66 protein-coding genes, 4 tRNA genes and 1 pseudogene (2 of these 71 only partly in view) are annotated in these 53485 nt (G+C 59.1%); 52 read left to right on the top strand and 19 right to left on the bottom strand.

Features of this window, described 5'->3' with window-relative positions:
• On the bottom strand, positions 1 to 303 hold the 5' portion of the coding sequence (locus tag ACK9YZ_RS06170; RefSeq protein WP_416066012.1) for a hypothetical protein. Its footprint begins 228 nt before the window's first position; the window shows 303 of its 531 coding nt (coding positions 1-303); it begins with the start codon at positions 301 to 303; its stop codon lies off the left edge, out of view.
• A gap of 4 nt (positions 304 to 307) precedes the next feature.
• A complete protein-coding gene (locus ACK9YZ_RS06175; protein WP_183730094.1) occupies positions 308 to 1081 on the bottom strand; it encodes an NAD kinase in 774 nt (257 codons plus the stop codon).
• A 275-nt stretch (positions 1082 to 1356) separates the two neighbouring features.
• On the opposite strand from ACK9YZ_RS06175, the gene ACK9YZ_RS06180 reads away from it, so the two are divergent.
• A tRNA-Thr gene (locus ACK9YZ_RS06180) sits at positions 1357 to 1432 on the top strand.
• Positions 1433 to 1537: 105 nt separating this feature from the next.
• Positions 1538 to 1855 carry a hypothetical protein gene (locus ACK9YZ_RS06185; protein WP_216757729.1) on the top strand — a complete coding sequence of 106 codons (318 nt, stop codon included), beginning with the start codon at positions 1538 to 1540 and terminating at the stop codon, positions 1853 to 1855.
• Positions 1856 to 1976: 121 nt separating this feature from the next.
• On the opposite strand, the gene ACK9YZ_RS06190 is transcribed toward ACK9YZ_RS06185, so the two are convergent.
• From ACK9YZ_RS06190 to rlmB, 3 genes are all read right to left on the bottom strand, one after another.
• The gene (locus ACK9YZ_RS06190; protein WP_216757730.1) at positions 1977 to 2114 is read right to left on the bottom strand and encodes a hypothetical protein; all 138 of its coding nucleotides are present in this window, start codon (positions 2112 to 2114) and stop codon (positions 1977 to 1979) included.
• Positions 2115 to 2178: 64 nt separating this feature from the next.
• The gene (locus ACK9YZ_RS06195; protein WP_216758972.1) at positions 2179 to 2463 is read right to left on the bottom strand and encodes a hypothetical protein; all 285 of its coding nucleotides are present in this window, start codon (positions 2461 to 2463) and stop codon (positions 2179 to 2181) included.
• 58 nt (positions 2464 to 2521) lie between these two features.
• Positions 2522 to 3412 carry a 23S rRNA (guanosine(2251)-2'-O)-methyltransferase RlmB gene (gene rlmB, locus ACK9YZ_RS06200; RefSeq protein WP_416066013.1) on the bottom strand — a complete coding sequence of 297 codons (891 nt, stop codon included), beginning with the start codon at positions 3410 to 3412 and terminating at the stop codon, positions 2522 to 2524.
• 204 nt (positions 3413 to 3616) lie between these two features.
• Here rlmB and ACK9YZ_RS06205 point away from each other — a divergent pair.
• The 14 genes from ACK9YZ_RS06205 to rpoC all read left to right on the top strand — a co-directional run bounded on the left by ACK9YZ_RS06205 (position 3617) and on the right by rpoC (position 19371).
• Positions 3617 to 3701, top strand: a tRNA-Tyr gene (locus ACK9YZ_RS06205).
• A 24-nt stretch (positions 3702 to 3725) separates the two neighbouring features.
• A tRNA-Gly gene (locus tag ACK9YZ_RS06210) sits at positions 3726 to 3799 on the top strand.
• A gap of 351 nt (positions 3800 to 4150) precedes the next feature.
• On the top strand, positions 4151 to 5326 hold the full coding sequence (gene tuf, locus ACK9YZ_RS06215) for an elongation factor Tu (RefSeq protein WP_183730064.1): 1176 nt from the start codon (positions 4151 to 4153) through the stop codon (positions 5324 to 5326).
• A gap of 205 nt (positions 5327 to 5531) precedes the next feature.
• Positions 5532 to 5666 carry a hypothetical protein gene (locus ACK9YZ_RS06220; protein WP_281411246.1) on the top strand — a complete coding sequence of 45 codons (135 nt, stop codon included), beginning with the start codon at positions 5532 to 5534 and terminating at the stop codon, positions 5664 to 5666.
• A gap of 173 nt (positions 5667 to 5839) precedes the next feature.
• Positions 5840 to 6733, top strand: coding sequence for an NAD-dependent epimerase/dehydratase family protein (locus tag ACK9YZ_RS06225; protein ID WP_216757732.1), 894 nt, complete (start codon positions 5840 to 5842; stop codon positions 6731 to 6733).
• Between the two features lie 215 nt (positions 6734 to 6948).
• Positions 6949 to 7024 (top strand) — tRNA-Trp (locus ACK9YZ_RS06230).
• Positions 7025 to 7215: 191 nt separating this feature from the next.
• Positions 7216 to 7416, top strand: a complete 201-nt coding sequence (gene secE / locus ACK9YZ_RS06235) for a preprotein translocase subunit SecE (RefSeq protein ID WP_183730080.1) — start codon at positions 7216 to 7218, stop codon at positions 7414 to 7416.
• A gap of 17 nt (positions 7417 to 7433) precedes the next feature.
• Positions 7434 to 7964, top strand: a complete 531-nt coding sequence (gene nusG / locus ACK9YZ_RS06240) for a transcription termination/antitermination protein NusG (protein WP_007817111.1) — start codon at positions 7434 to 7436, stop codon at positions 7962 to 7964.
• A gap of 178 nt (positions 7965 to 8142) precedes the next feature.
• Positions 8143 to 8574, top strand: coding sequence for a 50S ribosomal protein L11 (gene rplK / locus ACK9YZ_RS06245; protein WP_112547865.1), 432 nt, complete (start codon positions 8143 to 8145; stop codon positions 8572 to 8574).
• A 4-nt stretch (positions 8575 to 8578) separates the two neighbouring features.
• Positions 8579 to 9283: a 50S ribosomal protein L1 gene (gene rplA / locus ACK9YZ_RS06250; RefSeq protein ID WP_216757734.1), complete on the top strand. Its 705-nt coding sequence runs from the start codon at positions 8579 to 8581 to the stop codon at positions 9281 to 9283.
• 328 nt (positions 9284 to 9611) lie between these two features.
• Complete coding sequence (gene rplJ / locus ACK9YZ_RS06255; protein ID WP_183730074.1) at positions 9612 to 10130, top strand: 50S ribosomal protein L10; 519 nt, start codon at positions 9612 to 9614, stop codon at positions 10128 to 10130.
• Positions 10131 to 10186: 56 nt separating this feature from the next.
• Positions 10187 to 10570 carry a 50S ribosomal protein L7/L12 gene (gene rplL / locus ACK9YZ_RS06260; protein ID WP_004669074.1) on the top strand — a complete coding sequence of 128 codons (384 nt, stop codon included), beginning with the start codon at positions 10187 to 10189 and terminating at the stop codon, positions 10568 to 10570.
• A 259-nt stretch (positions 10571 to 10829) separates the two neighbouring features.
• Positions 10830 to 14969 carry a DNA-directed RNA polymerase subunit beta gene (gene rpoB / locus ACK9YZ_RS06265; RefSeq protein WP_216757735.1) on the top strand — a complete coding sequence of 1380 codons (4140 nt, stop codon included), beginning with the start codon at positions 10830 to 10832 and terminating at the stop codon, positions 14967 to 14969.
• Between the two features lie 190 nt (positions 14970 to 15159).
• Positions 15160 to 19371, top strand: coding sequence for a DNA-directed RNA polymerase subunit beta' (gene rpoC / locus ACK9YZ_RS06270; protein WP_216757736.1), 4212 nt, complete (start codon positions 15160 to 15162; stop codon positions 19369 to 19371).
• Positions 19372 to 19649: 278 nt separating this feature from the next.
• Here rpoC and ACK9YZ_RS06275 read toward each other — a convergent pair whose 3' ends face one another.
• Positions 19650 to 19943, bottom strand: coding sequence for a transcriptional regulator (locus tag ACK9YZ_RS06275; protein WP_112547859.1), 294 nt, complete (start codon positions 19941 to 19943; stop codon positions 19650 to 19652).
• Between the two features lie 494 nt (positions 19944 to 20437).
• Between ACK9YZ_RS06275 and rpsL the strand changes: the two genes are divergently transcribed.
• The 31 genes from rpsL to rplQ all read left to right on the top strand — a co-directional run bounded on the left by rpsL (position 20438) and on the right by rplQ (position 39759).
• Positions 20438 to 20809 (top strand): 30S ribosomal protein S12, encoded by a 372-nt coding sequence (gene rpsL / locus ACK9YZ_RS06280; RefSeq protein WP_003547537.1) that lies wholly within the window; start codon positions 20438 to 20440, stop codon positions 20807 to 20809.
• Positions 20810 to 20915: 106 nt separating this feature from the next.
• Entirely contained in the window at positions 20916 to 21386 is a 471-nt protein-coding gene (gene rpsG, locus ACK9YZ_RS06285; RefSeq protein ID WP_007817128.1) for a 30S ribosomal protein S7, read from the top strand.
• Between the two features lie 29 nt (positions 21387 to 21415).
• The gene (gene fusA / locus ACK9YZ_RS06290) at positions 21416 to 23515 is read left to right on the top strand and encodes an elongation factor G (protein WP_216757737.1); all 2100 of its coding nucleotides are present in this window, start codon (positions 21416 to 21418) and stop codon (positions 23513 to 23515) included.
• 65 nt (positions 23516 to 23580) lie between these two features.
• Positions 23581 to 24756: an elongation factor Tu gene (tuf, locus tag ACK9YZ_RS06295; protein WP_183730064.1), complete on the top strand. Its 1176-nt coding sequence runs from the start codon at positions 23581 to 23583 to the stop codon at positions 24754 to 24756.
• Between the two features lie 308 nt (positions 24757 to 25064).
• Entirely contained in the window at positions 25065 to 25373 is a 309-nt protein-coding gene (gene rpsJ, locus ACK9YZ_RS06300; RefSeq protein WP_003547547.1) for a 30S ribosomal protein S10, read from the top strand.
• A 33-nt stretch (positions 25374 to 25406) separates the two neighbouring features.
• On the top strand, positions 25407 to 26048 hold the full coding sequence (gene rplC / locus ACK9YZ_RS06305; protein ID WP_216757738.1) for a 50S ribosomal protein L3: 642 nt from the start codon (positions 25407 to 25409) through the stop codon (positions 26046 to 26048).
• 13 nt (positions 26049 to 26061) lie between these two features.
• Positions 26062 to 26682: a 50S ribosomal protein L4 gene (gene rplD, locus ACK9YZ_RS06310; RefSeq protein ID WP_183730058.1), complete on the top strand. Its 621-nt coding sequence runs from the start codon at positions 26062 to 26064 to the stop codon at positions 26680 to 26682.
• Positions 26679 to 26972, top strand: a complete 294-nt coding sequence (locus ACK9YZ_RS06315; RefSeq protein WP_007812862.1) for a 50S ribosomal protein L23 — start codon at positions 26679 to 26681, stop codon at positions 26970 to 26972. Before rplD ends, ACK9YZ_RS06315 begins: the two co-directional genes overlap by 4 nt.
• Before the next feature lie 11 nt (positions 26973 to 26983).
• Complete coding sequence (rplB, locus tag ACK9YZ_RS06320) at positions 26984 to 27820, top strand: 50S ribosomal protein L2 (RefSeq protein WP_216757739.1); 837 nt, start codon at positions 26984 to 26986, stop codon at positions 27818 to 27820.
• Between the two features lie 15 nt (positions 27821 to 27835).
• Complete coding sequence (gene rpsS, locus ACK9YZ_RS06325; RefSeq protein ID WP_007531666.1) at positions 27836 to 28114, top strand: 30S ribosomal protein S19; 279 nt, start codon at positions 27836 to 27838, stop codon at positions 28112 to 28114.
• Positions 28115 to 28116: 2 nt separating this feature from the next.
• Positions 28117 to 28506, top strand: coding sequence for a 50S ribosomal protein L22 (rplV, locus tag ACK9YZ_RS06330; protein ID WP_007812866.1), 390 nt, complete (start codon positions 28117 to 28119; stop codon positions 28504 to 28506).
• A complete protein-coding gene (rpsC, locus tag ACK9YZ_RS06335; RefSeq protein WP_112572305.1) occupies positions 28506 to 29240 on the top strand; it encodes a 30S ribosomal protein S3 in 735 nt (244 codons plus the stop codon). Before rplV ends, rpsC begins: the two co-directional genes overlap by 1 nt.
• 38 nt (positions 29241 to 29278) lie before the next feature.
• A complete protein-coding gene (rplP, locus tag ACK9YZ_RS06340) occupies positions 29279 to 29692 on the top strand; it encodes a 50S ribosomal protein L16 (protein ID WP_003573792.1) in 414 nt (137 codons plus the stop codon).
• A 12-nt stretch (positions 29693 to 29704) separates the two neighbouring features.
• Positions 29705 to 29905 carry a 50S ribosomal protein L29 gene (gene rpmC / locus ACK9YZ_RS06345; protein ID WP_007531673.1) on the top strand — a complete coding sequence of 67 codons (201 nt, stop codon included), beginning with the start codon at positions 29705 to 29707 and terminating at the stop codon, positions 29903 to 29905.
• Positions 29906 to 29916: 11 nt separating this feature from the next.
• Positions 29917 to 30156, top strand: coding sequence for a 30S ribosomal protein S17 (gene rpsQ, locus ACK9YZ_RS06350; protein ID WP_007812872.1), 240 nt, complete (start codon positions 29917 to 29919; stop codon positions 30154 to 30156).
• A 261-nt stretch (positions 30157 to 30417) separates the two neighbouring features.
• Positions 30418 to 30786 carry a 50S ribosomal protein L14 gene (rplN, locus tag ACK9YZ_RS06355; RefSeq protein WP_003573790.1) on the top strand — a complete coding sequence of 123 codons (369 nt, stop codon included), beginning with the start codon at positions 30418 to 30420 and terminating at the stop codon, positions 30784 to 30786.
• A 12-nt stretch (positions 30787 to 30798) separates the two neighbouring features.
• Positions 30799 to 31107 (top strand): 50S ribosomal protein L24, encoded by a 309-nt coding sequence (rplX, locus tag ACK9YZ_RS06360; protein WP_183743772.1) that lies wholly within the window; start codon positions 30799 to 30801, stop codon positions 31105 to 31107.
• Positions 31100 to 31657 carry a 50S ribosomal protein L5 gene (rplE, locus tag ACK9YZ_RS06365; protein WP_007812878.1) on the top strand — a complete coding sequence of 186 codons (558 nt, stop codon included), beginning with the start codon at positions 31100 to 31102 and terminating at the stop codon, positions 31655 to 31657. Before rplX ends, rplE begins: the two co-directional genes overlap by 8 nt.
• A 32-nt stretch (positions 31658 to 31689) precedes the next feature.
• Complete coding sequence (gene rpsN, locus ACK9YZ_RS06370) at positions 31690 to 31995, top strand: 30S ribosomal protein S14 (RefSeq protein WP_007812880.1); 306 nt, start codon at positions 31690 to 31692, stop codon at positions 31993 to 31995.
• Positions 31996 to 32007: 12 nt separating this feature from the next.
• Entirely contained in the window at positions 32008 to 32406 is a 399-nt protein-coding gene (rpsH, locus tag ACK9YZ_RS06375; protein WP_004674934.1) for a 30S ribosomal protein S8, read from the top strand.
• A gap of 41 nt (positions 32407 to 32447) precedes the next feature.
• Positions 32448 to 32981: a 50S ribosomal protein L6 gene (gene rplF / locus ACK9YZ_RS06380; protein ID WP_416066014.1), complete on the top strand. Its 534-nt coding sequence runs from the start codon at positions 32448 to 32450 to the stop codon at positions 32979 to 32981.
• A 12-nt stretch (positions 32982 to 32993) separates the two neighbouring features.
• Positions 32994 to 33356: a 50S ribosomal protein L18 gene (gene rplR / locus ACK9YZ_RS06385; protein ID WP_183730048.1), complete on the top strand. Its 363-nt coding sequence runs from the start codon at positions 32994 to 32996 to the stop codon at positions 33354 to 33356.
• 130 nt (positions 33357 to 33486) lie between these two features.
• Positions 33487 to 34056 (top strand): 30S ribosomal protein S5, encoded by a 570-nt coding sequence (gene rpsE / locus ACK9YZ_RS06390; protein ID WP_007812885.1) that lies wholly within the window; start codon positions 33487 to 33489, stop codon positions 34054 to 34056.
• Positions 34057 to 34069: 13 nt separating this feature from the next.
• On the top strand, positions 34070 to 34279 hold the full coding sequence (gene rpmD / locus ACK9YZ_RS06395; RefSeq protein ID WP_007812887.1) for a 50S ribosomal protein L30: 210 nt from the start codon (positions 34070 to 34072) through the stop codon (positions 34277 to 34279).
• A 16-nt stretch (positions 34280 to 34295) separates the two neighbouring features.
• Positions 34296 to 34769 (top strand): 50S ribosomal protein L15, encoded by a 474-nt coding sequence (gene rplO, locus ACK9YZ_RS06400; protein ID WP_216757742.1) that lies wholly within the window; start codon positions 34296 to 34298, stop codon positions 34767 to 34769.
• Between the two features lie 235 nt (positions 34770 to 35004).
• Positions 35005 to 36345 (top strand): preprotein translocase subunit SecY, encoded by a 1341-nt coding sequence (secY, locus tag ACK9YZ_RS06405; protein WP_216757743.1) that lies wholly within the window; start codon positions 35005 to 35007, stop codon positions 36343 to 36345.
• Positions 36342 to 36992, top strand: a complete 651-nt coding sequence (locus tag ACK9YZ_RS06410) for an adenylate kinase (protein WP_216757744.1) — start codon at positions 36342 to 36344, stop codon at positions 36990 to 36992. The genes secY and ACK9YZ_RS06410 overlap by 4 nt, the downstream gene beginning before the upstream one ends.
• 219 nt (positions 36993 to 37211) lie before the next feature.
• The gene (gene rpsM, locus ACK9YZ_RS06415; RefSeq protein WP_216757745.1) at positions 37212 to 37580 is read left to right on the top strand and encodes a 30S ribosomal protein S13; all 369 of its coding nucleotides are present in this window, start codon (positions 37212 to 37214) and stop codon (positions 37578 to 37580) included.
• Positions 37581 to 37713: 133 nt separating this feature from the next.
• Positions 37714 to 38103: a 30S ribosomal protein S11 gene (gene rpsK, locus ACK9YZ_RS06420; RefSeq protein WP_003547577.1), complete on the top strand. Its 390-nt coding sequence runs from the start codon at positions 37714 to 37716 to the stop codon at positions 38101 to 38103.
• A gap of 97 nt (positions 38104 to 38200) precedes the next feature.
• Complete coding sequence (locus ACK9YZ_RS06425; protein WP_018115507.1) at positions 38201 to 39211, top strand: DNA-directed RNA polymerase subunit alpha; 1011 nt, start codon at positions 38201 to 38203, stop codon at positions 39209 to 39211.
• Positions 39212 to 39336: 125 nt separating this feature from the next.
• Complete coding sequence (gene rplQ, locus ACK9YZ_RS06430) at positions 39337 to 39759, top strand: 50S ribosomal protein L17 (protein WP_216757746.1); 423 nt, start codon at positions 39337 to 39339, stop codon at positions 39757 to 39759.
• Between the two features lie 98 nt (positions 39760 to 39857).
• On the opposite strand, the pseudogene ACK9YZ_RS06435 reads toward rplQ, so the two are convergent.
• Together ACK9YZ_RS06435 and ACK9YZ_RS06440 are read right to left on the bottom strand one after the other, a co-directional pair.
• Positions 39858 to 40224: pseudogene (locus tag ACK9YZ_RS06435) on the bottom strand (VOC family protein); the annotation flags it as partial.
• A gap of 41 nt (positions 40225 to 40265) precedes the next feature.
• Positions 40266 to 41135 carry a DUF817 domain-containing protein gene (locus tag ACK9YZ_RS06440; protein ID WP_216757747.1) on the bottom strand — a complete coding sequence of 290 codons (870 nt, stop codon included), beginning with the start codon at positions 41133 to 41135 and terminating at the stop codon, positions 40266 to 40268.
• 118 nt (positions 41136 to 41253) lie between these two features.
• Between ACK9YZ_RS06440 and ACK9YZ_RS06445 the strand changes: the two genes are divergently transcribed.
• Entirely contained in the window at positions 41254 to 41682 is a 429-nt protein-coding gene (locus tag ACK9YZ_RS06445) for a DUF2809 domain-containing protein (RefSeq protein WP_416066015.1), read from the top strand.
• Positions 41683 to 41691: 9 nt separating this feature from the next.
• On the opposite strand, the gene msrQ is transcribed toward ACK9YZ_RS06445, so the two are convergent.
• Positions 41692 to 42351 carry a protein-methionine-sulfoxide reductase heme-binding subunit MsrQ gene (msrQ, locus tag ACK9YZ_RS06450; RefSeq protein ID WP_216757749.1) on the bottom strand — a complete coding sequence of 220 codons (660 nt, stop codon included), beginning with the start codon at positions 42349 to 42351 and terminating at the stop codon, positions 41692 to 41694.
• Positions 42351 to 43298 carry a protein-methionine-sulfoxide reductase catalytic subunit MsrP gene (gene msrP, locus ACK9YZ_RS06455; protein WP_416066016.1) on the bottom strand — a complete coding sequence of 316 codons (948 nt, stop codon included), beginning with the start codon at positions 43296 to 43298 and terminating at the stop codon, positions 42351 to 42353. Before msrP ends, msrQ begins: the two co-directional genes overlap by 1 nt.
• A 321-nt stretch (positions 43299 to 43619) precedes the next feature.
• Between msrP and ilvD the strand changes: the two genes are divergently transcribed.
• Positions 43620 to 45458, top strand: a complete 1839-nt coding sequence (ilvD, locus tag ACK9YZ_RS06460; RefSeq protein WP_216757751.1) for a dihydroxy-acid dehydratase — start codon at positions 43620 to 43622, stop codon at positions 45456 to 45458.
• A gap of 58 nt (positions 45459 to 45516) precedes the next feature.
• On the opposite strand, the gene ACK9YZ_RS06465 is transcribed toward ilvD, so the two are convergent.
• Positions 45517 to 45921 carry a GFA family protein gene (locus tag ACK9YZ_RS06465; protein WP_113499652.1) on the bottom strand — a complete coding sequence of 135 codons (405 nt, stop codon included), beginning with the start codon at positions 45919 to 45921 and terminating at the stop codon, positions 45517 to 45519.
• 75 nt (positions 45922 to 45996) lie between these two features.
• Between ACK9YZ_RS06465 and ACK9YZ_RS06470 the strand changes: the two genes are divergently transcribed.
• On the top strand, positions 45997 to 46455 hold the full coding sequence (locus ACK9YZ_RS06470) for a MarR family winged helix-turn-helix transcriptional regulator (RefSeq protein ID WP_216757752.1): 459 nt from the start codon (positions 45997 to 45999) through the stop codon (positions 46453 to 46455).
• Between the two features lie 6 nt (positions 46456 to 46461).
• Here the strand turns inward: ACK9YZ_RS06470 and ACK9YZ_RS06475 are convergent, their stop codons facing one another.
• On the bottom strand, positions 46462 to 46812 hold the full coding sequence (locus ACK9YZ_RS06475) for a lysozyme inhibitor LprI family protein (protein ID WP_416066017.1): 351 nt from the start codon (positions 46810 to 46812) through the stop codon (positions 46462 to 46464).
• A 279-nt stretch (positions 46813 to 47091) separates the two neighbouring features.
• On the opposite strand from ACK9YZ_RS06475, the gene ACK9YZ_RS06480 reads away from it, so the two are divergent.
• Positions 47092 to 48492, top strand: coding sequence for a DegQ family serine endoprotease (locus tag ACK9YZ_RS06480; RefSeq protein WP_416066018.1), 1401 nt, complete (start codon positions 47092 to 47094; stop codon positions 48490 to 48492).
• On the top strand, positions 48489 to 49805 hold the full coding sequence (locus ACK9YZ_RS06485) for a replication-associated recombination protein A (protein ID WP_416066019.1): 1317 nt from the start codon (positions 48489 to 48491) through the stop codon (positions 49803 to 49805). The genes ACK9YZ_RS06480 and ACK9YZ_RS06485 overlap by 4 nt, the downstream gene beginning before the upstream one ends.
• An 18-nt stretch (positions 49806 to 49823) precedes the next feature.
• Here the strand turns inward: ACK9YZ_RS06485 and ACK9YZ_RS06490 are convergent, their stop codons facing one another.
• From ACK9YZ_RS06490 to ACK9YZ_RS06520, 7 genes are all read right to left on the bottom strand, one after another.
• Positions 49824 to 50126 carry a DUF1883 domain-containing protein gene (locus tag ACK9YZ_RS06490; RefSeq protein ID WP_216757756.1) on the bottom strand — a complete coding sequence of 101 codons (303 nt, stop codon included), beginning with the start codon at positions 50124 to 50126 and terminating at the stop codon, positions 49824 to 49826.
• Positions 50127 to 50250: 124 nt separating this feature from the next.
• Positions 50251 to 50514, bottom strand: coding sequence for a hypothetical protein (locus tag ACK9YZ_RS06495; protein ID WP_416066020.1), 264 nt, complete (start codon positions 50512 to 50514; stop codon positions 50251 to 50253).
• A gap of 23 nt (positions 50515 to 50537) precedes the next feature.
• Positions 50538 to 50723, bottom strand: a complete 186-nt coding sequence (locus tag ACK9YZ_RS06500) for a hypothetical protein (RefSeq protein ID WP_216757758.1) — start codon at positions 50721 to 50723, stop codon at positions 50538 to 50540.
• A gap of 122 nt (positions 50724 to 50845) precedes the next feature.
• The gene (dapA, locus tag ACK9YZ_RS06505) at positions 50846 to 51766 is read right to left on the bottom strand and encodes a 4-hydroxy-tetrahydrodipicolinate synthase (RefSeq protein WP_416066021.1); all 921 of its coding nucleotides are present in this window, start codon (positions 51764 to 51766) and stop codon (positions 50846 to 50848) included.
• 9 nt (positions 51767 to 51775) lie between these two features.
• Entirely contained in the window at positions 51776 to 51922 is a 147-nt protein-coding gene (locus ACK9YZ_RS06510) for a hypothetical protein (protein WP_216758973.1), read from the bottom strand.
• 115 nt (positions 51923 to 52037) lie between these two features.
• Entirely contained in the window at positions 52038 to 53042 is a 1005-nt protein-coding gene (locus ACK9YZ_RS06515; protein WP_416066022.1) for a ketopantoate reductase family protein, read from the bottom strand.
• 152 nt (positions 53043 to 53194) lie between these two features.
• On the bottom strand, positions 53195 to 53485 hold the 3' portion of the coding sequence (locus ACK9YZ_RS06520) for an oxidoreductase (RefSeq protein ID WP_416066023.1). It continues 549 nt past the right edge of the window; 291 of the gene's 840 nt are visible here — the last part of the coding sequence; the start codon falls outside the window, past its right edge; the stop codon is at positions 53195 to 53197.

Genomic DNA, 53485 nt, shown 5'->3' on the forward strand with positions numbered 1-53485 from the left:
CGCCATCTGCTGCAGATAGATCTTGGAGGTTTTGTCCGGCTGGCGCACGGCGAAAAGCTTGTAATAGCCGTGCCGCTGCTGCGGCTTGGCATCCTCCCCGCTCACATTTTGGGTGCTGACGCTCTGCGTGGTTGTCGGGGCACGCTCGACCGGCAGCGAATTGCCGTCATCTTCCCAATAGCCGGTGCTGATCGCGAAGATGATCGAGGCCGGCAGGATATCGTCGTGAACGGTCTGCGCCTCGGCGGCGATCGCCCAGCCCGAAACAAGGAGCGCCGTCATAAATGCTTGCTGCATCGCCATCGTTTCAATCCTCGAACTGTTCCGCCAGAATCCGGTCCGACCATGAGCGGTCGGGATCGGAAAGGATGCGTGCCGTCATGTCCTCGGACTGGGCGATGCGCACATGCAATATGGATTTGATCTCGGTATTGTCGGCGACCGCATTCACAGGCCGCTTCTCGGCTTCCAATATATGGATGTCGACGGTCACCCGGTTGGGAAGCAGCGCTCCGCGCCAGCGCCGCGGCCGGAAGGCGCTGACCGGCGTCATGGCGAGCAAGGGGGCATCGAGCGGGAGGATCGGACCGTGGGCGGAAAGATTGTAGGCGGTCGAGCCGGCAGGCGTGGCCACCATCAAGCCATCGCAGATCAGCTCCTCCAGCCGCACGCGCCCGTCGATTTCCACCCTGAGCTTCGCCGCCTGATAGGATTGCCGGAAAAGGTAGACCTCGTTGATCGCAAGCGCCGACGAGTTGCTGCCGTCGGCATTGGATGTCGTCATCTTGAGTGGGTGAAACGCATTCTCGACGGCGGCGCAGATGCGGTCGTGCAGGCCGTCCGTCTTGTAGTCGTTCATCAGAAAGCCGACGGATCCACAATTCATGCCGTAGACGAGCTTGCCGCTGTTCATCGTGCTGTGCAGCGTCTGAAGCATGAAGCCGTCGCCGCCGAGCGCGACGATCACATCGGCCTCGTTTGCGGGCACATCGCCGTAAAGGCGAATCAGTTCGTCTCGCGCGGCGAGCGCTTCCGTGGTCGGCGAGGCGATAAAAGAAAGCGTCTGAAATGACCGGCCCATGCAATGCCCTTTGTTATGTTGCTCTAGCTAAAGGATAAAGGGGTTCTACGACAAGACGTTTTGCGTCTGCTGCCAGAGTTTGGGCGATCTTGGAAACAAAGAGATAGGCCCGCCGCCCTTCGATCGATATGCCGCGGCAGGTTACGTCCGCGCTCGACTTGAATCCTTATCGAAGCGCTGATGGCACAAACCTCCGCTGTGGATAGATTTGCCCCGTTGCCGGAAAAGGCAAATTTTCTTTACAAAAGATCAGAATCTGCTACTTCGCAGCCATTGCCCTTGTAGCTCAGTTGGTAGAGCACCTGATTTGTAATCAGGGGGTCGCGGGTTCGAACCCTGCCGGGGGCACCAGTTTTCCAGCCAGTCCATTACATGAACAGAGACTGAAGGGTCGATTCAGCGGCAATTCAGGCGCGCTCGATCATTCTCGCTTCATCAGAAACGAGGAAGTGAGCCATGAGGATCTCCAGTTTTCTCCTAGCAGCCGCCCTTTCGGCCGGCACTTTGTTTTCCGCCGTAGCCCCGGCGGCGGCTGTCCCTCTCGACCGTCCTGCCGTCTCGCAACAGAGCGATGTTATCCAGGTCCGTGGCGGCGATCGGGATTGGGGTGATCGCCGCGACTGGCGCGAGCGCCGCCATTGGCGTGAACGTCGTTATTGGCGCCCGGCTTGGGGTTATGAGCGCCGCTGGAGCCCGTGGCGGGAAGAGCGTTGGCGCGAGCGTCAATATTGGCGCCGCCATCACGGCGGACCCTATTGGCTCTATCGGAGCTGATCGCTAACCTAGAAAGCATTTCCAGCTCCAGAAAAATCCCGCCGCAATTTTTTGCGGCGGGATTTTTGCTTAATCCGTTCAGACGCATTGACTGCGTCTTGTCCAATGAGGCGATACGCAGTCACTTTTGTGCGGATTCGTTCACGCTCGATTCGATCTTCGCACCATTGCCGGTCTGCCCTGCGCCGGACGGTGACATCATTGCGATGCTGAGAACGGAGGCAATCATGACGACAACGACGGCAATCATCAGGCGCATGGACATTAAATCCCTGTTTGTCTGCGGAAAGTAACGTGTGAACGCTTTACCGGTTCCGGATTTGCTATTGCACGGATGGAGGTGGATTGGATGGCGTCGTCGATGGTGCCAGGGGATCGGGCTGGCGGATTGGGTGCGACTTGTCCACCCAGATGATGCTCAAAATGACCATGACGAAGACCGCGATGAAGAGAACGCCGAAGATCAGCGGTCGAAATGCCATAATGCGGATTTCCTTTTTACCAACGCCCCGAGGGTAAAATGCGTCGCCGATCTTAACGACCGGCGCGCTCTTTCCAAGGTCCAATATGGACGATGAGGGCAGGTGTTCAACCACGATGGCCGCCACGCAGGCCTTCGCTCTCAATAGACTCTACGTGACGCAACGGAAACCCGTCGGCTGCCGCCTATGCCTTCAGGTGCAGCCTTGCCGCATAAAGGGCAATCGCTGCGGCATTCGACACGTTCAGCGATTTGATGGCGCCGGGCATGTCGAGGCGGGCGAGCGCGCTGACGGTCTCCCGGGTCTTCTGCCGCAAGCCCTTGCCTTCGGAGCCGAGCACCAATGCGATTCTGCCGCCTGAGAATGTGCCTTCGAGCGGCGCCGGCCCCTCCGAATCGAGACCGATCGTGAAGAAGCCGAGCTTGTGCAACTCGCCGAGCGCATCCGAGAGATTGGTGATCTGTATATAAGGTATGAGCTCCAGCGCGCCCGAAGCCGATTTGGCGAGCACGCCCGATTCGGTCGGGCTATGTCTCTGGGTGGTGATGACGGCGCCGGCGTTGAAGGCGACGGCCGAGCGCATGATGGCGCCGACATTGTGCGGATCGGTCACCTGGTCGAGCACGAGAAGCAGCGGGCTGTCCTTCAGCGCTTCCAGCCGCCGGACGGGCAGGGGGCGCGTTTCCAGCATCACGCCCTGATGGATCGCTTCGGGGCCGAGCACCTTGTCGATATCCTGCGGCGAAACCATCTCGACCGGAATGCCGATCACGTCGGGATCGACCTCCAGTCGCGCAAGCGCGTTCTGCGTTATCGACAGCTTGATGTTCTTGCGTTCAGGGTTTTCAAGCGCGGCGCGAACGGTGTGAAGGCCGTAGAGGAAGACCTGATCGGGGGCGAGCGCCGGCGGCTTCCAGTCATCAGCGCCTCGCTTGCGCTTCTGCGGCGCTGGTGTCGGGATTTCGCCGCGTTCGCGCTTGGCGTCGCGGTGCGCGCGCCGGAGCGTTGCGTAATGGGTGTCCTTTGCGGACTTGTCGGTGGCGGGCGTGCCGCCGGATTTTTTATCTTTGCTCATGCGGCTTTATAACGATGGCGCCTGTTGCCGCATAGGCCTTCTTTCATGCGCCGGCTTTCAACGGACAATGAAATTTTTCCTGTATTTTCCATTGTCATCGTGTTGACAGACTGAAATCGTCCGGTCATATACGCGGCGCAGACGACGGGGCGGCAACGCTTCAAAGTCTGATGAACTTGGTCTTCAAGATCCGGACGAAAAACTGGAGAGATGCCCGAGTGGTTAAAGGGGACGGACTGTAAATCCGTTGGCTCAGCCTACGTTGGTTCAAATCCAACTCTCTCCACCATTCGTCATTGGATCGGACCACCCCGCGGGTATAGCTCAATGGTAGAGCAGCAGCCTTCCAAGCTGAATACGCGGGTTCGATTCCCGCTACCCGCTCCATATCGTTCCCCTTCATAGAAGATCTGTCGTGGTGCTTTGCGTCTGGGCCGGAAGGTTCTGCGTTGCCGACACCATATGATGCTTGCGCGACGACTGCGGAGATTGCAGTCACGACCAGGGTCGGTGAAGACGCGAGCCCGCCCTTCTTTCGATTTTCGTCTGAAATTTCAGGGATTTTGGGGAGGGGGCAGGCGAATCGTCTTGTGGGTTGTGAATTGTCTCCCATATCCGGCCACACGCCAAGAATGGCGTCTGCAATTAAGTCTTGCGCAATTTCGCCGAAAGCCTTAAACGGCGGCACTAAACCGGTTCGCCGGGGTCACCCATTTTACGTCCACAGGAAGCATTCAAATGGCAAAGAGTAAGTTTGAGCGCAACAAGCCGCACGTCAACATTGGCACGATCGGCCACGTTGACCACGGCAAGACGTCTCTGACGGCAGCGATCACGAAGTACTTCGGTGAGTTCAAGGCGTATGACCAGATCGACGCGGCACCGGAAGAAAAGGCGCGCGGCATCACCATTTCGACGGCCCACGTCGAGTATGAGACGCCGAACCGCCACTATGCGCACGTCGACTGCCCCGGGCACGCCGACTATGTGAAGAACATGATCACGGGTGCTGCGCAGATGGACGGCGCGATCCTGGTCTGCTCTGCTGCTGACGGCCCGATGCCGCAGACGCGCGAGCACATCCTGCTCGCCCGCCAGGTAGGCGTTCCGGCAATCGTTGTCTTCCTGAACAAGGTCGACCAGGTTGACGACGCCGAGCTTCTCGAGCTCGTCGAACTGGAAGTGCGCGAACTTCTGTCGTCCTACGACTTCCCGGGCGACGATATCCCGGTCGTCAAGGGTTCGGCGCTTGCTGCGCTTGAAGATTCCGACAAGAAGATCGGTGAAGACGCGATCCGCGAGCTGATGGCTCAGGTTGACGCCTACATCCCGACGCCTGAGCGTCCGATCGACCAGCCGTTCCTGATGCCGATCGAAGACGTGTTCTCGATCTCGGGCCGCGGTACGGTTGTGACCGGCCGCGTCGAGCGTGGCATCGTCAAGGTTGGTGAAGAAGTCGAGATCGTCGGCATCCGTCCGACGTCGAAGACGACGGTGACCGGCGTTGAAATGTTCCGCAAGCTGCTCGACCAGGGCCAGGCCGGCGACAACATCGGCGCACTGGTTCGCGGTGTGAACCGTGACGGCGTCGAGCGTGGCCAGATCCTGTGCAAGCCGGGCTCTGTCAAGCCGCACAAGAAGTTCAAGGCCGAAGCCTACATCCTGACGAAGGAAGAAGGCGGCCGTCATACGCCGTTCTTCACGAACTACCGTCCGCAGTTCTACTTCCGCACGACGGACGTGACGGGTATCGTCACGCTTCCGGAAGGCACGGAAATGGTCATGCCTGGCGACAACGTCACCGTTGACGTCGAGCTGATCGTTCCGATCGCGATGGAAGAAAAGCTTCGCTTCGCGATCCGCGAAGGCGGCCGCACCGTCGGTGCAGGCATCGTTGCTTCCATCGTCGAGTAATCCGGGACTATCCCCGATTAAGGAAAAACCCTGCTGGAAACAGCGGGGTTTTTTCGTTTCTGATAGGCGCCTGGCCGTCCATGAGATGTTGTAAAAATATCGTTAAAATTTCCAGACGCAGTACTTTATTCATCTCGCGTTCAGAAAGCGTTTTGCGATCCGGCTTTTTTGGTCCAGACTCCTTCTTGTAGAAAGGAGAGCCAGCATGATTCAAAAGGCCACCTTCGTTGCGACGATATTCGCAATGTATGTTTTCACAATGTTTTTCATCGCTGCGATTCCGCAAGAGGTCGTTCAGGCGGCCGGCGTGCAGCTGGATGAGGTAAGCGTCGTCAAGTGACGACCTTGCAGGATCGCCGGAAAATCCGGCGGTGATTGGAAATGACAGGGCAGGTGCTTCCAGTCGGGAGCTCCTGGCCGAAGCGGGTTTGAACCTGCTTTCGAGACGCTCGCTTGCTCTTCGCGCGGAAGAGTTTATCTATGCCTCCGATTTCATGATGCGGAGGATATTCCATGAAAAAGCGTGTTCTTTTCACAGGTGGTTCGGGCAAAGCCGGACGCCATGCCGTGCCGTGGCTCGTCAATGCAGGCTATGAGGTCCATAATGTCGATCTCGTACCGCTGGAAAGCCCCGGTGTCACCAATCTCATTGCCGACATCACCGATAGCGGCCAGATGTTCAATGTGCTTTCCATGCACCGGGATTTTCCCGATCTGGAATCGGGCAAGGGTGTGCAGCCCTTCGACGCCGTCGTCCACTTCGCTGCGGTGCCGCGCATCCTGATCAAGCCCGACAACGAGACCTTCCGCATCAACACGATGGGCACCTACAATGTCATCGACGCGGCGGTGAAGCTCGGCATCAGGAAGATCATTGTCGCCTCGAGCGAGACCACCTATGGTGTCTGCTTCGCCGAAGGTCATCGCGACTTCCACCAGTTCCCGCTGGAGGAAGAGTATGATGTCAACCCGATGGATTCCTACGGCCTTTCCAAGGTCCTGAACGAGAAGACGGCGCGCGCTTTTGCCGAACGTTCGGGCTTTGACATCTATGCGCTGCGCATCGGCAACGTTATCGAGCCGCATGAGTACGAGAAGTTCCCGACCTATTTCGCTAATCCGGAGATGCGCAAGCGCATCGCCTGGAGCTATATCGACGCCCGCGATCTCGGCCAGATCGTCCATCTCTGCATCGAGAAGGATGGACTGGGTTTCCAGGTCTTCAACGCTGCCAACAACACTGTCTCGGCCAACACGCCGTCGAAAGAGCTCGCCAAACGCTTCTTCCCGAATGTGCCTTTCACTCGCGAGATCGGTGAATATGAAGGCCTGCTTTCCAACCGGAAGATTCGCGAGGTGCTTGGCTTCAAGGAAGAGCACGACTGGCGCAAATACGTGAAAGTCTGAGATTCCGGTCAAGTGGACATTCCTGCCGGGCTCATTGCAGGCTGTGTCCGGCGGCGGGATCAGCGGCTGCCGGCCGCTTCTCCCGGCTGTCTGCGGAGAATGGTTCTGAAAATCGAAAATCGCTCTTGCATATCCTGAGCCGCCGTCTTAAAGGGAGCGCCATGCTTCTCACCGGCTCATGATTGCAAGGTCAAAGGGCTGAATGCAAAGCGTAAAGGGGTATAGCTCAGTTGGTAGAGCGGCGGTCTCCAAAACCGCAGGTCGGGGGTTCGAGCCCCTCTGCCCCTGCCATTTTCCTTGAACGGACAGCGCGGGCGTATCGCGGCGTTCCGGCGAGGATTGTTTATATGGCGACAAATTTCGTCAAACGTCGGTTTCCCTCTTGTGTATTCGGAGATCGATGTTTATTTAGGGTTCAACAGACACGCGGTGCGTGGGGCTGATAGTTTCAGCTTTACGCGCCGTAATTGCGTGGGCAGTCGATGGCATCCAAATCCAATCCATTCGCGTTTCTGCAGCAGGTCCGCACGGAAACGTCTAAAGTTACTTGGCCGTCGCGCCGCGAGACGATGATCTCGACGGTCATGGTACTCGTTATGGTTGTTTTTGCTGCGCTGTTTTTCTTTGCCGCTGACCAGCTCATTGGCTGGGCGCTGAGCTTCGTGCTCAACACCGGCAACTGATACGGGTGGAGATGAAAATGGCGGCACGTTGGTACATCGTCCACGCATATTCCAATTTTGAAAAGAAGGTCGCTGAGGACATCGAGAACAAGGCTCGCCAGAAGGGGCTTGAGCATCTGTTCGAAAAGATCCTCGTGCCGACCGAAAAGGTGGTGGAAGTGCGCCGTGGCCGTAAGGTCGATTCCGAGCGCAAGTTCTTCCCGGGCTATGTCATGGTTCGCGCCAACCTGACGGATGAGGCCTATCACCTGATCAAGAATACGCCGAAGGTTACGGGCTTCCTCGGTTCTGATAACAAGCCGGTTCCGATTCCGGATTCTGAAGCTGAGCGCATTCTCGGTCAGGTTCAGGAAGGTGTCGAGCGTCCGAAGGCCTCCGTCACGTTCGAGATCGGCGAGCAGGTTCGCGTTTCCGATGGTCCGTTCGCGTCGTTCAATGGCACGGTTCAGGATGTGGATGAAGAGCGTTCGCGCCTGAAGGTGGAAGTGTCGATCTTCGGCCGCGCGACTCCGGTCGAACTGGAATACGCTCAGGTCGAGAAGGTCTGATTGTTGGAGGTCGGACATCAGTAAGTGCTTACTGATGTCTGTGGCGGCGAAAGCCGCATCGCGTGGAAGGTAAGGGGTCTTAGCCGGACCTCAATGATCCGCACCACGCAACCGCAGCCGCCGGAGCGATCCGGCATCAAGGGCCGGGCGACCGGCCGCCAGTGAAAGGCAGAGAGATATGGCTAAGAAAGTTGCAGGCCAGCTCAAGCTTCAGGTCAAGGCAGGATCGGCAAACCCGTCTCCGCCGATTGGTCCGGCGCTTGGTCAGCGTGGCATTAACATCATGGAGTTCTGCAAGTCGTTCAATGCGGCTACGCAGGAAATGGAAAAGGGCATGCCGATCCCGGTCGTCATCACCTATTACCAGGACAAGTCCTTCACCTTCGTCATGAAGCAGCCGCCGGTTAGCTACTGGCTGAAGAAGGAAGCCAAGATCCAGTCCGGTTCCAAGACCCCGGGCAAGGGCGCAAAGGCTGGTACCCTCACCAAGGCTCAGATCAAGACGATCGCCGAAGCCAAGATGAAGGACCTGAACGCGGCAGATATCGAAGGTGCAATGGCGATGATCGAGGGCTCTGCCCGCGCCATGGGCCTGGAAGTGGTGGGTTAAGACCATGGCAGGCAAGCGCACTCAGAAGATCAACGAAGGTGTTGATCCGACCAAACTCTACGCTCTGACGACCGCCATCGGCATGGTCAAGGAACGTGCCGTAGCGAAGTTCGATGAAACGATCGAAGTTTCGATGAACCTCGGTGTTGATCCTCGTCACGCAGACCAGATGGTTCGCGGCGTGGTCAATCTGCCGAACGGCACCGGCCGTACCGTTCGTGTCGCCGTTTTCGCTCGCGGCATCAAGGCTGATGAAGCCAAGGCTGCCGGCGCTGACATCGTCGGCGCAGAAGAGCTCGTCGAAATCGTCCAGGGCGGCAAGATCGAATTCGATCGCTGCATCGCGACCCCGGACATGATGCCGCTCGTCGGTCGTCTCGGTAAGGTTCTCGGCCCGCGCGGCATGATGCCGAACCCGAAGGTCGGTACGGTTACGATGGATGTTGCTGGTGCCGTCAAGGCTTCCAAGGGCGGCGCTGTCGAGTTCCGCGTCGAAAAGGCTGGTATCGTTCACGCCGGCATCGGCAAGGCATCCTTCGATGCCAAGGCTCTGGAAGAAAACATCCGTGCCTTCGCTGACGCCGTCATCAAGGCGAAGCCGGCTGGCGCCAAGGGCAACTACGTCAAGCGCGTAGCGATCTCCTCGACCATGGGTCCGGGCGTCAAGATCGAAGTTGGCTCGGTCACCGCAGCGGTTACGGCTGCTTAAGTTTCATCGGGCTCCGGCCCGATTACAAGAATTCCGGCCTCGCAAGGGGCCGGGATATTCCGGAGAAATCCGGAATCCTGTCCGAGATTGCAGGTGGTTTTCCCTTAATCACTTTGCCTGCATGAGACGGGTAAGACCCGAATTGCATGAAGTTCTACTTCTAGGAAATCGGTTCGAGCCTTGGATGCCTTGTGCCTCCTTTGCCTTTAGTGGCGCGGAGCGCGAGGGGACAGGATCCTCAAGCGTCGCTTGGGATCGCTTCTGATCCCAGGAGGCAAAGGCAACCCGGTGGGTCCGTTCAAACGGTCCCGCCAACTGGAGATAGGCAGTGGAAAGAGCGGAAAAGCGCGAATTCGTCACGGAACTGAACGATGTCTTCAAGGCATCGGGCTCGGTTGTCGTGGCCCACTATGCTGGTGCTACAGTCGCACAGATGAACGATTTTCGTTCGAAGATGCGCGCTGCTGGCGGCACCGTCAAAGTCGCGAAGAACCGCCTGGCCAAAATTGCCCTTCAGGGTACGGAAGCGGAAGGGATTTCCAATCTCTTCAAGGGTCAGACCCTCATTGCTTACAGCAATGATCCGATCACCGCTCCGAAGGTCGTCATGGATTTCGCCAAGACCAACGACAAGATCGTGGTTCTCGGCGGCGCCATGGGCACGACAACGCTGAACGCCGAAGGTGTCAAGTCGCTTGCGACCCTGCCTTCGCTGGACGAACTGCGTGCGAAGCTGCTGGGCATGATCCAGACTCCGGCTACCCGCATTGCAGGCGTTGTTGCAGCACCGGCAAGCCAGCTTGCTCGTGTGTTCTCGGCCTATGCCAAGAAGGACGAAGCCGCTTAAGGCGGTTTTTCGCTGTACAAACTCAACAGTTCGAACCGAACAAAAGGAACTAGAAAATGGCTGATCTCGCAAAGATCGTTGAAGACCTCTCCTCGCTGACCGTCCTGGAAGCCGCTGAGCTTTCCAAGCTGCTCGAAGAAAAGTGGGGCGTTTCCGCCGCTGCTCCGGTAGCTGTTGCTGCCGTTGCTGGTGGTGCAGGCGGTGCAGCTGCTCCGGCTGAAGAAGAAAAGACCGAGTTCGACGTCATCCTCACGGATGCCGGCGCCAACAAGATCAACGTCATCAAGGAAGTCCGCGCCATCACCGGTCTCGGCCTCAAGGAAGCCAAGGACCTCGTCGAAGGCGCTCCGAAGGCTGTCAAGGAAGGCGTTTCCAAGGCTGAAGCCGCTGACATCAAGAAGAAGCTTGAAGACGCTGGCGCAAAGGCCGACGTCAAGTAATCTTGAACTGCATTTGGGAGGCGGTATTTACGGCCTCCCATTTGCCGTTTTTTTGAACGAATTACCCAAAAGCCGCGTGAAAACGGCTTTTGGGTAATGGGTTCTTCAAGAGCATGGTCTCGAACCGAGGCGCCAAGGCAATCCGGCCTGGTTGTTTCGGGAGGTGGGACGAGGTTGAACTACTCATTGGTTGACGGGATCGACTGGCCATCGGTTCCCGTCCGTTGCAGGCCCGGATGCAATTTTTGAAGGAGCGACGATGGCTCAGACCCTTTCGTTCAATGGTCGTAGGCGCGTACGCAAGTTTTTTGGTAAAATCCCCGAAGTCGCAGAAATGCCGAACCTCATCGAGGTTCAGAAGGCATCCTACGACCAGTTTCTGATGGTTGAAGAGCCCAAGGGCGGTCGTCCCGACGAAGGCCTCCAGGCTGTCTTCAAGTCCGTTTTCCCGATCACCGATTTCTCCGGCGCTTCCATGCTGGAGTTCGTGTCCTATGAATTCGAACCGCCGAAGTTCGACGTCGACGAATGCCGCCAGCGCGACCTGACCTATGCCGCGCCGCTGAAGGTTACTCTCCGTCTCATCGTGTTCGATATCGACGAGGATACCGGCGCGAAGTCGATCAAGGACATCAAGGAACAGTCCGTCTACATGGGCGACATGCCGCTCATGACGAACAACGGTACGTTCATCGTTAACGGCACCGAGCGCGTGATCGTGTCCCAGATGCACCGTTCGCCGGGCGTCTTCTTCGATCACGACAAGGGCAAGAGCCATTCTTCCGGCAAGCTGCTCTTTGCTGCGCGTGTGATCCCTTATCGCGGTTCCTGGCTCGATATCGAATTCGACGCCAAGGACATTGTCTATGCCCGTATCGACCGTCGCCGCAAGATTCCGGTGACGTCGCTGCTGATGGCCCTCGGCATGGACGGTGAGGAAATCCTCGACACCTTCTACACGAAGTCGCTCTACAAGCGCGACGGCGAAGGCTGGCGCATTCCCTTCAAGCCGGAGACGCTGAAGGGTGCCAAGGCGATCACCGAGATGGTCGACGCCGATACCGGCGAGGTCGTTGTGGAAGCCGGCAAGAAGCTGACCCCGCGTCTGCTCCGCCAGCTCTCCGACAAGGGCCTGAAAGCCCTCAAGGCGACCGATGACGATCTGTACGGCAACTACCTTGCCGAAGATATCGTCAACTACTCGACGGGTGAGATCTATCTCGAAGCCGGCGACGAAATCGACGAGAAGACGCTCGGCATCATCCTCGCCAACCACTTCGACGAGATCCCGGTTCTCGGCATCGACCACATCAATGTCGGCGCCTACATCCGCAACACGCTTGCAGCAGACAAGAACGAGAACCGCCAGGATGCTCTGTTCGACATCTACCGTGTCATGCGTCCGGGTGAACCGCCGACCATGGAATCGGCCGAAGCCATGTTCAACTCGCTGTTCTTCGATGCGGAGCGTTACGACCTCTCCGCCGTCGGCCGTGTCAAGATGAACATGCGCCTCGACCTGAGCGTCGAAGACACCGTCCGCATCCTGCGCAAGGACGACATCCTGGCCGTGGTCAAGATGCTCGTCGAGCTGCGCGACGGCAAGGGCGAGATCGACGACATCGACAACCTTGGCAACCGCCGCGTCCGCTCGGTCGGCGAACTGATGGAGAACCAGTACCGTCTCGGCCTGCTCCGCATGGAGCGCGCGATCAAGGAGCGCATGTCCTCGATCGAAATCGACACGGTCATGCCGCAGGACCTGATCAACGCCAAGCCGGCTGCTGCAGCCGTGCGCGAATTCTTCGGTTCCTCGCAGCTGTCGCAGTTCATGGACCAGGTGAACCCGCTCTCGGAAATCACCCACAAGCGCCGTCTCTCGGCTCTTGGTCCGGGCGGTCTGACCCGCGAGCGCGCTGGCTTCGAAGTCCGCGACGTTCATCCGACCCATTACGGCCGTATTTGCCCGATCGAAACGCCGGAAGGCCCGAACATCGGTCTGATCAACTCGCTGGCGACCTTCGCACGCGTCAACAAGTACGGCTTCATCGAAAGCCCATACCGCCGTATCGTCGACGGCAAGGTGACCAATGACGTGCTTTACCTCTCCGCCATGGAAGAGGCGAAGTACTACGTTGCCCAGGCCAACGCCGAACTGACGACGGACGGTTCGTTCGTTGATGAATTCGTCGTCTGCCGCCACGCTGGCGAAGTTATGCTCGCTCCGCGCGACAGCATGAACCTGATGGACGTCTCGCCGAAGCAGGTCGTTTCGGTCGCAGCCGCTCTCATCCCGTTCCTGGAAAACGACGACGCCAACCGCGCTCTCATGGGCTCGAACATGCAGCGTCAGGCCGTTCCGCTTCTGCGCGCTGAAGCGCCGTTCGTCGGTACCGGCATGGAACCGGTCGTCGCCCGCGACTCCGGTGCTGCTATCGGTGCACGCCGCGGCGGTGTGGTCGACCAGGTCGACGCGACGCGTATCGTTATCCGCGCCACGGAAGACCTCGAAGCTGGCAAGTCCGGCGTCGATATCTACCGCCTGCAGAAGTTCCAGCGTTCGAACCAGAACACCTGCGTCAACCAGCGTCCGCTGGTCACCGTCGGTGACGTGGTCAACCGCGGCGACATTCTCGCCGACGGCCCGTCGACGGATCTCGGCGATCTGGCTCTCGGCCGCAACGCGCTCGTCGCGTTCATGCCCTGGAACGGCTACAACTACGAAGACTCGATCCTGATGTCGGAACGGATCGTTGCCGACGACGTGTTCACGTCCATTCACATCGAAGAATTCGAAGTGATGGCTCGTGACACCAAGCTTGGTCCGGAAGAAATCACGCGCGACATCCCGAACGTTTCGGAAGAAGCGCTGAAGAACCTCGACGAAGCCGGTATCGTCTATATTGGTGCCGAAGTTCAGCCGGGCGATATCCTCGTCGGCAAGATCACGCCGAAGGGCGAAAGCCCGATGACGCCGGAAGAAAAGCTCCTGCGCGCCATTTTCGGTGAAAAGGCATCCGACGTGCGCGACACGTCTATGCGCATGCCGCCCGGCACCTACGGCACGATCGTCGAAGTGCGCGTCTTCAACCGCCACGGCGTTGAAAAGGACGAGCGCGCGATGGCAATCGAGCGCGAAGAGATCGAGCGTCTTGCAAAGGACCGAGACGACGAACAGGCGATCCTCGACCGTAACGTCTACGGCCGTCTGATCGACATGCTGCGCGGCCAGTCCTCCATTGCCGGCCCGAAGGGCTTCAAGAAGGGCACCGAGCTGTCGAACGCCGTCGTTTCTGAATATCCCCGCTCGCAGTGGTGGATGTTCGCCGTCGAAGACGAAAAGGTCCAGAGCGAGCTCGAAGCGCTCCGCGGCCAGTACGACGAATCCAAGTCTCGCCTCGAACAGCGCTTCATGGACAAGGTTGAAAAGGTCCAGCGCGGCGATGAAATGCCTCCGGGCGTCATGAAGATGGTCAAGGTCTTCGTAGCTGTTAAGCGCAAGATCCAGCCGGGCGACAAGATGGCCGGCCGTCACGGCAACAAGGGTGTCGTATCGCGCATCGTTCCGGTCGAAGACATGCCGTTCCTCGAAGACGGTACGCATGTCGATATCTGCTTGAACCCGCTCGGCGTGCCTTCGCGCATGAACGTCGGCCAGATCCTCGAAACCCATCTTGCATGGGCTTGCGCAGGCATGGGCAAGAAGATCGGCGAGCTGCTCGAAGAGTATCGCAAGACCATGGACATCACCGACCTGAAGCGCGAGCTCACGGACGTGTATGCTTCCCAGGCCAAGGACGAAGTCGCCAACTTCGACGACGCATCGCTCGTCAAGCTGGCCGAACAGTCCCGCAAGGGCGTCTCAATCGCAACGCCGGTCTTCGACGGTGCGCATGAGCCTGACGTTGCCTCGATGCTGAAGAAGGCAGGTCTGCACGAGTCCGGTCAGTCGGTTCTTTACGATGGCCGTACCGGCGAGCCCTTCGACCGCAAGGTCACCGTCGGCTACATGTACATGATCAAGCTGAACCACCTTGTCGACGACAAGATTCACGCTCGTTCGATCGGCCCGTACTCGCTCGTTACCCAGCAGCCGCTGGGCGGCAAGGCACAGTTCGGCGGCCAGCGCTTCGGCGAAATGGAAGTCTGGGCGCTTGAAGCTTACGGCGCAGCCTACACGCTGCAGGAAATGCTGACGGTAAAGTCGGACGACGTGGCCGGCCGCACCAAGGTTTACGAAGCGATCGTCCGTGGCGACGACACCTTCGAGGCTGGTATTCCGGAAAGCTTCAACGTTCTCGTCAAGGAAATGCGCTCGCTGGGTCTCTCGGTCGAGCTCGAAAATTCCAAGGTCGAGGATCTGCAGGCTGCAGGCCAGCTGCCGGACGCTGCCGAATAACCACTTGATAGGGTATGCGCTCTTTAAAAGAGCGCATACCGTTCCCGCCATGGCCCCGTAATGTGTCGGTCGGGCAGGGACGCTTTCGCCGCATTCTGCGGTTATTGTCGTTTAAGCGATGGCGCGGCTCCCGGGATTTGCCGCCAACCCTCGCAAGATAAGGGCGCTTTCGCCCATGAAGGAGACAGGCATGAACCAAGAGGTCATGAATCTTTTCAATCCGCAGGTGCCTGCACAGAACTTCGATTCCATCCGGATTTCGATCGCCTCTCCGGAGAAGATTCTTTCCTGGTCCTACGGCGAGATCAAGAAGCCGGAAACCATCAACTACCGTACGTTCAAGCCGGAACGCGACGGTCTCTTCTGCGCGCGTATCTTCGGACCGATCAAGGACTACGAGTGCTTGTGCGGCAAGTACAAGCGCATGAAGTACAAGGGCATCATCTGCGAAAAGTGCGGCGTCGAAGTGACTCTGTCGCGCGTTCGCCGTGAGCGCATGGGCCATATCGAGCTCGCCGCTCCCGTTGCCCATATCTGGTTCCTGAAGTCGCTGCCATCACGTATTTCCACACTGCTCGACATGACGCTGAAGGATGTCGAGCGCGTCCTCTACTTCGAACACTATATCGTCACCGAGCCGGGTCTCACCGCGCTCAAGGAGCACCAGCTCCTGACGGAAGAAGAGTACATGCTCGCCGTCGACGAATATGGTGAAGACCAGTTCACGGCCATGATCGGTGCGGAAGCCATCTACGAGATGCTGGCATCGATGAATCTCGAAAAGATCGCTGGCGATCTGCGCTCCGAGCTTGCCGACACCACGTCGGATCTCAAGCAGAAGAAGCTGATGAAGCGCCTGAAGATCGTCGAGAACTTCATGGAATCCGGCAATCGTCCCGAATGGATGATCATGAAGGTCGTTCCGGTCATCCCGCCAGATCTCCGTCCGCTCGTTCCGCTGGACGGCGGTCGTTTCGCGACGTCGGATCTGAACGATCTCTATCGCCGCGTTATCAACCGTAATAACCGTCTGAAGCGTCTCATCGAACTGCGCGCACCGGGCATCATCATCCGTAACGAAAAGCGCATGCTGCAGGAATCTGTCGATGCGTTGTTCGACAACGGCCGCCGTGGCCGCGTCATCACCGGCGCCAACAAGCGTCCGCTGAAGTCGCTGTCCGACATGCTCAAGGGCAAGCAGGGCCGCTTCCGTCAGAACCTGCTCGGCAAGCGCGTCGACTATTCCGGCCGTTCGGTCATCGTGACCGGTCCGGAACTGAAGCTGCATCAGTGCGGCCTGCCGAAGAAGATGGCGCTCGAACTCTTCAAGCCGTTCATCTACGCCCGCCTCGACGCCAAGGGTTACTCCTCGACCGTCAAGCAGGCCAAGAAGCTGGTTGAGAAGGAAAAGCCGGAAGTTTGGGATATCCTCGATGAGGTCATCCGCGAGCATCCGGTTCTCTTGAACCGCGCGCCGACGCTGCACCGCCTGGGCATCCAGGCCTTCGAACCCATCCTGGTCGAAGGCAAGGCGATCCAGCTGCATCCGCTCGTCTGCACGGCCTTCAACGCCGACTTCGACGGTGACCAGATGGCCGTTCACGTGCCGCTGTCGCTCGAAGCCCAGCTCGAAGCCCGCGTTCTGATGATGTCGACCAACAACATCCTGCACCCGGCAAACGGCGCACCGATCATCGTTCCGTCGCAGGACATGGTTCTCGGCCTCTACTACCTCTCGATCGTGAATCAGAACGAGCCGGGCGAAGGCATGGCCTTCTCCGATCTCGGTGAGCTGCATCACGCGCTCGAAAACAAGGTCGTGACGCTGCACACCAAGATCCGCGGCCGCTTCAAGTCGATCGGCGAGGACGGCAAGCCCTACTCGAAGATCTATGAGACGACGCCGGGCCGCCTGCTCATCGGCGAACTTCTGCCGAAGAACGGCAAGGTGACCTTCGACATCTGCAACCAGGAAATGACCAAGAAGAACATCTCCAGGATGATCGACGCGGTTTATCGTCACTGCGGCCAGAAGGACACGGTCATCTTCTGCGACCGCATCATGCAGCTCGGTTTCACCCATGCCTGCCGCGCCGGCATTTCGTTCGGCAAGGACGACATGGTCATTCCGGAATCCAAGGCGAAGATCGTTGCCGACACCGAAAACCTGGTGAAGGAATACGAACAGCAGTACAACGACGGTCTGATCACTCAGGGCGAAAAGTACAACAAGGTCGTTGACGCGTGGGGCAAGGCCACGGAGAAGGTCGCCGAAGACATGATGGCCCGCATTAAGGCTGTCGAGTTCGACGATAAGACTGGTCGCCAGAAGCCGATGAACGCCATCTACATGATGTCGCACTCGGGTGCCCGTGGTTCTCCGAACCAGATGCGTCAGCTGGGCGGTATGCGCGGCCTCATGGCCAAGCCGTCGGGTGAAATCATCGAGACGCCGATCATCTCGAACTTCAAGGAAGGTCTGACCGTCAACGAGTACTTCAACTCGACGCACGGCGCCCGCAAGGGTCTGGCAGACACCGCCTTGAAGACCGCAAACTCCGGTTACCTGACCCGCCGTCTCGTCGACGTCGCGCAGGACTGCATCGTCACGCACGTCGATTGCGGTACCGAATCCGGCCTCACCATGACCGCCATCGTCGATGCCGGGCAGGTCGTTGCTTCGCTCGGCGCCCGCATCCTCGGCCGTACGGCCCTCGACAACATCGACCACCCGGTTACTGGCGAGCGTATCGTCGATGCCGGCAAGATGATCCTTGAGCCCGATGTCACCGAGATCGAGAAGGCTGGTATCCAGTCGATTCGTATCCGCTCGGCACTGACCTGCGAAATCCAGACGGGCGTCTGCTCGGTCTGCTACGGCCGCGACCTCGCGCGCGGTACGCCGGTAAACATGGGCGAAGCCGTCGGCGTTATCGCGGCTCAGTCGATCGGCGAGCCGGGCACGCAGCTCACCATGCGTACGTTCCACCTTGGTGGCACCGCAACGGTGGTCGACCAGTCGTTCCTGGAAGCCTCGTATGAAGGTACGGTGCAGATCAAGAACCGTAACATCCTGCGCAACTCCGATGGCAACCTCGTTGCCATGGGCCGCAACATGACCGTCCAGATCCTGGACGAGCGTGGCGTGGAGCGTTCCTCGCAGCGTGTTGCCTATGGTTCGAAGCTGCACGTCGACGAAGGCGACAAGGTCAAGCGCGGTCAGCGTCTGGCGGAGTGGGACCCCTACACCCGTCCGATGATGACGGAAGTAGCCGGTACGGTTCAGTTCGAAGATGTCGTCGACGGCCTCTCCGTTCTCGAAGCGACCGACGAATCCACCGGCATCACCAAGCGTCAGGTTATCGACTGGCGTTCGACCCCGCGCGGTTCGGATCTGAAGCCGGCCATCGTCATCAAGGACGCAAGCGGTAATGTCGCGAAGCTCTCCCGCGGTGGCGAAGCCCGCTTCCTGCTCTCGGTCGATGCGATCCTGTCCGTCGAGCCGGGCCAGAAGGTCTCCCAGGGTGACGTTCTTGCCCGTTCGCCGCTGGAGAGCGCCAAGACCAAGGACATCACCGGTGGTCTTCCGCGCGTTGCAGAATTGTTCGAGGCTCGTCGTCCGAAGGACCACGCCATCATCGCAGAGATCGATGGTACGATCCGCCTCGGCCGCGACTACAAGAACAAGCGCCGCGTCATCATCGAGCCGGCAGAAGACGGTGTCGAGCCTGTTGAATACCTGATCCCGAAGGGCAAGCCCTTCCACCTTCAGGAAGGCGACTATATCGAAAAGGGTGATTACATCCTCGACGGTAACCCGGCTCCGCACGACATCCTGGCGATCAAGGGCGTGGAAGCCTTGGCTTCCTACCTCGTCAACGAAATCCAGGAAGTCTATCGTCTGCAGGGCGTTGTCATCAACGACAAGCACATCGAGGTGATTGTCCGTCAGATGCTGCAGAAGGTGGAAATCACCGATGCAGGCGACTCCACCTACATCGTCGGCGACAATGTCGACCGTATCGAGCTGGAAGACGTCAACGACCAGCTCATCGAGGAAGGCAAGAAGCCTGCCAGTGGCGATCCGGTTCTGCTCGGCATCACCAAGGCATCGCTGCAGACCCCGTCCTTCATCTCGGCCGCGTCCTTCCAGGAAACGACCAAGGTGCTGACGGAAGCCGCGATTGCTGGCAAGACCGATGGCCTGCAGGGTCTGAAGGAAAACGTCATCGTCGGCCGCTTGATCCCGGCCGGTACCGGTGGCACCATGACCCAGATCCGCCGCATCGCGACGGCTCGCGACGACCTGATCCTGGAAGAGCGCCGCAAGGGCTCCGGGGCAGCGGCTGCAACGCCGATGCTGCAGGACCTGGCGAACGAAAGTGCTCCGGCCGCCGAATAACAGGCAGTCCAGAGTCTGGAAATTCAAGGCCGCCCGGAGAAATCCGGGCGGTTTTTTTGTCCGGTAATATCTGGATACCTCATTCCAATCGGAAAACGACAAAGCCGCCGGTAAGCCGGCGGCTTTGCGATGAATGTCGAACTTGCTGGGGCCGTTGGCGACGGTATCGCGATTACACGCTGCGCGCCCGCCGCCCTCATTGATATCGGCCAAAATGGAAAGGTGAGGGCGGAGGATCAGGCCCGCGCGGCGCGCAGGCCCATTCTTTGTCTATAGGCTTAGCTGAAGCGGATGATCGAGACTTCGCCGTCCAGTGCACCCTGATAGGCGGAGGCGTGCGGTTCTTCGGAGGGCACTTCGGTCAACATGCCGATCTGGTCGAGATCGGCCTCGATGAAACCTTCCTCGGCAAGTGCGTTCAAGGCTTCCCGCACGGCGCTGTCATCATCGGCAGCCTTCAGCATGACGTGCAGGTCCACGCCCTCGCTTGTATCGGATTCATAGCCCTTGCCGATGATGATGAAAATCATCGGTCCGTCGAAATTGTTGTCGTTGTCCGGTGTCCCGATCATCTTTTTGTCCTTCGGCTCTCTGAGAATCGCAATATGCAGATCCCACATAAGGGCTTGATGTCTGCAAATACTGATTCCTATCTGTTTTTGCTGCAATGCCCAAGTTTATCTTGCCGGGTATCTTTAACCGGCTTAAAGAGCCTGTAAACAGCCTGTTTTCAGGGCTTTTGAAGTCGCCTGGGCGGAGATTATTTCTTAACCGGCCTTGACGAGCAGGGCGGAAACCAGTAGTACGCCCGCCATCGGATCCCATGTGAGGTTTGGCTGTTCGGGGCGACGCGCCCTGAAGATCGCCTCAAACAAGGTTCTAAACGCACGTTGAAGTCATGATGCTGCACGCATGACGCACCTTTTGCGTCCTCTGCTCTATGTGGTCCATCTGCGGAAGCGGATCGGGCCATATTTTGCGCATTGAGGGAAATATGTGTGGCAATGCCGGAAACGGCGAAGTTCGAGCCCGCAAGGGTACTGAGACAAACGTAAGGGATGGTTGAATGCCTACCGTAAACCAGCTGATCCGCAAGCCTCGCCAGGCGAACGTAAAGCGTAACAAGGTTCCCGCTCTTCAGGAGAACCCGCAGAAGCGCGGTGTTTGCACCCGCGTTTACACCACGACGCCGAAGAAGCCGAACTCGGCTCTGCGTAAGGTCGCAAAGATCCGCCTCACCAACGGCTTCGAAGTCATTGGTTACATCCCCGGTGAAGGTCACAACCTTCAGGAACACTCTGTCGTCATGATCCGCGGCGGCCGCGTCAAGGACCTTCCGGGTGTCCGTTACCACATCATCCGCGGCGTTCTCGATACCCAGGGTGTCAAGAACCGCAAGCAGCGCCGTTCCAAGTACGGTGCGAAGCGTCCGAAGTAATTTCGCCCCGGGCGGTATCGCCCGGAAAGGCTTGAAAGTGAGATTCCGGCGCTGCGCGAGGTCCTCCGCGTGGTGAAGCGCCTTAACAGTTAAAGAGACGAGAAGTATGTCCAGACGCCATAAAGCAGAAAAGCGCGAGATCAATCCGGACCCGAAGTTCGGTGACCTCGTTGTCACGAAGTTCATGAATGCCATCATGCTGGACGGCAAGAAGTCCGTCGCTGAAAGCATCGTTTACGGCGCGTTCGACTCCGTGCAGGGCAAGTCGAAGCAGGAGCCGCTCACGGTTTTCCATTCCGCGCTCGACAACATCGCTCCGCACGTTGAAGTCCGTTCGCGCCGCGTCGGTGGTGCGACCTACCAGGTTCCGGTCGATGTCCGTCCGGAGCGCCGCCAGGCTCTCGCCATCCGCTGGCTGATTGCTGCTGCGCGCAAGCGCAACGAAACCACCATGATCGATCGTCTTTCGGGCGAACTTCTCGACGCATCCAACAACCGCGGTTCCGCGGTTAAGAAGCGCGAAGACACGCACAAGATGGCTGATGCCAACCGCGCGTTCTCGCATTATCGCTGGTAATCCCGAACGATATCGAAAGGCAGTCCATAATGGCTCGCGAATATAAGATCGAAGACTACCGCAATTTCGGTATCATGGCGCACATCGACGCCGGCAAGACCACGACAACCGAGCGTATCCTTTATTACACCGGCAAGTCGCACAAGATCGGTGAAGTCCACGATGGCGCAGCCACGATGGACTGGATGGAGCAGGAGCAGGAACGCGGCATCACGATCACGTCTGCTGCCACCACGACCTTCTGGAAGGGCCGTGACGGCAAGATGCGCCGCTTCAACATCATCGACACTCCCGGCCACGTCGACTTCACCATCGAAGTCGAGCGTTCGCTGCGCGTTCTCGACGGCGCCATCGCGCTGCTCGATGCCAACGCCGGTGTCGAGCCGCAGACGGAAACCGTCTGGCGCCAGGCTGAGAAGTACAACGTTCCGCGCATGATCTTCTGCAACAAGATGGACAAGACCGGTGCGGATTTCTACCGCTCGGTTGAGATGATCAAAACCCGTCTGGGTGCGATCGCTGTCGTCATGCAGCTGCCGATCGGCGCTGAAAGCGACTTCAAGGGCGTTATCGACCTCGTCGAGATGAACGCTCTCATCTGGCGCGACGAATCGCTCGGCGCGCAGTGGGACGTCGTCGAGATCCCGGATGACATGAAGGCCAAGGCTGAAGAATATCGCGAAAAGCTGATCGAGACCGTTGTCGAGATCGACGAAGCCGCGATGGAAGCCTACCTCGAAGGCAACATGCCCGACAACGACAAGATCCGCGAACTCGTTCGTCGCGGTACGATTGACGTCAAGTTCCATCCGATGTTCTGCGGTACGGCTTTCAAGAACAAGGGCGTTCAGCCGCTGCTCGACGCCGTTGTCGACTACCTGCCGTCGCCGCTCGACATTCCCGCGATCAAGGGCATCGACTTCAAGACCGAAGCCGAAATCGAGCGTCATGCAGATGACTCCGAGCCGCTCTCCATGCTCGCGTTTAAGATCATGAACGACCCCTTCGTCGGTTCGCTTACCTTCGCCCGCATCTACTCCGGCAAGCTCGAAAAGGGTTCGTCGGTCATGAACACGGTCAAGGACAAGCGCGAGCGCGTTGGCCGCATGCTGCAGATGCACTCCAACTCGCGTGAAGACATCGAAGAAGCCTTTGCCGGTGACATCGTTGCTCTCGCAGGTCTCAAGGAAACCACCACGGGTGACACGCTCTGCGACCCGCTGAAGCCGGTTATCCTCGAGCGCATGGAGTTCCCGGAGCCGGTCATCCAGATCGCTATCGAGCCGAAGTCCAAGGGCGACCAGGAAAAGATGGGCCTCGCGCTCAACCGCCTGGCAGCCGAAGATCCGTCCTTCCGCGTGAAGACGGACCAGGAATCCGGTCAGACGATCATCGCTGGCATGGGCGAACTGCACCTCGACATCATTGTCGACCGCATGCGCCGTGAGTTCAAGGTTGAAGCAAACGTCGGCGCGCCGCAGGTTGCTTACCGCGAAACCATCACGCGCCAGCACGAAGAAGACTACACGCACAAGAAGCAGTCCGGTGGTACCGGACAGTTCGCACGCGTCAAGATCGTCTTCGAACCGAACCCGGATGGCGACGACTTCAAGTTCGAATCCAAGATCGTCGGCGGTGCTGTTCCGAAGGAATACATCCCGGGCGTTCAGAAGGGTATCGAAAGCGTTCTGTCTTCCGGTCCGCTGGCTGGCTTCCCGATGCTCGGCGTCAAGGCGACGCTCATCGACGGTGCCTTCCACGACGTCGACTCTTCGGTCCTGGCGTTCGAAATCGCTTCCCGCGCCTGCTTCCGTGAAGCGGCAAAGAAGGCTGGAGCTCAGCTCCTTGAGCCGATGATGAAGGTCGAAGTCGTTACCCCGGAAGACTATGTTGGTGACGTTATCGGCGACCTGAACTCCCGCCGTGGTCAGATCCAGGGTCAGGAAAGCCGCGGTGTCGCCGTTGTCATCAATGCCAACGTCCCGCTGGCCAACATGTTCAAGTACGTCGACAACCTGCGCTCCATGTCGCAGGGCCGTGCTCAGTACACGATGACCTTCGATCACTACGCGCCGGTCCCGTCGAACGTCGCAACCGAAATCCAGGCAAAGTATTCCGGTCAGAAGTGACCGGAATACCAATTGACCTATAACAAGAATTAGCGCCCCTCGGGCCAAAGAATGGAGAGCCGAAAATGGCAAAGAGTAAGTTTGAGCGCAACAAGCCGCACGTCAACATTGGCACGATCGGCCACGTTGACCATGGCAAGACGTCTCTGACGGCAGCGATCACGAAGTACTTCGGTGAGTTCAAGGCGTATGACCAGATCGACGCTGCCCCGGAAGAAAAGGCGCGCGGCATCACCATTTCGACGGCTCACGTCGAGTATGAGACGCCGAACCGTCACTATGCGCACGTCGACTGCCCCGGCCACGCCGACTATGTGAAGAACATGATCACGGGTGCTGCGCAGATGGACGGCGCGATCCTGGTCTGCTCTGCTGCTGATGGCCCGATGCCGCAGACGCGCGAGCACATCCTGCTCGCCCGCCAGGTTGGCGTTCCGGCAATCGTTGTCTTCCTGAACAAGGTCGACCAGGTCGATGACGCCGAGCTTCTCGAGCTCGTCGAGCTGGAAGTGCGCGAACTTCTGTCGTCCTACGACTTCCCGGGCGACGACATCCCGGTCGTCAAGGGTTCGGCGCTTGCTGCGCTTGAAGATTCCGACAAGAAGATCGGTGAAGACGCGATCCGCGAGCTGATGGCTCAGGTTGACGCCTACATCCCGACGCCTGAGCGTCCGATCGACCAGCCGTTCCTGATGCCGATCGAAGACGTGTTCTCGATCTCGGGCCGCGGTACGGTTGTGACCGGCCGCGTCGAACGCGGTATCGTCAAGGTTGGTGAAGAAGTCGAGATCGTCGGCATCCGTCCGACGTCGAAGACGACGGTGACCGGCGTTGAAATGTTCCGCAAGCTGCTCGACCAGGGCCAGGCCGGCGACAACATCGGCGCACTGGTTCGCGGTGTGAACCGTGACGGCGTCGAGCGTGGCCAGATTCTGTGCAAGCCGGGCTCTGTCAAGCCGCACAAGAAGTTCAAGGCCGAAGCCTACATTCTGACGAAGGAAGAAGGCGGCCGTCATACGCCGTTCTTCACGAACTACCGTCCGCAGTTCTACTTCCGCACGACGGACGTGACGGGTATCGTCACACTTCCGGAAGGCACGGAAATGGTCATGCCTGGCGACAACGTCACTGTTGACGTCGAGCTGATCGTTCCGATCGCGATGGAAGAAAAGCTTCGCTTCGCGATCCGCGAAGGCGGCCGCACCGTCGGTGCAGGCATCGTTGCTTCCATCGTCGAGTAATTCATTCGGCTGCTCCGGTGGTGCAGCCGATTCGATGACATTATTATGAAGCAGGCGGCGCTGGCCGCTTGCTTATTACACAGAAATGTTGCAAATGGCGCGCGAGCGCGATTTGCGTGCCGCTTTGGATGACGAAGCGGTGACTGAACAAACAATAAGGTGGGTCAAAAAGGCCCTGAAGAGTGGACAGGGAAGCCGTAACAGGCATCTCTCTCGATCTTTGAAACCGGTGGTCCGCCTTAGGAAGAAAGAACAACCCATGTCTTGCCCAAAGACATGAGGGAAAACAAACACAAGGATAACGTCGAATGAACGGCCAAAATATCCGCATTCGCCTGAAGGCGTTCGATCACCGGATTCTCGATGCTTCCACGCGCGAGATCGTGTCGACGGCGAAGCGCACCGGTGCAAGCGTCCGGGGCCCCGTTCCGCTTCCGACCCGCATCGAGAAGTTTACGGTCAACCGGTCCCCGCACATCGACAAGAAGAGCCGCGAACAGTTCGAGATGCGCACGCATAAGCGCCTGCTCGACATCGTAGATCCGACCCCGCAGACGGTGGACGCGCTGATGAAGCTCGATCTCGCCGCAGGTGTCGATGTTGAGATCAAGCTCTGAGCTTGCTCGAGCTGAGTTGGAAGGATTGAACCGATGCGTTCAGGTGTGATTGCACAGAAGGTGGGAATGACCCGCGTCTACAACGACGCCGGCGAGCATGTCCCGGTAACGGTACTGCGTTTGGATGGCTGCCAGGTCGTGGCCCAGCGCACCGTAGAAAAGAATGGCTATACCGCGCTTCAGCTTGGTGCTGGCCAGGCCAAGGTAAAGAACACGTCCAAGGCGATGCGCGGCAACTTTGCCGTCGCTAACGTTGAGCCGAAGTCCAAGCTCCAGGAATTCCGTGTTTCGGAAGACAACCTGCTCGATATCGGCACTGAGCTCAAGGCCGGCCACTTTGCTGCTGGCCAGCTCGTCGATGTCACCGGCACCACGGTCGGTAAGGGCTTTGCCGGCGCCATGAAGCGCCACGGTTTCGGCGGTCTGCGCGCCACGCACGGTGTGTCTGTTTCGCACCGCTCGCATGGTTCGACGGGTTCGCGCCAGGATCCGGGCAAGGTTTTCAAGAACAAGAAGATGGCTGGTCATATGGGCCAGACGCGCGTGACGACGCAGAACCTTGAAGTGGTTTCGACCGACGAAGATCGTGGTCTGATCCTGATCAAGGGTGCAGTACCCGGTTCCAAGGGTGCCTGGATCATCGTGCGCGACGCCGTCAAGTCGGCAGCGAAGTAAGGGAGCCAGACCAATGGAATTGAACGTCAAGACCCTCGAGGGCAAAGACGCTGGGAAGGTTTCCCTTTCTGATGCGATTTTCGGCCTTGAGCCCCGCGAAGACATTCTCGCCCGCGTCATCCGCTGGCAGCTTGCCAAGAAGCAGCAGGGCACCCATCAGGCAAAGGGCCGCGCGGACGTTTCCCGCACCGGCGCCAAGATGTACAAGCAGAAGGGGACGGGCCGCGCTCGTCACCATTCGGCTCGTGCTCCGCAGTTCCGCGGCGGTGGTAAGGCCCACGGCCCGGTCGCCCGCAGTCATGAACACGACCTTCCCAAGAAGGTTCGCGCGCTCGGCCTGCGTCACGCGCTGTCCGCCAAGATCAAGGCAGACGAACTGATCATCATCGATGATCTGGTCGCCAACGAAGCAAAGACGAAGGCTTTGGCCGGCGTATTCGCCTCGCTGGGCCTCACCAACGCCCTCTTCATCGGTGGCGCCGAGCTCGACGGTAACTTCAAGCTCGCTGCTCAGAACATCCCGAACGTCGATGTTCTGCCGATCCAGGGCATTAACGTTTACGACATCGTCCGCCGCGGCAAGCTCGTGCTTTCCAAGGCTGCCGTTGAAGCGCTAGAGGAGCGATTCAAGTGACCGATCTTCGCCACTACGATGTGATCGTTTCTCCTGCGATCACCGAAAAGTCCACGCTGGTATCGGAAAACAACCAGGTTGTTTTCAATGTCGCCAAGAAGGCGACGAAGCCGGAAATCAAGGCTGCGGTCGAGGCGCTCTTCGGCGTCAAGGTCACGGCCGTCAACACCCTGTTGCGCAAGGGCAAGACCCGCCGGTTCCGCGGTTTTGTCGGCAAGCAGCAGGACGTGAAGAAGGCTGTCGTGACGTTGGCTGAAGGCCAAACGATCGACGTCTCCACCGGTCTCTGAGGAATAAAAAGATGGCATTGAAAACATTCAATCCGACGACCCCGAGCCAGCGCCAGCTGGTCATCGTCGACCGTTCGGGCCTCTACAAGGGCAAGCCGGTCAAGTCGCTGACGGAAGGTCTCACCAAGAGCGGTGGTCGTAACAACCTCGGCCGCATCACGGCCCGCTTCATCGGCGGTGGTCACAAGCGTACGTATCGCATCATCGACTTCAAGCGTCGCAAGTTCGACGTCGAAGGGACGGTCGAGCGTATCGAATACGACCCGAACCGTACGGCTTACATCGCGCTCGTCAGCTATGCCGACGGCGAGAAGGCCTACATCATCGCTCCGCAGCGTCTTGCTGCCGGCGACAAGGTCATCGCTTCCGACAAGGCCGTCGATGTCAAGCCCGGCAACACGATGCCGCTGCAGTACATTCCGGTCGGCTCCATCATCCACAACGTGGAAATGAAGCCGGGCAAGGGCGGTCAGATTGCCCGCTCCGCCGGTTCCTACGCGCAGCTCGTCGGCCGCGACCAGGGCATGGCGATCCTTCGCCTCAACTCCGGCGAACAGCGCCTTGTGCACGGCACCTGCCTCGCTTCGATCGGTGCTGTGTCGAACCCTGACCATGCCAACATTAACGACGGCAAGGCCGGTCGTACCGTTTGGCGCGGCAAGCGTCCGCATAACCGCGGCGTCGTCATGAACCCGGTCGACCATCCGCACGGCGGTGGTGAAGGCCGCACCTCTGGTGGTCGTCACCCGGTTTCTCCGTGGGGCAAGCCGACCAAGGGCAAGCGCACCCGGTCGAACAAGTCGACCGACAAGATGATCATGCGCTCGCGTCATCAGCGTAAGAAGTAAGAGAGGAAGTCCTCAATGGCTCGTTCAGTATGGAAAGGTCCGTTTGTTGACGGCTATCTTCTCAAGAAGGCTGAGAAGGTTCGTGAAGGCGGACGTGCAGAAGTAATCAAGATCTGGAGCCGTCGCTCCACGATCCTGCCGCAGTTCGTTGGTCTCACCTTCGGCGTCTACAACGGCAGCAAGCATGTTCCGGTCAGTGTCAATGAAGACATGGTCGGACACAAATTCGGTGAATTCTCTCCGACCCGTACCTATTACGGTCACGGCGCGGACAAGAAGGCAAAGAGGAAGTAACGATGGGTAAGGCTAAAGCCGAACGCCGGCTGAAGGACAACGAGGCGCAAGCAGTCGCCCGTACGCTCCGCGTCAGCCCACAGAAGCTCAACCTGGTTGCTGCGGCCATCCGCGGCAAGAAGGTCGAGCGTGCACTCGCTGAGCTGGAATTCTCCCGCAAGCGCATCGCAGGCGCCGTCAAGAAGACGCTCGAATCTGCGATCGCTAACGCCGAGAACAACCATGACCTCGACGTCGACGCTCTCGTCGTCGCCGAGGCCTATGTCGGCAAGTCGATTGTCATGAAGCGCTTCCACGCCCGCGGCCGCGGCCGCGCATCGCGCATCGAACGTCCGTTCGCTCACCTGACGATCGTCGTTCGTGAAGTGCAGGCACAAGAGGAGGCCGCATAATGGGTCAGAAAATCAATCCGATTGGTTTCCGTCTTGGCATCAACCGTACCTGGGATAGCCGCTGGTTTGCGGACAATGCCGAGTACGGCCAGCTCCTGCACGAAGACCTGAAGATGCGGAAGTTCGTCATGAGCGAACTGAAGCAGGCCGGTATCTCCAAGGTGGTCATCGAGCGTCCGCACAAGAAGTGCCGCGTCACGATCCATTCGGCCCGTCCGGGCCTGATCATCGGCCGCAAGGGCGCCGACATCGACAAGCTCCGCAAGAAGCTGTCGGACATGACGAACTCCGAAACGCACCTCAACATCGTTGAAGTGCGCAAGCCGGAAATCGACGCGACGCTCGTCGCTCAGTCGATCGCCCAGCAGCTCGAGCGCCGCGTGGCTTTCCGCCGCGCCATGAAGCGCGCCGTTCAGTCCGCGATGCGTCTTGGCGCCGAAGGCATCAAGATCACCTGCGCAGGCCGTCTTGGCGGTGCAGAAATCGCTCGTACGGAATGGTACCGCGAGGGCCGCGTTCCGCTGCACACCCTGCGCGCTGACATCGACTACGGTACGGCTGAAGCCGAAACCGCATTCGGTATCTGCGGCATCAAGGTCTGGATCTTCAAGGGCGAAATCCTTGAGCACGATCCGATGGCTTCCGAACGTCGCGCGCTGGAAGGCGATGCACAGGGTCCGGCAAGCCGCGAACGCGACCGTGGCGATCGTCGCCGCGAACGCGACAACGCGTAATTAGCGCTGGCGAAAGATAAGCTCGGAGAAGTAAGAAAATGTTGCAGCCAAAGCGTACTAAGTACCGCAAGCAGTTCAAGGGCCGCATCAAGGGCGTAGCCAAGGGCGGTTCTGATCTGGCCTTCGGCGAATTCGGCCTGAAGGCTCAGGAGCCGAACCGCGTTAACGCACGCGAGATCGAAGCGGCCCGCCGCGCGATCACGCGTTACATGAAGCGTGCCGGCCGTGTTTGGATCCGCGTGTTCCCGGACGTTCCGGTAACCGCAAAGCCCACCGAAGTCCGCATGGGTAAGGGTAAGGGTTCCGTGGAATACTGGGCATGCAAGGTCAAGCCCGGTCGTATGATGTTCGAGATCGACGGTGTCTCCGAGGAAATCGCGCGTGAAGCGCTTCGCCTCGGCTCGGCCAAGCTCTCGGTCAAGACGCGCTTCGTTCAGCGCATCGCAGAGTAAGGAGAAGGCACGATGAAAGCCGAAGAAGTACGCGGCCTCACGGCCGACCAGCTCAAGGACAAGCTTGCCGACCTGAAGAAGGAGCAGTTCAACCTGCGCTTCCAGAAGGCGACCGGCCAGCTTGAGAAGTCCTCGCGCATCAACGAAGTCCGCAAGGACATCGCCCGCGTCAAAACCATTGCCCGCCAGAAGGCGGCAGAAGCAAAGGCTTAAAGGAAAAAAACATGCCGAAGCGTATTCTGCAGGGCGTCGTGGTTGGTGACAAGAACGAGAAGACTGTCGTAGTTCGGGTTGAGCGTCGTTTCGCTCATCCGCTGCTCCAGAAGACCGTTCGTCGCTCCAAGAAGTACAAGGCCCACGACGAAAACAATCAGTACAAGATCGGTGATATCGTCTCCATCGAGGAGTGCGCACCGATCTCCAAGGACAAGCGCTGGACGGTTATTGCCGCCCAGGCCAAGTAAGAATTTCGCGCGAGGCCTTGCGTCTCGCGGAAATTTCTGTATGAAGCAGCGTCGGAACGCTCGAATGCCGGGCGTTCTTTTGCTTTAAGCGCACGGAAGGTCCCGTTTGGGAAACCACCCTGGCAACGATCGATCCCGCGCTATTCAAGCTATTGCCGTGCTTTCGCTGTCCCTGTGACGAGCGGCCGGTGGACAATTTTCATAAGCCGGGAGAGGGGGCTTTGCCCAACCATTCCGGTAGGAACAAGAAGGCGACCTGATATGATTCAGATGCAAACAAACCTCGACGTCGCGGATAATTCCGGCGCCCGTCGTGTCATGTGCATCAAGGTGCTGGGCGGCTCGAAGCGCAAGTATGCCTCGATCGGCGACGTCATCGTCGTTTCGATCAAGGAAGCGATCCCGCGCGGCCGTGTGAAGAAGGGTGACGTGATGAAGGCGGTTGTCGTTCGCACCGCCAAGGACATCCGTCGTCCGGATGGCTCTGTCATCCGCTTCGACACCAACGCAGCAGTCCTCATCGACAACAAGAAAGAGCCGATCGGCACCCGTATCTTCGGACCGGTTCCGCGCGAATTGCGTGCGAAGAACCACATGAAGATCATCTCGCTGGCTCCCGAAGTACTGTAAGGAGCGAGAACGATGCAAAAGATTCGTAAGGGCGACAAAGTCGTCATGCTCGCAGGCAAGGACAAGGGCCGTACCGGCGAAGTCCTTCAGGTCCTGCCGAAGGAAGATCGCGCCGTGGTTCGCGGCGTTAACGTCGTAAAGCGCCATCAGCGTCAGACGCAGACCCAGGAAGCCGGGATCATTTCCAAGGAAGCTTCGGTCCACCTGTCCAACGTCGCGATCGTCGACAAGGACGGCAAGCCGACCCGCGTCGGCTTCAAGGTTGTTGACGGCAAGAAGGTCCGCGTGGCCAAGCGTTCGGGAGAAGTGATCGATGGCTGAGGCAAAGTACGAGCCGCGGCTCAAGAAGGAATATGTCGAGCGGATCCGTAAGGCGATGCAGGAGAAGTTCTCCTACGCCAACGAGATGATGATCCCAAAGCTCGACAAGATCGTTATCAACATGGGTGTGGGCGAAGCCACGGCTGACTCGAAGAAGCCGACCGTTGCTGCTGCCGACCTGGCTGCCATTGCTGGCCAGAAGCCGGTTATCACCCGTGCACGCAACTCTATCGCTGGCTTCAAGGTCCGCGAAAACATGCCGATCGGCGCGAAGGTCACCCTGCGCGGCGCCCGCATGTACGAGTTCCTGGATCGCCTGGTCAACATCGCGCTTCCGCGCGTTCGCGACTTCCGCGGCCTGAACCCGAAGAGCTTTGACGGCCGTGGCAACTTTGCCATGGGCATCAAGGAGCACATTGTGTTCCCTGAAATCAACTACGACAAGGTTGATCAGATGTGGGGCATGGACATCATCGTTTGCACGACGGCCACGACCGACGACGAAGCTCGCGCACTCCTCACGGAGTTTAGCTTCCCGTTCCGTCAGTAACCGTAACGACGAGCGTAGAAAAGGAACCTGACATGGCGAAGACAAGCGCAGTTGAAAAGAACAAGCGCCGCCGTAATACGGTCGCAAACCAGGCCGGCAAGCGTGCTGCCCTGAAGGCGATCATCATGAACCAGGCTCTTCCGATCGAAGAGCGGTTCAAGGCCTCGATCAAGCTGGCATCCCTGCCGCGCGACGGATCGAAGACCCGCATTCGCAACCGTTGCGAAGTGTCTGGTCGTCCGCGCGCTTATTACCGTAAACTGCGTATGTCGCGTATCGCGCTGCGCGAACTGGGCAATCTCGGCAAGGTGCCGGGCATCGTCAAGTCGAGCTGGTAAGGAGCAGGTTAGATGACAATGACTGATCCGTTGGGCGATATGCTCACCCGTATCCGCAACGGTGCTTCGCGTCGCAAGTCGTCGGTTTCGACGCCTGCCTCCAAGCTCCGTGCACGTGTTCTCGATGTCCTCCAGTCCGAAGGCTACATCCGTGGCTACTCCGTCGTCGATTTCGGCAACGGCAAGTCCGAACTGAACATCGAACTCAAGTACTATGAAGGCGCATCGGTGATCCGTGAGATCGGCCGTGTGTCCAAGCCGGGCCGCCGGGTTTATGTCTCGGTCAAGTCCATTCCGCAGGTCGCGAACGGCCTCGGCATCACCATCCTTTCGACCCCGAAGGGCGTGATGGCCGATCACCAGGCTCGCGAACAGAACGTTGGTGGCGAGGTTCTCTGCTCGGTCTTCTAAGACTGCGCAGGGTCTCCATAGCGAACAGACAGGATTGAAACATGTCTCGTATCGGTAAGAAGCCCGTTCAGGTGCCTGCTGGGATCACGGCTACGGTCGATGGCCAGAAGGTTACCGCTAAGGGCCCGAAGGGCGAGCTGTTTTTCGTCGCAAACGACGAAATCAGCCTCAAGCTCGAAAACAATGCGGTCGTCGTAACGCCGCTCACGCAGACGAAGGATGCTCGTTCGAAGTGGGGCATGTCCCGCACGATGATCGAAAACATCTTCAAGGGCGTCAAGGACGGCTTCGAGCGCAAGCTCGAAATCAACGGCGTTGGTTACCGTGCTTCCCTGCAGGGCAAGAACCTGCAGCTGGCGCTCGGTTTCAGCCACGACGTGGTCTACGAACCGCCGCAGGGCATCACGATCGCTGTGCCGAAGCCGACGGAAATCGTCGTCACCGGCATCAACAAGCAGCAGGTCGGTCAGGTCGCCGCCGAGATCCGCGAATATCGCGGTCCGGAGCCCTACAAGGGCAAGGGCGTCAAGTATGCCGAAGAGCGGATTGTCCGCAAAGAAGGCAAGAAGAAGTAAGGATCACGCGAAATGGCTAGCAGGAAAGAAGCACTTGCACGTCGTGCCAACCGCGTGCGCCGTCATCTCAAGTCGGTGGCCAATGGCCGTCCGCGCCTGTCGGTTCATCGCTCGTCGAAGAACATCTACGCACAGATCATCGACGATGTTGCCGGCAAGACGCTTGCCGCTGCATCGACCCTCGACAAGGATCTGCGCGGTTCTCTGAAGACCGGTGCCGACACCGCAGCAGCAGCCCTCGTTGGCAAGCTCGTTGCTGAGCGCGCCTCCAAGGCAGGTGTCACTGAGGTCGTATTCGACCGTGGCGCCTTCATCTATCACGGCCGTATCAAGGCCCTGGCAGATGCGGCCCGCGAAAGCGGTCTGACCTTCTAATCAGTTTCCGGCCGAAGACTTTTAAGCCTCGGCCGGATTTCACCGGGCCGCAAATCGTTCCCTTGGGGAAGCCGATGCGGTCCTCGTTTTGTTTGCCGATTGCACCCGGAAAAGAAAAAGGAAGAGGACAATGGCACAGGAAAGAAGGCCGCAGCGGGAAGACCGCCAGAGCCGCGAAGAGCGCGATAGCGAATTCGTCGACAAGCTGGTCGCGATCAACCGCGTCGCCAAGGTTGTTAAGGGTGGCCGTCGCTTCGGCTTCGCCGCTCTCGTCGTCGTCGGCGACCAGAAGGGCCGCGTAGGCTTCGGCCATGGCAAGGCACGCGAGGTGCCGGAAGCCATCCGCAAGGCAACCGAAGCCGCCAAGCGTGAACTGATCTTCGTACCGCTGCGTGACGGCCGTACGCTGCATCACGACGTCCATGGCCGTCATGGCGCCGGCAAGGTTTTGCTGCGCTCGGCCAAGGTCGGTACCGGTATCATCGCCGGTGGTCCGATGCGCGCCGTTTTCGAAACGCTCGGCGTCCACGACGTCGTCGCCAAGTCGACTGGTTCGTCGAACCCCTACAACATGGTTCGCGCCACCTTCGACGCTCTGAAGCACCAGGTTCACCCGAAGGACATCGCAGCCCAGCGCGGCATCAAGTATGCTACGCTCCAGGCTCGCCGTGCCGCTTCTGGCAACGCCTCTGAAGAATAAGAGGAGCTGACCAATGGCCAAGGCTACCAAGAAGGCTGAAGCGAAGACTGTTACGATCGAACAGATCGGCAGCCCGATTCGCCGTCCGGACGTCCAGCAGCGTACGCTGATCGGTCTCGGACTGAACAAGATGCACCGTCGCCGCACGCTGGAAGACACTCCGGCCGTTCGTGGCATGATCCGCGCAGTCCAGCATCTCGTTCGCGTTGTCGACGAGAAGTGAGACCGGAGTAAAGCTCATGAAACTCAATGAAATCAAGGATAACGAAGGCTCTACCCACAGCCGCAAGCGTCTCGGCCGCGGTATCGGCTCGGGCTCCGGCAAGACCGGTGGTCGCGGTGTAAAGGGTCAGAAGTCCCGTTCGGGCGTTGCCATCAACGGCTTCGAAGGCGGTCAGATGCCCATCTACCGTCGCCTGCCGAAGCGCGGCTTCAACAACATCTTCGCAGCCGACTACGTCGTCGTATCGCTGGCACGCATCCAGGCTGCCGTCGACGCCGGCAAGCTCGACGCGAAGGCGACGGTTGATGCGGCTGCTCTCAAGGCCGCCGGCGTCATCCGCCGCGCCAAGGACGGCGTTCGCGTTCTCTCCGACGGCGAGCTCAAGGCCAAGATCACGCTCGAAGTTGCAGGCGCTTCCAAGTCTGCTGTCGAGAAGATCGAAAAGGCCGGCGGCAAGGTAACGCTTCTTTCTGCCGCAGCGGCAGAATAATAAACTCATGATATATCGCCCGGGGTGCTTCACACCGGGCGATTTTGCTCCCATATGTGAGCCTCACAAAAACCTGCTTGGACGCATCCGCGTCGGGACGGTAAGACTGAAAACGAGGGTGAGGCATAGGGTTGCGCCAGCGATCCGTCCGAAGCCCGGTTTTTAAAAGAAATTCATACTGATTCCGGTGCCGGCCGACTCGATAGCGCCCGGAATTGGTAGCGCGGAGAAACGCATGGCTTCTGCAGCGGAACAACTGGCTTCAAACCTCAATTTTTCGACCTTCGCCAAAGCCGAGGATCTTAAGAAGCGCCTGTGGTTCACACTGGCAGCTCTCCTCGTCTACCGGCTGGGTACCCATATTCCGCTTCCAGGCCTTAATCCGCAGGCCTATGCCCAGGCCTTCCAGGGCCAAGCTGGCGGTATTCTCGGCCTCTTCAACATGTTCTCGGGCGGCGCCGTACAGCGCATGGCGATCTTCGCGCTCGGCATCATGCCCTACATCTCCGCTTCGATCATCGTGCAGCTCATGACTTCGGTCGTGCCGGCGCTCGAAAACCTGAAGAAGGAAGGCGAGCAGGGTCGCAAGATCATCAACCAGTACACCCGCTACGGCACGGTCATCCTCGGCGCGCTCCAGGCCTACGGCATTGCCGTTGGTCTCGAAAGCGGTAACGGCCTCGTTGTCGATCCGGGCTGGTTCTTTAAAATTTCGACCGTTCTGACGCTCCTCGGCGGCACGATGTTTCTGATGTGGCTCGGCGAGCAGATCACCTCGCGCGGTATCGGCAACGGTATTTCGCTGATCATCTTCGCAGGCATTGCGGCCGGTCTTCCGACAGCCCTTGCGGGTACGCTGGAACTCGGCCGCACCGGTGCGCTGTCGACGACGCTCATCCTGGCTGTCATCGTCGTTGCGATCGCCGTCATCGCCGTCATCGTCTTCGTTGAGCGCGCGCAGCGCCGCCTTCTGATCCAGTATCCGAAGCGTCAGGTCGGCAACCGCATGTTCCAGGGCGACACCTCGCACCTGCCGCTGAAGCTGAACACCTCGGGCGTCATCCCGGCAATCTTCGCATCCTCGCTGCTGCTTCTGCCGGCGACGCTTGCGGGCTTTGCCAGCACGACGGCCATGCCGGCTTGGGCAACATCCATCGTTGCTGCGCTCGGCCATGGTCAGCCGCTTTACATGGTGCTCTATGCGGCACTCATCGCCTTCTTTGCCTTTTTCTACACGGCCATCGTCTTCAATCCGAAGGACACGGCCGACAATCTGAAGAAGCATGGCGGCTTTATCCCCGGCATCCGCCCGGGCGATCGCACTGCCGAATATATCGACTACGTGCTGACCCGTATCACGGTGATCGGCGCTATCTATCTCGTCTTCGTCTGTATCCTGCCTGAGATCCTGGTGTCGCAAACCGGCATTCCATTAGCCCTTGGTGGGACTTCGCTTTTGATCGTGGTTAGCGTAACTCTTGATACGGTGGCACAGATCCAAGGCCATCTGATCGCACAGCAGTACGAAGGCCTGATCAAGAAATCGAAGCTGCGTGGAGGAAAGAGGGGGCGATGAGACTTATACTTTTGGGGCCGCCGGGCGCGGGTAAGGGGACCCAGGCCCAGCGGATCGTGGAAAAGCATGGTATTCCGCAGCTTTCCACGGGTGACATGCTGCGCGCCGCCGTTCAGGCCGGTACTGAAGTCGGCAAGCGTGCCAAGGCTGTCATGGACGCCGGAAATCTGGTCTCGGACGAGATTGTCAACGCCATCGTCTCCGAACGAATCGATCAACCTGATTGCGCTAACGGTTTCATCCTTGACGGTTTCCCGCGCACGCTGGTGCAGGCGGATGCCACTGAGGCGATGCTGAAGGCCAAGGGTCTTGATCTCTCTGTCGTCATCGAATTCCGTGTCGACGACAAGGAACTGGTTCGCCGCGTGGCAGGTCGCTACTCCTGTGCTGAGTGCGGCACGGTCTATCACGATACGGACAAGGTCCCAGACAAGGAAGGTGTCTGCGACAAGTGCGGTTCGACCCACTTCAAGCGCCGTCCCGATGACAATGCCGAGACCATGACCAAGCGTCTCGAGGTCTACTACAAGGAAACCTCGCCGCTGATCGGCTACTACTACGCCAAGGGCAAACTCAAGTCCGTGGATGGTATGGCCGAAATCGATCAGGTTACGACCGAGATCGAAGGTATTCTTTCCAAGCTTTAAGGCTTTGAAAATAAACTTGGCGGGAGCGGTTGCTTTTTTGCACTGATTCCGTTAAACCGCGCCAACTCGCGACATTCCCTGCGATCGGCGCGGATTTCCCGAAGGAAATCCGGGTTCGATCGTTTTGCGATGTTACGAACCCGAATTTGAACGAGCGGCCTCTGGCTGCATAACGAAGCCCTATTGCCGGATGGCAACTGGAATGCAAGGAGAACAGGCGTGGCACGTATCGCTGGCGTCAACATCCCGACTGCAAAGCGCGTCGTCATCGCGCTGACCTACATTCACGGGATTGGATCGAAATTCGCGCAGGAAATCGTCGAGAAGGTCGGTATTCCGGCTGATCGCCGCGTTCATCAGCTCACGGATGCTGAGATACTTCAGATCCGTGAAACCATAGACCGTGACTATCAGGTCGAGGGTGATCTTCGTCGCGAAACCTCGATGAACATCAAGCGCCTGATGGACCTCGGTTGCTACCGCGGCCTGCGTCATCGCCGTGGCCTGCCGGTCCGCGGTCAGCGCACGCACACCAATGCTCGTACCCGCAAGGGTCCGGCAAAGGCGATCGCTGGTAAGAAGAAGTAATTCCCGGGAAACCGGAGTGGGGAGGCTGGCGGTCTGCGCCGGCCTCTTTTGAGTTTGGAATGGGGCCGTAAAGGCACCGTTCCGGTGTAGCCGCTGGGATTACGGCGGTGAAGAGATCAACGAAAGGAATACCATGGCTAAGGAAGCCGTCCGCGTTCGCCGTCGCGAACGTAAGAACATCTCGTCGGGTGTCGCTCACGTCAACTCGACCTTCAACAACACGATGATCACCATCACCGACGCGCAGGGCAATGCGATTGCCTGGTCGTCGGCTGGCGCCAAGGGCTTCAAGGGCTCGCGCAAGTCGACCCCGTTTGCTGCCCAGATCGCTGCTGAAGACTGCGCCAAGAAGGCCCAGGAACACGGCATGAAGTCGCTGGAAGTCGAAGTTTGCGGCCCGGGTTCCGGCCGTGAATCGGCTCTGCGCGCGCTCCAGGCTGCCGGTTTCATGATCACGTCCATTCGTGACGTGACCCCGATCCCGCACAATGGCTGCCGTCCGCGCAAGAAGCGCCGCGTCTGATCATCGCTATCGTCACCGGTGAGCGCATCGGCGTTCCCGGTGGTTTTCAAGCTCGGTTGCCACGATTGGATGGTGGCAACGAACGGAAGGCAAAATTATGATTCAGAAGAACTGGCAGGAACTGATCAAGCCGAACAAGGTGGAGTTCTCTTCGAGCTCGCGCACCAAGGCGACTCTCGTTGCAGAGCCGCTTGAGCGTGGTTTCGGCCTCACCCTCGGCAACGCGTTGCGTCGCGTTCTGCTCTCCTCTCTGCGCGGTGCCGCTGTTACGGCCGTGCAGATCGACGGCGTGCTGCATGAATTCTCCTCGATCCCGGGCGTTCGTGAGGACGTTACGGACATCGTGCTCAACATCAAGGAAATCGCCATCAAGATGGATGGCGACGACGCCAAGCGCATGGTCGTGCGTAAGCAGGGTCCGGGTGTTGTAACCGCTGGCGACATCCAGACGGTCGGCGATATCGAAATCCTCAACCCCGAGCATGTCATCTGCACGCTTGACGAGGGTGCCGAAATCCGCATGGAGTTCACCGTCAACAACGGCAAGGGCTATGTTCCGGCCGAGCGCAATCGTGCGGAAGATGCTCCGATCGGTCTTATCCCGGTCGACAGCCTCTATTCGCCGGTCAAGAAGGTGTCCTACAAGGTTGAAAATACCCGTGAAGGACAGGTTCTCGACTACGACAAGCTGACAATGACCATCGAAACCGATGGCTCGGTCTCCGGCGAAGATGCCGTCGCTTTCGCGGCTCGCATCCTGCAGGACCAGCTTGGCGTCTTCGTCAACTTCGACGAACCGCAGAAGGAAGCCGAAGAAGAAGCCGTCACCGAACTGGCCTTCAACCCGGCGCTCCTCAAGAAGGTGGACGAACTCGAATTGTCCGTTCGTTCGGCAAACTGCCTGAAGAACGACAACATCGTCTACATCGGCGACCTCATTCAGAAGACCGAAGCAGAAATGCTCCGCACCCCGAATTTTGGTCGCAAGTCGCTGAACGAAATCAAGGAAGTTCTCGCTTCCATGGGCCTGCACCTCGGCATGGAAGTGCCGGCATGGCCGCCCGAGAACATCGAAGATCTCGCAAAGCGTTACGAAGACCAATATTAAGAACCAAAAAGGCAGGCTCTTCACGGCTGCCTTTCCCCGTCAAACAGCAGGCCTATCGCCTGCATGTGCCAGGAAACGGCAGGCCCGGTAACGAAGTAAGGGCACTGCATTAAAGGAGAATAGCAATGCGCCATGGTAAAGCCGGCCGCAAGCTGAATAGAACTGCAAGCCACCGCAAGGCGATGTTCGCCAACATGGCGGCTTCGCTCATCACCCACGAGCAGATCGTAACGACCCTTCCGAAGGCCAAGGAAATTCGTCCGATCGTCGAAAAGCTCGTCACCCTCGGCAAGCGCGGCGACCTGCACGCTCGTCGTCAGGCGATCTCGCAGATCAAGGACGCCGCTGTCGTTTCGAAGCTCTTCGACACGATCGCCTCGCGCTACGCAACCCGCAACGGCGGTTACCTGCGTATCATGAAGGCCGGCTTCCGCCAGGGCGACAACGCCGCTCTCGCCGTCATCGAATTCGTTGACCGCGACACCTACGCAAAGGGCGCAGCCGACAAGGCCCGCGTCGCTGCTGAAGAGCAGTCTGTCGCTGCCTGAGATTTTCCGGTTTCGGAAAGCAGAAAAGCCGGGCCTTGCGCCCGGCTTTTTCGTTTGTGCGTTTGGTTGGAGGCCGCTTCTGCGCAAGCTTTCTTAAGCGGCTGATTGTTCATGGCTTCGATGTTGTAGCTATCGGGATCGAGAATAAAGCAGGCATAATAATCAGGCGTGTAGTCCGGGCGCGGGCCGGGTGCGCCATTATCCTGCGCGCCGGCTCAAGAGCGCCTTGATAGAACGCATCGACTTCCGCCCTGTTCCTGGCTCGAAAAGCGACGTGGACGCGTGTCAGGGGCGGGGGGCTATCGGCCTGCTGGATTTCGAACAGGGAGCCATTGCCGATATCGAAGGCCCAGAACAGCTTTTCCTTCCCGAAGGACAATGTATATCCCAAGGTGCGAAAGCTCTTTCATAAAAGAGCCTGCTCTTTGTGAGATCGCTCGCGGCGACGGTGATATGATCAATCAAGCTTCCCGCTCCTTGCCCTGGTTCTCTGACTGTTTCGGGAATCATTCGGGCACGTGGATTTTGTGTTTGATGTGCTTGAGATTTGCGACGATCGTGAAGGTCATAATCACCAGCAGGCACCACGAACTCCATTTGCCGATATGCACGGTGGACCACGCGCCGATCTGGTTCGGATAGCGCCACACCCCGAAGAAGGTGCTGATGTTTTCGGCAAGCCAGATGAAGAAGCCGATCAGGATGAAGGCGAAAAGCAGGGGCATCTTGCGGTCCTGATCATAGGGCCTGAAAATGACGGTGGTGCGCGCATAAAGACCGAGCGTGCAGGCGGCGATGTACCAACGGTAGTCGCCGATATAGTGATGGGTGAAGAAGTTGGCGTAGATCGCCAATGCCATGAGCCCGGCCATCCAGTAGGGCGGATGATGTCTCACGCGCAGATCAAAAAGGCGCCAAGCCTGAATGACGTAGCTGCCGACAGCCGCATACATGAAGCCGGAAAAAAGCGGGACGCCAAACAGTTTGGCATAGGCGAAATCCGGATAGCTCCACGACTGGATGCTGCCTGAGGTCTTGAAGACCTCCAGTGCAAAACCAATCAGATGAAAGACAGAGATCGCCTTCAATTCGTCGATGGTTTCGAGCTTTGCCCAGACCATCCAAGCCTGAATCGCAAGAGCGATAATCAGCAGCAGATCATAACGCGGAATACCGATGATGCCTGCATGCGGGACCAGGAAGACCGACAGAAAAAACAGGCCTGCGAAGAGGCAGGCTCGGGCCTCCTTGACGGCAAAATAGAAGAATTCGACGATGAAGCGTTCGATGCCATTGCGTTGAAGATCGGCCGGCCGGTCGATCAGATGCTTGTCCAAAAGAGGAAGTAATTCCGGAAGTGCGGCGACTTTTGGCATATGCTGGCGAGCAACCTCTGTTTTGAAACAGTGCGAACCTACCGAGTGACGGCGACAGCTTGATATCTTGATGATTGGAAATTGGCAGCGGAACTCGGTTAGAATTGTGGTGGCCTTTTTGAATTCACACAAGATTATTCGGCGCATCCATGCCCAGCGCCTCGCAGCCCTGCTGCTCATCATCATTTCCGGTTTGACACTCAGGCGATTCGGTTATGCGGCCGATCTTCCCTTCTTCATCGTCAAATACGGCGGCTCACTGCTCTGGGGATCGATGGTTTATGTCCTGCTTGCATTTATCATCGCAGGCCTCTTTGGGAGCATTCGCCCCGCTGGAATCGCTCTCATGGCGCTATGCGTTGCGATAACCGTCGAGTTGCTCCGGCTCTATCACACGCCCTGGCTCGATGCGTTTCGATTGACGACCGCCGGCGCCTTGCTGCTTGGCAGAGTCTTCTCGGTCTGGAATATCGTGGCCTATGCTATCGGGATAGCTGCGGCCTATGCGCTTGACCCCGCACGCAGGCGATTGTCTTTCGAGCCGTAACGCGGATCTCTATGACGCTGATGATGCTACGGTTCGTCCGCGTGCCCGTCCTTGCCCCCTCTTTCGGCTCCGCCCGATGGGCTTGTAGGCACGGTAGAGGATCAGCGCGATGATCAGCCCGACATAGATATATTGCTCAAGGTCCAGGATCTTCGTCGACAGGGCAAAGTGCAGTGCTGCCGATGCGGCAATGATGTAGATGAGGCGATGGAGCCAGATCCAGTTCTTGCCCAGCCTGCGGATCGAGAAATTATTGGATGTAAGCGCGAGTGGAACAAGCATCGCCAGTGCACCCATGCCGAACATGATGAAGGGTCGCTTCACGACGTCATCAATGACGGCAGCGACGTCCAGCGCCTGATCGAGCACCATGTAGACGGTGAAGTGCATCAGAGCGTAGTAAAACGTCAGAAGGCCGAGTGCGCGGCGATAGCGCAGGTAATTCCAGCCGAGAAGGTCCCGGGCAGGGGTAACCGCAAGCGTCAGGATCAGAAAGCGAATGGTCCAGATGCCGAGGAAGAGTTCGAAGGTCTTCACTGGATCGGCGCCGAGCTGATCCGTTGCGCCGAGATAGAAGTTCCAAGCTGCGGGCAGGAGCCCTACACCATAGAGCAGCCAGACGGATACCGGCAGCCAGCGCTTCGGAATGGCGAGCGAAAACGCTGCCATCAGAAATTCACCCGGAGATCCATGCCGTCGTAGAGACCGGCGACTTCGTCGGCATAGCCGTTGAAGGGCAGGGTGGGGTGGCGATTGGCGCCGAAGAAGCCGCTTTCGCCGATGCGCCGCTCCGTCGCCTGGCTCCAGCGCGGATGATCGACGGCCGGATTGACGTTGGCGTAGAAGCCGTATTCCTGCGGGTTGGTGACCGGCCAGGTGTTCTTCGGCTGCTGATCGGTGAGCGTGATGCGCACGATCGATTTGATGCCCTTGAAACCGTATTTCCACGGCACGACGAGGCGCACCGGCGCGCCATTTTGGTTCGGCAGCGTTTCGCCATAGAGCCCGACGGCGAGCAGCGTCAGCGGGTGGCGCGCCTCGTCCATCCGCAGGCCCTCGACATAGGGCCAGTTCAGCGACTGGAAGAAACCGGCTTGGCCGGGCATCTCCTCGGGGCGCACGACTGTCTCGAAGGCAACATATTTGGCGCTGCCCTGCGGCTCTACCTTGTCGAGAAGCGAGGCGAGCGGAAAGCCGTCCCATGGAATGACCATCGACCAGGCCTCCACACAGCGCATGCGATAGACGCGCTCCTCGATCGGAAACTCCTTCATCAGCGCCTCAATATCGAAGGTGCCGGGCTTGTTGACCATGCCGTCGACCTTTATCGTCCAGGGCAGCGGCTTGAACTTGCCGGAGAGTGCTGCAGGATCGCCCTTGTCGAGGCCGAATTCGTAGAAGTTGTTGTAGGTGGTCACGTCCTTGATCGGCGTCAGCTTGTCATCGACCGTGTACCTGCTCTTGACGGTCGTAAGCGCCGCCGCACTCGCCTTGCCGGCGCCGTAGAGCGCCATGGCGCTGAGTGTTGCGGCGCCAAGAAATTCACGGCGCTTCATATAAATCTCGCGCGGCGTGATCTCGGAAGAAGGGACTTTGGGCGGACGATAAGTTGGCATGTCGAATTCCTCTTGGGCGGGGCAGCCCGCGTGAATCTTAAACGCAAATTGCGCGCTTTGGATCAGTGTGTATGCCTTGAATCCTAGCGGCGAAAAGCCAATTTTTTGTGTTCGTCCGTGATGGAATAGTCCGTAACAAAAGAGAGCTTGCGTCCGTATATGCCCGATGGTTCTACCCGTACCGCTTTGGGCGTTCCCGGTAGTGACAGCTAGGACCGATTGGATTAGGACAATTCCAAAAAGCAGCGACTGCCCGGCGTCCGCAAATCCTTTTGCCGCCCCGCATCGCCAGACAATTCCTGGAGATTGAGGAAGACACCGATGCCAGCTTATCGTTCCAGAACCACGACCCACGGCCGCAACATGGCGGGCGCGCGCGGCCTTTGGCGCGCCACGGGCATGAAGGATTCGGATTTCGGCAAGCCGATCATCGCCGTGGTCAATTCCTTCACCCAGTTCGTGCCCGGCCACGTCCACCTCAAGGATCTCGGCCAACTGGTCGCTCGTGAAATCGAAGCGGCCGGCGGCGTCGCCAAGGAGTTCAACACAATTGCCGTCGATGACGGCATCGCCATGGGGCATGACGGCATGCTTTATTCGCTGCCCTCGCGCGAGCTGATCGCCGATAGCGTCGAATACATGGTCAACGCCCACTGTGCCGACGCCATGGTCTGCATCTCCAACTGCGACAAGATCACGCCCGGCATGCTGATGGCCTCGCTGCGCCTCAACATACCCACTATTTTCGTTTCCGGCGGCCCGATGGAGGCCGGCAAGGTCGTCCTGCATGGCAAGACGCATGCGCTCGACCTCGTCGATGCCATGGTCGCTGCTGCCGATGACAAGATCTCCGACGAAGACGTCAAGGTCATCGAGCGTTCGGCCTGTCCGACCTGCGGTTCGTGCTCCGGCATGTTTACCGCAAACTCCATGAACTGCCTGACGGAAGCCCTCGGTCTGTCGCTGCCCGGCAACGGCTCGACGCTTGCCACCCATGCCGACCGCAAGCGCCTCTTCGTCGAAGCCGGCCACCTGATCGTCGATCTCGCTCGCCGTTATTACGAGCAGGAGGATGAGAAGACCCTGCCGCGCACGATCGCCTCGAAGCAGGCTTTCGAGAATGCCATGGCGCTCGATATCGCCATGGGCGGCTCGACCAATACGGTTCTGCATATTCTGGCCGCAGCTCATGAGGGCGAGGTGGATTTCACCATGGCCGACATCGATGCGCTGTCGCGCCGCGTTCCCTGCCTTTCGAAGGTCGCTCCGGCCAAGTCCGACGTGCATATGGAAGACGTTCATCGCGCCGGCGGCATCATGTCGATCCTCGGCGAGCTCGATAAGGGCGGCCTCCTCAATCGCGACTGCCCGACGGTTCATGCCGAAACGCTGGGTGACGCGATTGATCGTTGGGATATCACCCGCACCAACAGCGAGACGGTTCGCAAGTTTTACCGCGCGGCTCCCGGCGGTATCCCGACCCAGGTTGCCTTCAGCCAGGAAGCCCGCTGGGATGAGCTCGATACCGACCGCGTCGGCGGCGTCATTCGCTCGGTCGAGCATCCTTTCTCCAAGGATGGTGGCCTTGCAGTTCTCAAGGGCAATCTGGCGGTCGACGGCTGCATCGTGAAGACGGCAGGCGTCGATGAGTCGATCCTGAAGTTCTCCGGTCCGGCCAAGGTCTTTGAAAGCCAGGACGCGGCCGTCAAGGGCATCCTCGGCAATGAAGTCGTTGCCGGTGATGTCGTCGTCATCCGCTACGAAGGCCCGAAGGGCGGCCCGGGCATGCAGGAAATGCTCTATCCGACGAGCTATCTGAAGTCGAAGGGCCTCGGCAAGGCCTGCGCCCTGATCACCGACGGCCGCTTCTCCGGCGGCACCTCCGGTCTCTCGATCGGCCATGCCTCGCCGGAAGCTGCCAATGGCGGCACGATTGGCCTCGTGCGCCAGGGCGACATGATCGATATCGATATCCCGAACCGTACGATCAGCCTGCGTGTCAGCGATGCGGAGCTTGCTACCCGCCGTGCCGAACAGGACCAGAAGGGCTGGCATCCAGCCGAGCCGCGCAAGCGCAACGTCTCGACCGCGCTCAAGGCCTATGCCGCCTTCGCCACCAGCGCCGACCGCGGCGCCGTTCGTGACCTGAGCGCGCGATAAGCCGACTTGTTGCAGATTAGTTAGAGCAGCTGATTAAGAGTCAGCTGCTCTTTCATTTTCAGAGATGCCGCGTTTCCGCCGGCACGGTCCACCAGCTATTGTTCCTGCCATCGAAATATTGCACCGGCGCTTCCGCAAGCTCAGCGGGATCGAGATCGTCGAGGCAGGCGAGATTGATCGAGACATAGGCGCCGCCGACCGCCTCGACATAACCATCGCCATAAGCCGCCACCCCGCAATTGGCGCAGAAGCGGTGATGGCCGGAGAGCGTACCGAACTGATAATCGCTGATGCCGGTCTCCTCGCACAGAAGACGGAAATCCTCGGGCTTGATATTGGCGCCCCAGTAGCGGCGCTTCCAGCAGATCGAGCAATTGCACTTTCCTGTCCCTGCCTGAAGGTCGATATCGGCCTCGTAACGGATCCGGCCGCAGTGACAGCTTCCGTGATAGGTCTTCTTCATGTGTTCCTCCTTGCGCATCGTTGCATGGTATGACAACATATTGTCATTATCAACGCATGACAATATGTTGTCAATATGACGAGAAAACGTACGCCTGACGGTGATGCCTTTGCTGCTCTCTCCATCGCGGTGATCCGCCTTTCCTCCCACTTGCAGGCTGAAGGCGATGCGCTTGCCAAACCTGCCGGGCAGACCAGTGCGCGCTGGCAGGTGCTTGCTGCGGCCGACCACGCGCCGATGTCGGTGGCCGATGCAGCGCGTACGCTCGGTCTTGCGCGCCAAGGCGTACAGCGCATCGCCGATCTTCTTGAAGGCGAGGGGCTGATTGCCTACCGGGCCAACCCGGTCCACCAGCGTGCCAAGCTGATGGAGCTGACCGAAGCAGGGAAGAAAGCGCTTGCCGACATCTCCACCCGCCAGGCGGTATGGGCAAACGAACGCGGTGCCACCTATGGCGAAGAACGGCTGCGCCAGGCCGCCAACCTCATCAACGAGATGATTGTCGATTTCCAGGGCCGGGGAGATCAGGAGTGAACGTCCTCAGAGCGGACGATTGATGTTCTTGTAGGTCTCGCCGAGTTGCTTCAACCGTTCCTCATAGGCAGCACCAATGCAGGCGGCATCCGCGCCACAGGCCTGCCTCTTTTTCAGCCACGCAGTCTGCTCGTCCTGCAGCGTACCGCGCGCACCCATGGCGAGCAGACCGGACAGCAGCTCGAAGGTCGTCACCATCTTCACATCGGCATCGTTGAGCGGCCGGTTCTCACAGATCACCTTCTCATCCGGCTGCAGCTCCTTTGCATCGCAATTGAAGCTCGCCGCCTGTGCGCCATTCGGTGCAAGAGCGAATAATGTGGCGCAGATGGCGGCGGATAGGATGGTGGTCTTCATAATCTCTCCAACTGTAAGGGCATTCTGTTTCGGCTTCACGGCAAAGATGATGCAACTCCGTTTTATGGCAAGGATCAAACCCGCCGGGCTGCTTTCAAGATGATGTCTCTGCTCGGTGACTGCGTCCTGCTTTTGAGCTTAGATATCAGTAACCTGCTTGATTTTGCTGATTCAAATTGCCAAATCCACGATGCCTTTGTCTTCCATGCTTCCGCCCTCTTTCCTTTCTAGCGTCGGGCGCTACAACATTTTTCGTGAGAGCATTTCAAAAGGATTCCCATGCAAGGCCTGTTCAAGCACGCCTCCGTTTCGCTTCTGGCATTGACGCTCCTGCTGCCCGCCTACGCTCAGGCGCAGACCAAGACCGTGCCGGAAAGTCAGATGCAGATGCAGCTTTCTTTCGCACCTCTGGTCAAGCAGACCTCTGGCGCCGTCGTGAACGTCTATGCTGAAAAGACCATTCAGCGGCAGTCGCCCTTTGCCGGCGATCCCTTTTTCGAGCAGTTCTTCGGCCAGCAGATGCCAAACCGCTCCGAAAAGCAGTCTTCGCTCGGCTCCGGCGTCATTGTCGAGGCGAACGGCACCGTCGTGACCAATAATCATGTCGTCGAGGGTGCAGATGATATCAAGGTGGCGCTGTCGGACGGTCGCGAGTTCCCCTGCAAGGTGGTTCTGCGTGACGACCGCGTCGATCTCGCCGTGCTGAAGATCGACAGCAAGGCGGATTTCCCGGCGCTGCCGATCGGCAATTCCGATGCGGTGGAAGTGGGCGATCTCGTGCTGGCGATCGGCAATCCCTTCGGCGTCGGCCAGACCGTCACCAGCGGCATCGTTTCGGCACTTGCCCGCAATCAGGTGGTCAAGAACGAATTCGGCTTCTTCATCCAGACGGATGCCTCGATCAATCCCGGCAATTCCGGCGGCGCGCTGATGAACATGAAGGGCGAGCTGATCGGCATCAACACGGCGATCTTCTCGCGCGGCGGCGGGTCGAACGGTATCGGCTTTGCCATTCCTGCCAATCTCGTCAAGGTCTTCCTCACCTCGGCCGATTCCGGCGTCAAATCCTTCGAGCGGCCCTATATCGGTGCGAGTTTCGATCCGGTAACCTCTGAGGTCGCAGATGCACTCGGCCTCGACAAGGCGCGCGGTGCGCTGATCGCCAAGGTCACGGCGGATAGCCCGGCGGCCAAGGCCGGCCTCAAGGCGGGCGAGGTGATCACTGCCGTCGACGGCGTCTCCGTTGAACATCCAGATGCGCTTCTTTATCGATTGACGACGGCCGGCCTCGGCAAGTCGGTCAACCTAACGGTCATGGAGAACGGGCACGAGCAGCAGGTAACGCTTGCCCTTGCCCGCGCACCGGAAACCCAGCCTCGCGATCAGCGCACGATCGGCGGACGCACGCCCTTTACCGGTGCGGTCGTGGAAAACCTTTCGCCGCGTGTCGCAGATGAGCTGAGGATGCCGCTCGATTCGACGGGTGTGGTTATCTCCGATGTGGAGGGCGGGTCTCCCGCTTCCCGCCTCGGCTTCGAGCCGAAGGATATCATCGTTTCCATCAATGGCGCCGAAGTAAAAACCAGCCGCGACCTGCAGGAGATCGCCGATTCCGATCCCAGCCTCTGGAGGGTCGAGATCGAGCGCGATGGTCAGCGTATCAGGCAGTTCTTCCGATGAGTGATGATCTCTTCGCGCCGCGAGTTCCGGAAGAGGTCGCCAGCCGGCGACCGCTTGCCGATCGCCTGCGGCCGAAGACACTCGGTGAAGTCACCGGCCAGGAGCATCTGACCGGTGAAGACGGCGTTCTGCGCCGGATGATCGAAAGCGGCTCTCTCGGCTCCATGATCTTCTGGGGGCCACCGGGCACCGGCAAGACGACGGTTGCGCGGCTGTTATCGGGCGAGGCGGGGCTGGCATTCGAACAGATCTCGGCGATCTTCTCCGGCGTTGCCGACCTGAAGAAAGTCTTCGAGGCGGCCCGCATGCGCCGCATGGACGGTCGTCAGACGCTGCTCTTCGTCGATGAGATCCATCGCTTCAACCGCGCCCAGCAGGACAGTTTCCTGCCGGTCATGGAGGATGGCACTGTCATCCTCGTCGGCGCGACGACGGAAAACCCGTCCTTCGAACTCAACGCCGCTCTTCTGTCGCGTGCCCGGGTGCTGACCTTCAAGTCGCATGACGAAGAGAGCCTTGAGGAACTGCTGAAGCGCGCCGAGACCGTCGAGCAGAGGCCATTGCCGCTGACGGAAGATGCGCGCGCCAGCCTGATCCGCATGGCCGATGGCGATGGTCGCGCGGTACTGACGCTTGCCGAGGAAGTCTGGCGTGCTGCCCGCGAAGGCGAAACCTTCGACACCGAAGGCCTGACGCGCATCGTCCAACGCCGAGCTCCGGTCTACGACAAGGCGCAGGACGGCCACTACAATCTGATTTCGGCGCTTCACAAGTCCGTCCGCGGCTCCGATCCCGATGCCGCCCTCTATTATCTCGCGCGTATGTTCGATGCTGGCGAGGATCCGCTCTATCTCGGCCGGCGGCTAGTGCGTATGGCGGTGGAGGATATCGGGCTTGCCGACCCGCAGGCTCTGGTGATCTGCAACGCCGCCAAGGATGCCTATGATTATCTGGGCTCACCGGAAGGCGAACTGGCCTTAGCGGAAGCCTGCGTTTATCTGGCGACCGCACCGAAATCGAACGCGGTCTATACCGCCTTCAAAACGGCGACCATGGCCGCCAAGCAGAACGGTTCATTGTTGCCGCCAAAGCATATCCTGAATGCACCGACAAAGCTGATGAAGGGCGAGGGATATGGCGAAGGCTACCGCTACGACCACGACGAGCCGGATGCCTTCTCAGGCCAGGATTATTTCCCGGAAAAGATGGGCCGCCAGACCTTCTACGATCCGCCCGAACGCGGTTTCGAACGCGAGATCCGCAAGCGGCTGGACTGGTGGGCAAAACTTCGCAAGGAGCGCAATCCGCGCTGAAATCGGGCAGCGCTGATATCAGGCGCGCTTCTGTGTTGCCGGAGCGGCGATCAGCTTGACAGAAGAATCCGCTAGCCCGTGATGGCCTTCCATATCGACGACGATATGCCAGTGGCCGCTTTCGGGAATGGCGAGCTTGACCGGCGACTTGCGCGCGACGCCGCCGATATATTTGAAATCGAGCACTTCGGTGAACCGCTGGAAGTTGGGAGCCGTCATCAGTCGCACATTGTTCACGGCGCTCAACGACACCTCGATGATCGTTCCGGCGCGCTGTTCCTTGATATCGTAATGGGTGAAGCGGAAGTTCGGTTTCGGCATTGGTCTCGCGGCACATATAATCTCTGCATGCGGGACTTTATCAGGACGGCAGTTAAGGAAAAGTTGGAAATCTCCGCCGTGTTGCCGCTCCTGCTGTGCCAAAATGGCAGGAACGGCACAGTACTTAGTGGATATTGCCGGTGCTGCGCGCAAGAGGTGCAAAATCGAGCACCATGCCTGCGGTCGCGCGGCAGATATCATCTGGATTGTGGTTGCACTCTTCCGCAGCGAAATGGAGGGCTGCAGCTTCATTGATGAAGAGACCGCCGACGAGCCCCTCGCGATCCTGGACGATCCAGCGGCCGCCCTTGTCGCGGCCGACGGTGAATCGGGCCGGACGGGTGGTGACGGGCGCCGAAATCTGCCGGCGTTGCTGTGCATTTGCCATTGTCGTGATCCTCGATCCGGCTCTTACTGGGAAATAAGATGGAGGCTCACCTGCACGAGCCCGGCAACGGCCATGACGGCGCCGAGCCGGGGTGCGACGGCCACAAGGCCGGCAAAGAGCGGATGGGAAGGATCGGCTGCGGCCGCATGGGCGCTTGCGTTACGTTGCAGAGGGTCAGTCTTGGCATAAGTATCAGTCAGGCGTGACATCGTTTATCCTTTCGAAGTCTAACTCAACCGCCGTTTGAGTGTCGCGGCGGTGTCACGCTGATCAAGATAGATGCCGGCGGATAGGGTTTCCATTTGGAACGCCAAGCGAAAATATCAAAATCTCATATGGATAGCGTCATCCGCGCGACACTGCAACCGATGAAGGGGGCAAGCGACTTGGCGATCGCAAAGCGGCTGTCGGACTCAATCGGCACAAGCGGAAGGCGAAGATCCGAAGGCGTGCCGCGCAATATCTGCAGCGCATATTTCAGCCTTGCAGGATCGTCCTCGGGGCCGAGTGCGGCCACAACCGGCAGCAGCCTGTCGCTGAGCGCGAATGCCCCCGAGATATGGCTTCCATAAGCGGCCTTCTGCAGTGACGTGACGAGCCGGGGAAGGATATTTGCGGCTGCGGACAGGATACCGTCGCCGCCGGAGAGATGAAAGGGTAGGGCGGTGGCGTCGTGGCCGGACAGGAATCGGAAGCGTTGCCGCAGCGCCGGCGGCAGGTTGGCGAAGCGGGCGATATCACCGGTCGAATCAACGATCGCGACCACCGCTTCGAACTCGGCGAGCCGCTCCAGCGTTTCCATGGTCAGGTGGCTTGCCGTCCGCGCCGGCGCATTCTCGATGAGAACAGGCAGGTCGGTTGCTGCGGCAATACGCTCGAAATGACGGACGATGCCCTTCTGCCCCGGCTTGGAGTAAAAAGGCACAGTCACCAGCACGGCGCGGGCGCCGCACTCTTCCGCGTCCCGTATCAGGGCGATCGTGCTTTCGGTGTAATTGGTTCCGGCCGCGGCGATCACCGGGATACGGTCCGCCGCGGTCCGGATGCAGATGTCGAGCACCATGCGGCGTTCCCGAGGTGAAAGGCTCAGTCCTTCACCCGCCGCGGTGCAGAGAGCGAGTCCATCGACGCCGCTCAGCACCTGCCATTCAACAAGGTCCTCCAATGCTGCGCCGTCGACCTCACCGTCTCGGAACGGCGTGACGAGCGCGGTGATCGCGCCGCCTGGGCGCAGTTTTCCCGCATTGTTCATGATGGGGTCTCAGAGCGAGCCCAGGATAACATAGAGTTCGACGCAGGCGAGCACGATGCCGAACACCATCAGCGCCTGGGCCGTGCGCTTTTCGCGCATCTGCCGCTTGCCGCGCGTGATCCGGTGCGGGCGAAGTGGCAGGTATTGAGGGGACATGACATCTCGCATGGTGCTACCCTTTGCTGTTGCGGCAAAGGGTACTGCCACGTCCGATAGGAAATCCATTCGGGGTGGAGAGCGAAGATATAGGAATTGCATAAAGGGGTAGCTGTCAGCTGCCGCGCTGGTTTTCCCTGTCGAGCTGAGTCACCAGCGCCAGCACGACCTCCGACACAGGCGTCGGCACGTTGGCAGTGCGCCCGAGCGCGACAACCATGCCGACAAGCGGCACGATTTCCAGCGCTTTGCCGGCCAGGAGATCCTGCAGCATCGATGTGCGCACCGGGCCGATATGGCGCGACTGCTGCAATCTCTCTTCGATGGTGATGCTGAATGTCGCGCCCAGAGCGCTGCCGACAGCACGCACTTCGTTCATAATTTTACCGACCAAGTCGAAAAGCGCAGGATCGGCCATGATGTCGGTCATCAAGGCTCGCGTCAGCGCGCTGATCGGGTTGAAGGCTGCATTGCCCGTCAGCTTGTTCCAGATCTCGTCACGAATGCGCGGCGTGGTCGAGACAGTGAGGCCGGCCCTGGTGAAGAGACCAGCAATGGTTTCGAGATCGGCCGACATGTCGCCGGAGGGTTCGCCAAGCACGAAGCGGCCATTGTTGGAAAGGCGGATTTCGCCGGGATTGACGACCTCCGCCCCCTGCATCGCCACGCAGCCGATCACCCGCTCCGGGCCGATCAGGCGCCACAGCTTGCCGCCGGGATCGAGCTCATCGAATTGCAGTTCGGCATGGCCGCTTTGCATATCGCGATGGAAATACCACCAGGGAATGCCGTTCAGCACCATGACGACGCGCGTATCGTCCTTCAGTAGCGCGGCCATGCCTTCCGCTGCCGGGCCGAGCTGATGACCCTTCAGGCCGGTAATGATGAGGTCCTGCGGCGGCAGCGTCGTGGGATCGTCCGTTGCCGTGATCCGCACATTGATCGGTCTATCGGCACCGGCTTCATGCAGGGAGAGGCCATCCTTGCGGATCGCCTCCAGATGCGCGCCTCGTGCAACGACGGAAACGGTCGCATCATCGCCGAGCTGGCTTGCAAGCTTGACGGCAATCGCGCCTCCAAGGGCACCGGCCCCATAGATACAGATGGATATGTTCGGCATGCCTGCCTCTTCCTATTCGTGATGACGCGGTAGACATAGGCCATCGAAGCGCCAGGGCGAATGAAAATCTCGACCTGTTGAACGCTCTTCACGCCGAAATGAAACAAGCGCGCCGGCAGGCGCGCTTGTGTCGTGGGGAAAGTCAGGCCTTCTCAGGCGGTCTGCTCGAAGTCCGTGGAGATGGCGAGCTTGCGCCATTGGGCAAGTTCCTTTTCGACATTGGCATGTTCTTCTTCGATCTTGGCGACCGTATCACTGCCGAAGGGCATGCGCAGCGGCGGATTGGCGGCGTTCACCATTTCAATGATGCCGGCAGTCAGTTTGGCCGGATCGCCCGGCTGGGCATGGTTGGCGCTGGCTGCGAAGTCGCGCATGTTGCCGGCCGGTGTGCCGATATAGTCGGGGATTGAGGCTGGGCTGATTGCCAGCGAATTGTCATGCAG

The organism is Rhizobium sp. ZK1 (genome assembly GCF_047782645.1).
Lineage (GTDB): Bacteria > Pseudomonadota > Alphaproteobacteria > Rhizobiales > Rhizobiaceae > Rhizobium.

Coding starts and splice junctions, on each gene's coding strand:
- ACK9YZ_RS06175 (WP_183730094.1), bottom strand. CDS start 1,081: ATGGGCCGGTCATTTCAGACGCTTTCTTTTATCGCCTCGCCGACCACG.
- ACK9YZ_RS06185 (WP_216757729.1), top strand. CDS start 1,538: ATGAGGATCTCCAGTTTTCTCCTAGCAGCCGCCCTTTCGGCCGGCACT.
- ACK9YZ_RS06190 (WP_216757730.1), bottom strand. CDS start 2,114: ATGCGCCTGATGATTGCCGTCGTTGTCGTCATGATTGCCTCCGTTCTC.
- rlmB (WP_416066013.1), bottom strand. CDS start 3,412: ATGAGCAAAGATAAAAAATCCGGCGGCACGCCCGCCACCGACAAGTCC.
- tuf (WP_183730064.1), top strand. CDS start 4,151: ATGGCAAAGAGTAAGTTTGAGCGCAACAAGCCGCACGTCAACATTGGC.
- ACK9YZ_RS06220 (WP_281411246.1), top strand. CDS start 5,532: ATGATTCAAAAGGCCACCTTCGTTGCGACGATATTCGCAATGTATGTT.
- ACK9YZ_RS06225 (WP_216757732.1), top strand. CDS start 5,840: ATGAAAAAGCGTGTTCTTTTCACAGGTGGTTCGGGCAAAGCCGGACGC.
- secE (WP_183730080.1), top strand. CDS start 7,216: ATGGCATCCAAATCCAATCCATTCGCGTTTCTGCAGCAGGTCCGCACG.
- nusG (WP_007817111.1), top strand. CDS start 7,434: ATGGCGGCACGTTGGTACATCGTCCACGCATATTCCAATTTTGAAAAG.
- rplK (WP_112547865.1), top strand. CDS start 8,143: ATGGCTAAGAAAGTTGCAGGCCAGCTCAAGCTTCAGGTCAAGGCAGGA.
- rplA (WP_216757734.1), top strand. CDS start 8,579: ATGGCAGGCAAGCGCACTCAGAAGATCAACGAAGGTGTTGATCCGACC.
- rplL (WP_004669074.1), top strand. CDS start 10,187: ATGGCTGATCTCGCAAAGATCGTTGAAGACCTCTCCTCGCTGACCGTC.
- rpoB (WP_216757735.1), top strand. CDS start 10,830: ATGGCTCAGACCCTTTCGTTCAATGGTCGTAGGCGCGTACGCAAGTTT.
- rpoC (WP_216757736.1), top strand. CDS start 15,160: ATGAACCAAGAGGTCATGAATCTTTTCAATCCGCAGGTGCCTGCACAG.
- ACK9YZ_RS06275 (WP_112547859.1), bottom strand. CDS start 19,943: ATGATCGGGACACCGGACAACGACAACAATTTCGACGGACCGATGATT.
- rpsL (WP_003547537.1), top strand. CDS start 20,438: ATGCCTACCGTAAACCAGCTGATCCGCAAGCCTCGCCAGGCGAACGTA.
- rpsG (WP_007817128.1), top strand. CDS start 20,916: ATGTCCAGACGCCATAAAGCAGAAAAGCGCGAGATCAATCCGGACCCG.
- fusA (WP_216757737.1), top strand. CDS start 21,416: ATGGCTCGCGAATATAAGATCGAAGACTACCGCAATTTCGGTATCATG.
- tuf (WP_183730064.1), top strand. CDS start 23,581: ATGGCAAAGAGTAAGTTTGAGCGCAACAAGCCGCACGTCAACATTGGC.
- rpsJ (WP_003547547.1), top strand. CDS start 25,065: ATGAACGGCCAAAATATCCGCATTCGCCTGAAGGCGTTCGATCACCGG.
- rplC (WP_216757738.1), top strand. CDS start 25,407: ATGCGTTCAGGTGTGATTGCACAGAAGGTGGGAATGACCCGCGTCTAC.
- rplD (WP_183730058.1), top strand. CDS start 26,062: ATGGAATTGAACGTCAAGACCCTCGAGGGCAAAGACGCTGGGAAGGTT.
- rplB (WP_216757739.1), top strand. CDS start 26,984: ATGGCATTGAAAACATTCAATCCGACGACCCCGAGCCAGCGCCAGCTG.
- rpsS (WP_007531666.1), top strand. CDS start 27,836: ATGGCTCGTTCAGTATGGAAAGGTCCGTTTGTTGACGGCTATCTTCTC.
- rplV (WP_007812866.1), top strand. CDS start 28,117: ATGGGTAAGGCTAAAGCCGAACGCCGGCTGAAGGACAACGAGGCGCAA.
- rpsC (WP_112572305.1), top strand. CDS start 28,506: ATGGGTCAGAAAATCAATCCGATTGGTTTCCGTCTTGGCATCAACCGT.
- rplP (WP_003573792.1), top strand. CDS start 29,279: ATGTTGCAGCCAAAGCGTACTAAGTACCGCAAGCAGTTCAAGGGCCGC.
- rpmC (WP_007531673.1), top strand. CDS start 29,705: ATGAAAGCCGAAGAAGTACGCGGCCTCACGGCCGACCAGCTCAAGGAC.
- rpsQ (WP_007812872.1), top strand. CDS start 29,917: ATGCCGAAGCGTATTCTGCAGGGCGTCGTGGTTGGTGACAAGAACGAG.
- rplN (WP_003573790.1), top strand. CDS start 30,418: ATGATTCAGATGCAAACAAACCTCGACGTCGCGGATAATTCCGGCGCC.
- rplX (WP_183743772.1), top strand. CDS start 30,799: ATGCAAAAGATTCGTAAGGGCGACAAAGTCGTCATGCTCGCAGGCAAG.
- rplE (WP_007812878.1), top strand. CDS start 31,100: ATGGCTGAGGCAAAGTACGAGCCGCGGCTCAAGAAGGAATATGTCGAG.
- rpsN (WP_007812880.1), top strand. CDS start 31,690: ATGGCGAAGACAAGCGCAGTTGAAAAGAACAAGCGCCGCCGTAATACG.
- rpsH (WP_004674934.1), top strand. CDS start 32,008: ATGACAATGACTGATCCGTTGGGCGATATGCTCACCCGTATCCGCAAC.
- rplF (WP_416066014.1), top strand. CDS start 32,448: ATGTCTCGTATCGGTAAGAAGCCCGTTCAGGTGCCTGCTGGGATCACG.
- rplR (WP_183730048.1), top strand. CDS start 32,994: ATGGCTAGCAGGAAAGAAGCACTTGCACGTCGTGCCAACCGCGTGCGC.
- rpsE (WP_007812885.1), top strand. CDS start 33,487: ATGGCACAGGAAAGAAGGCCGCAGCGGGAAGACCGCCAGAGCCGCGAA.
- rpmD (WP_007812887.1), top strand. CDS start 34,070: ATGGCCAAGGCTACCAAGAAGGCTGAAGCGAAGACTGTTACGATCGAA.
- rplO (WP_216757742.1), top strand. CDS start 34,296: ATGAAACTCAATGAAATCAAGGATAACGAAGGCTCTACCCACAGCCGC.
- secY (WP_216757743.1), top strand. CDS start 35,005: ATGGCTTCTGCAGCGGAACAACTGGCTTCAAACCTCAATTTTTCGACC.
- ACK9YZ_RS06410 (WP_216757744.1), top strand. CDS start 36,342: ATGAGACTTATACTTTTGGGGCCGCCGGGCGCGGGTAAGGGGACCCAG.
- rpsK (WP_003547577.1), top strand. CDS start 37,714: ATGGCTAAGGAAGCCGTCCGCGTTCGCCGTCGCGAACGTAAGAACATC.
- ACK9YZ_RS06425 (WP_018115507.1), top strand. CDS start 38,201: ATGATTCAGAAGAACTGGCAGGAACTGATCAAGCCGAACAAGGTGGAG.
- rplQ (WP_216757746.1), top strand. CDS start 39,337: ATGCGCCATGGTAAAGCCGGCCGCAAGCTGAATAGAACTGCAAGCCAC.
- ACK9YZ_RS06440 (WP_216757747.1), bottom strand. CDS start 41,135: ATGCCAAAAGTCGCCGCACTTCCGGAATTACTTCCTCTTTTGGACAAG.
- msrQ (WP_216757749.1), bottom strand. CDS start 42,351: ATGGCAGCGTTTTCGCTCGCCATTCCGAAGCGCTGGCTGCCGGTATCC.
- msrP (WP_416066016.1), bottom strand. CDS start 43,298: ATGCCAACTTATCGTCCGCCCAAAGTCCCTTCTTCCGAGATCACGCCG.
- ilvD (WP_216757751.1), top strand. CDS start 43,620: ATGCCAGCTTATCGTTCCAGAACCACGACCCACGGCCGCAACATGGCG.
- ACK9YZ_RS06465 (WP_113499652.1), bottom strand. CDS start 45,921: ATGAAGAAGACCTATCACGGAAGCTGTCACTGCGGCCGGATCCGTTAC.
- ACK9YZ_RS06470 (WP_216757752.1), top strand. CDS start 45,997: ATGACGAGAAAACGTACGCCTGACGGTGATGCCTTTGCTGCTCTCTCC.
- ACK9YZ_RS06475 (WP_416066017.1), bottom strand. CDS start 46,812: ATGAAGACCACCATCCTATCCGCCGCCATCTGCGCCACATTATTCGCT.
- ACK9YZ_RS06480 (WP_416066018.1), top strand. CDS start 47,092: ATGCAAGGCCTGTTCAAGCACGCCTCCGTTTCGCTTCTGGCATTGACG.
- ACK9YZ_RS06485 (WP_416066019.1), top strand. CDS start 48,489: ATGAGTGATGATCTCTTCGCGCCGCGAGTTCCGGAAGAGGTCGCCAGC.
- ACK9YZ_RS06490 (WP_216757756.1), bottom strand. CDS start 50,126: ATGCCGAAACCGAACTTCCGCTTCACCCATTACGATATCAAGGAACAG.
- ACK9YZ_RS06495 (WP_416066020.1), bottom strand. CDS start 50,514: ATGGCAAATGCACAGCAACGCCGGCAGATTTCGGCGCCCGTCACCACC.
- ACK9YZ_RS06500 (WP_216757758.1), bottom strand. CDS start 50,723: ATGTCACGCCTGACTGATACTTATGCCAAGACTGACCCTCTGCAACGT.
- dapA (WP_416066021.1), bottom strand. CDS start 51,766: ATGAACAATGCGGGAAAACTGCGCCCAGGCGGCGCGATCACCGCGCTC.
- ACK9YZ_RS06510 (WP_216758973.1), bottom strand. CDS start 51,922: ATGTCCCCTCAATACCTGCCACTTCGCCCGCACCGGATCACGCGCGGC.
- ACK9YZ_RS06515 (WP_416066022.1), bottom strand. CDS start 53,042: ATGCCGAACATATCCATCTGTATCTATGGGGCCGGTGCCCTTGGAGGC.